Origin of the sequence: Streptosporangium sp. NPDC050855 (genome assembly GCF_044456585.1) — a bacterium.
Lineage (GTDB): Bacteria > Actinomycetota > Actinomycetes > Streptosporangiales > Streptosporangiaceae > Streptosporangium > Streptosporangium longisporum.
Genome location: NZ_JBITFY010000036.1, coordinates 1 through 48,119, shown reverse-complemented (window position 1 = coordinate 48,119; position 48,119 = coordinate 1). Strand labels below are relative to the sequence as shown.

Sequence of the window (48,119 nt, the reverse complement as noted above, 5' to 3'; positions counted from 1 at the left end):
CCTCAGACAGCGAGATCACCACGGCAGAAGGTCCAGGATGCGACACCCGAAAATGGTAGCAACTTACCCTCTGAATTTGCGGCGCATCACACTAGGACTGCAACTATGAAGCCCTTGAAGATCGAAAAAGGCCCTCTCCCAAGACTCGGGAGAGGGCCTCTGACCTGCGGAGGCTCGGGGATTTGAACCCCGGATGGGCGGTAAACCCAAACCGCATTAGCAGAACCTTGCTAGTGGTGGGGGCGCCCTTGGCCGGGGTCGGTCTCGTAGTGTTCTCGCAGCTCAGCAGGCATGGGCGGTACGGGCTGACAGGGTGCCGGTTGGGCCCCTCCGGTGCCGCTTGTGCCATCTCGGTGCCATCAAGTGCCAGCCGTAGAGGGCGATCCCGGTCTCCCTCACGTGTTGGCCGGCCCGCTCTTCGCGCGCTGTTGCCGACGACGCTTCGCGATGTACTCCCCCAGGGCCTTCTTCACGACGTCGGTGTTCGTGCAGCCGTCCTGCTCGGCGACCCACTCGACCTGATCCCAGATCTCGTCGCCGATGCGGATGTGGCGGATCGGCGTCTCGCCTGTCTTCGGTCGCGCCACTGCTGCTCTCCCAGGTTCTTGTGTACACGAGATCATACGCACCTCTCCTCATCGCCTTCCGTTTCTGTACACACATTAACATTGAGAAACCCCTTGTGGAATGACTCCAGGCGTGCCAATCTGTGTACACAGAAACACGGCACCAAGGGAGCTCAGATGACCACCGCCACGCAGGTCACGACCCGCGAGATCGCAGCGGCGCACGGCATTTCGCTTCGCACCGCACAGCGGTGGGCCAAGGCCGGCAAGCTCCCCGCGGTGAAGACCAGCGGCCGGTGGGTCATCACCCTCGCCGCCGCGGACCTGGACGACTTCAAGCCCTTCCAGCAGGCCAAGGCCGCCGAGGCGATCGAGCAGGGCGCGATCCTCCCGACCAGCCGCCCCCACCTCTACCGCGCGGTCAGCAGCGACGGCACCACGGTCTACCTGGCCTCGCCGGACGGGTGCTCATGCCCGGCCGGGGTCAAGAGCCGCCGCTGCTACCACGTCGCCGCGGTCCGGATCCTGCTCGCCGCCCGCACCGCCCGCCGCGCCGCCTGACCAGGAAGGAACACCTGATGCTCTCCGCCGCCCCCACCGTCCCCGTGCTGTGGCAGCCGATCACCGACCCGGTCGAGCGGTTGGAGTGGCAGGACGAGCAGGACGTCTACCGGTTCGACGACTAGCCCCCGCTCCACCCGCACAACGCAATGCGGACCCGCCCGGTGCTACGAACACCGGAACGGGCCCTGGATCAGAACCAACCCCAGGAAGGTCCCTCACCTGATGGACAACCGTACGATCACCACCCCCGCCACCGCCAGCAGCGCCGCGAACCTGCGGACCCGCTCCACCGGCACCATCCACGCCAGCACCACCCCCGGCAACCCGCTGTGCCCGGCCCGCTCCGACGTCTCCGCCATCGTCGGCCGATACGACGAGACCAGCGACCCGATCACCTGCCGGTCCTGCCTCAAGCAGCAGGCGAAGCTCCAGCCCACCCAGGCCGTTGAGCCGCCCGCCGTCGCCGAGCAGCCATCGGCCACCCGCCCTATCCCCGCCTGCCCGGCCTGGTGTAGCGAAGACCACCGCAACGACGACCCCCACGACCTGTGGCACTGGAGCAGCCGCCCGCACATTCCCCTGCGGTTCGGCACCTACCTCAGCCGCTCGGCCGGCGGCGAGCTGATCGTCGACCTGATGCTCATCGAGGACGGGCAGACGCCCAACGTCCCGGTCGTGGTGTTGGCCGACGAGACCCGCACCTGGCAGCGGAACCTCACCTCGGAGGAGGCTGACCAGCTTGCCCACCGGCTGCGCGAGCTGGCCGAGCACACCCGCACCGGTCAGCCCTCGGAGCCCGTCCCGGTGAAGGGGCGCCCGTTCTGGCAGACCGCGCCGTGCCCGGCCTGGTGCGAGGCCCTCCACCGGGACAAGGATCACCCCGGCGACCGCGGCCACTACGGCGAGCTGCACATCACCCCGCTCACCCAGCACCGCCCCGTTCAGGCCGCGCCCGGCGTGTGGGAGCCCGACGAGCTGCACCTGTTCCTGATTCAGGACGAGCGGGAGGCGGCGCCGCTGGTGCGGGTGGGCCGCGGCGGTCTCACCGAGCAGCTCGTGACGATGACGCTCGCTGAGGCCGCCCAGCATCAGGCCCGCCTGGGGGCGGTGCTGGGGGCCGCCCAGCAGAGTCAGCCCGGCACGCCGATGGCCGGCTGCCGCCCGTGGTGTGTCGAGCACGACGACTGCACCGGCGGCAGCCGTCACCCCGCCGACCCGTCCGGCGGCATGTGCCGGGCTGGCCACGCCCTGTTGCCCGGCGGGCGGGGCGGTGTGGGCGGGGTGGTGGAGCTGACCTACGACGGCGTGGACGGCGCCCTGATCCAGGTGAGCAACGACAGCGACGCCGTGCTCACCCTCGCCGAGGCCGAGCACTTCGCCCACACCATCCTCGAGCGGGTCGCCCTGGCCCGCACCACGACCCCGGCCAGCCCAGCGCCGATGGTGCTGGCCGACATCGAGGGCGCATGCCCGAGCCCGGGCTGCCGCATCTGCAAGCCCGCCTGACCACCGAAACGGCGCCGGGCCGGTGCTCGCAACACTGGCCCGGCGCCTCGACCACCCGCCCCTGCTCGCACAGGAGACGTGATCGTGGAACCGACCGTACCCAACCCCACCCCGCCCCGACGATGCCCCGTCGTCTGGTGCCGCAACGGCCACCCTGCCGGCGCCCGGCGCGCGCACGCCGCCGATGTCGACACCATCGACCTGGGCGCCGCCTTCATCGCCGTCAACCTGCTGCAGATCGAAGACGCCGACGTGTTCGGCCCGGCCGTGCTGCGCATCCACTACGGGCCCTCCGACGGCCCCGGCCCCGGCCCCGGCCCCGGCCCCGACGAGATCCTCGACATCCCCCGCGTGCAGGCCGCCCAGCTCGCCGACGTGCTCGCGATGCTCACCACCCACACCACGCCCGACTTCATCGCCGCCCTCACCCGCGGCGCCGCAACCCTCGGCGGTGAGTCGTGACCGCCTCCTGCCCCGCCTGGTGCCAGCAGACCCACGACGCCCCGGCGGTGGGTCACCGCCTCGACCTCAAGCCGTTCGACGGGCCCGCCCTCGACGAGGCCGCCACCCCGGCCACGATCCGCGTCTCCCTCCTGCAGTCCGAGGACGGCGGGATCCTCGGCGAGCCGCTGGTGCGGATCCGCTTCACCGCGGCCGGCCGGGTGCGGGTGTGGGAGATGCCGCCCTCGGACGCCGCCGACATCGGCGATCTAATCACCGCGCTGATCGGGGAGCGCCGCGCCGACTTCACCGCCACCCTGATCGGCCTGTTCTGGCTGGCCGGTGGTGCGGCGTGAACGACCGCGACGTCGCCGATCTCCTCGACGATCTCACCCTGACCGAGGCGTACATCATGCTCGCCCACCTGGCGTGGTCGGTGCCGCAGCGGTTCGCCGCCGCAGCCGACAAGGTCACCGAGTTCCGCCGCAGCGAAGCCGCCCTCACCGAGCGGGCCACCACCGCCGAGCAGCTCCAGACCAGCAAGCCTCAGGGAGGCAACTGATGCCCCACTACACCTTCGACACGTACAAGGGCGAGCGCACCGTGCGGGCCCCCAGCGAGGCCGACGCCCGGGCAATGGTCGAGTCGCTCATCTACCACCCCGACCCCACCAAGCGCGACGACCAGCCCTACACCCGCGAGCGGCTCGAGCAGATCGCCGCGACCGCGCCGCCGCCTTCACCCTCCTGCCGGAGCGGTAATGCCGACCGAGGCGCGACCGACGCCGCAGAGCCGTACCTGACCCTCATGAACCGGCCCCGGGCCAGGCGACCCTACCGCCGGCCCGGGGCCTCAACCCCACCCCTGCACATACAGGAGAAGGATCTGATGAAGCACCCTTCCACACCGCCCGCCGAGACGACGCGGGAGGCGGTACAGCAGCCGCCGCGGCGCGGCTTCCGGGAGCGCCTCGCTGCCCGCCTGACCCGTCGCCGCACCCGGTCCGTGCCGGTCGCCAAGACCCCGGCGAGCACCGGCACACCGGCGGGCGGGGAGCGGATCATCCTCGGCGTCGCGGTGGCCGTGCTGCTGCTCGTCGCCGCCGCCGCGGCCTACGTGTCGTACCAGCATTTCTACGGCCTGGCCATCGACCTCGGAGAGAAGCCCGCCGAGGCGATGCTGTACCCGGCCATGTCCGACGGCGTGATCGTCATGGCCTCCCTGGTCATCCTCTACTGCTCACGCCGCGGGCTGCCTGTGCCGGTCCTGGCCAAGGTCGCGCTCGCGTTGGGCGGGCTGGTAACCCTCGCCTCCAACGTGGCACACGGCTGGGACGGCGGCACCGGATCACGCCTGCTCAGCGCACTCGCACCGGTCGCTTTCGTCGGCGCGTACGAGCTGCTGATGTGGCTGGTGCGCAACGCCCGCCGCGACGCGGAACCCGCCGTGCCGGAGGTGGTGGAGCGGGTGGTGTACCGGGACGTGCCGGTCGAAGCGCCCGTCGAGGTCGAGGTGCCGGTGCTGGCCGCCGACCGGTTCGAAGCGGCACGACTGGTGGTTGAGGACGCCCACCGGGCGGGCCGCCGGGTGCCGGGCCGTCGGGCTCTGGCGGACCGGTGGGGCATCGAGATTCGGGAGGCGGTGGAGATCCTCGACGCGGTGGCACAGGAGTTCGCTCCGCCCGCCCCGCCGGAGGCGCCCGCCCCCGTCCCGGAGGCGCCCGCCGTGCCGCCCGCGGCCGAGATTCCCTCGCGGAAGATCACCGAGGAGGAGAAGGCGCGGAACGCGCTGTCGCTCGCTGGCGAGTTCCCGAAGGACAACCCGCCGACCGAGGCCGACATGAACGCGGCCGGGCTCACTGAGACGGGCAAGTTCCTCGTCCGCAGGGTGTGGAACATGCCCGACCCGCAGCAGGCGGCCGAGAACGTCGAGCAGGCCGACCATGACCTCAAGAGGTCGATCCTGTTCGCCGCTCTCGACGGCCAGCACGCCATCTCGGCGCCGGCCGCCGAGCCGTCCGACGAGGAGCTGTTCGCAGGCATGACGCCTGCGGAAGCGCTGTCCGGGCCCGGCGCCACGGAGCTACGCCGCCAGTGGCGGGAGCGCGCCGCCGCTGCGAACGGCTCGACGAACGGGCGCGGCCCGGCGGGCGGTGCGGCATGACCCGCTGGGAGTACCTCGTCCGCGCCAGCCTCAGCGAGTCGGAGCTGACCGCGCTCGGCGCCGACGGCTGGGAGCTCGTCGCCGTCGTCTACAACACCGACCGCATGATCACCATTCACTACCTCAAGCGTCCGGCGCGGGAGGCGGGATGAGCGCCGACGCCCCCGAGGCGCCGCCCCGTCCAGAGCAGGCAGAGCAGGACTTCGACGAGACGCCGGCGCCGGAGCCCACCGCGGCGGGCCAGAGCAGCGGCAGCAGCGAACAGGCCGAGCGCGGCACCCCGGCCGGGCAACTGCTGCTCGGCACGGCATCGCTGCTCACCGTGGGCGGTCTCGGCCTGTATCAAGGGCTCGGCGCCTTCGGCCTGGCGGCCGGGGGCGTCGGCACCGTCGCGTGCGCGGGCGGGTACGGCCTCTACCGGTGGCGCCGTTTTCACCCTCGGCGAGACCGCGCCCGCCGGGACCGGTCGAGCAGTCCGCGAGCCGCCCACCGGTCCGGCGGCCTGTCGGGGGGCCGGAGCATGTTCGGCGGTTCGACCTCACGGTCGGGCCGCCGCGCGGTGTTCTCCACCGGAGGCGGGGGCGGCGGTAAGAGCGGCCGTCCGACGGGGCGGATGCCGTCGTTCGGCACCCCGAGCCGTCCCGGTGGCCGCCCGGACAGGAAGCGGATGACGTTCCCCACCGGGCGGCCGCACACCCGGCCGCCAGCGCCCGGAACACCGCCAGGACCTGGCGGCCGTCGAGCAGCTGGCGGAACGCCCCCTCGCCCCGACACCGTTCGGGCCGCCGTGCAGCGGCTGGCCAACACCGGCCGCACCATCCGGAAGCGCACCGCGTCCCCCCGCCTGGACGCGAACGCCGCCGACCTGGCCCACCAGCTCGGCGATTCTGCGCGAGCAGCTCGACGCCGCATCGCCCAAGCAGGGAAGGTGCTTCGCCGCCGCTCCGCCTCCCCCGACCTCGACCAGCGCGCCGCCGAGCTGGTGCGGCGGGCGGGCGGATGGGTGGACCGGCGTACCGGCCGCCGACTCAGCACCTGGTGGGCCCGACTGACCACCCGCTGGCCCTGGCTATCCCCCCGCTCGACAACCGGCGGGCCCGACGCCGCCCCAGCCACCGCCGGGGACTCCTCGGCCGAGCCGTCCACCCCGGCCGCGCCAGTCACCCGCACGATGCCCATCCCCACCCCGACCACGCTCGCCCTCACCCCCAGGAGGTACATCCCCATGTCCCACGGATCCCCGCTCGCCGCCATCTCCGGGCAGATGGTCGCCTCCGTCTCCCGCTACCTGCCCATGGACATGTGGGAGGTCGCCCGCGACCTCGACCAGCTTCCCCAGCTCCCGGAGAACGTGGCCATGGCGCTGCGCACCGTGACCCGCAACCTCGAGGCCGGATACCCCATCGACCCGCGGATCGTGCAGATGCTCGGCGAGTTCTACACCGCGCTGGCCAAGACTTCCGCGATGGCCGAGCAGATCGGTGTGGCGTTCCGGCGGATCCACGCCGACGACATCAAGCGCCGCGAAGCGCCGCGCACCGGCGAACACCTGTGGAACGTCTGACCAGCTCAACCAGCACAACGAAGAACGAAGGGGGATTCGTGGCCACCACGACGAAGGCGCGGCCCGCAGCCGACTGGTCGCTGACACCGCGCGGCCCGGCCTCGGGTGCGGTGACCGGCTTCCTCGGGGTGGCCGCGCTCGCCGCCACCGCCCACGCCCTCGAGGTCGAACCGTTCTGGACGCTGGCCGGCACCGTCGTGTCCGCCGTCGGCAGCGTCCTGCACTCGGCTGAGCGGGGCGCGCACACGCCGACGCTGCTGTACCGGCTGTGCTGCGTGCTGGGCGGCGGCGGGTGGCTCACCTACGCCGCGGCGATCACACCCTGGTCGCAGCCGACCCTGCTGACCCTCGGCCTGGGCGCGCTCACCGCCGGAGTGCTCGCCCCCTGGTTCCGCATCAAGGACCCGGCCGCCAGCGCGACCAGCGGCCGAGGGGGTGCGGTCGTGCTGCGCAGGGACAGCCGACTCGCCCAGGAGTGGCAGGCGCGCATTGAGCGGGTGACCCGCATCCGGGTGGAGATCACCGACGTGCGGCACTGGGACAGCGGCGCCGGATACACGCTGACCGGGCTACTGCCCCTGGACGGCTCCACCCGCCAGCAGCTCGTCTCCGCCGCCGCCCCGCTGGCGTCCGCGGCCCGGCTGCCCGACGGGTGCGGCATCGACATCGACAAGGGCCCGCACCGCGGATCGTTCGTCATGCACGTGATGACGACCAACCGCCTCGCCGAAGACGTCGCCTGGCACGGCGAGTTGAGCTCGCGCGACATCCACGCCCCGGCCCGGCTGGGTGAGCACCGCGACTCCAGCCTCATGGGGGTGCCGCTGCGCGAGGAGAGCGTGGTGGTGATCGGCCAGAAGGGGTCGGGCAAGACGACGCTGCTGCACGGCTTCGTGTGGGAGATCGGACGCTGCGACAACGCCCTGGCGGGCGTGCTCGACTGCAACGGCGGATCCCTCGCCCAACCGTGGCTGCACCCCTGGCTGGAAGGGGAGACCAAGCGGCCGGCGATCGACTGGGCCGCGGCCGACCTGGACGAGGCGTTGCTGATGTCGCGGGTCCTTGTGCAGATGGCCATCGACCGCAAAACGTCGTACCGGCATCTGAAGGTCGAGCGCAACGTGTCGCTGCTGCCCCTGTCGGCCGGGCTGCCGTCGTATCAGCTGATCGTGGACGAGGGCGGCGAGATTATGTCGGCCACCAGCCGGGACCCGATCAAGAACGAGATCCGCGACAACGTCGAGGAGATCATCCGCATCGGCCGGGACGCCGGGTTCAACGTCATCGTCTCCAGCCTGCGCGCGGTGCAGGACATGATCTCCCCCGACGTGATCAAGCAGTCGAAGGTGAAGATCGGCATGTACTGCGACGACGACGCAGAGCTCGCCTACCTGTTCGGGTGGAACAAGGGCGCCGACCCGGACGAGCTGACCGGGCCCGGCAGCGGCTTCTACCGGGTGCCCGGGTCGGCGGTGCGCCCGTTCAAGGCCGGCAACCTGCTGCACGGCGATATCGCGCGGGCCGCGGTGACGATCGCGAACAACCGGCCCGACCTGGACGCGGCCGGGATCGCCGTCGGCGGCAGCATCTACCGGGACCGGCTGCAGCGGATGCGGGAGGCGTTCGGCGGCGGCTCGGCCGGGGTGGCGCTGCCCGCCGAGCGGTTACGCACCGCCCCGGCCGTCCCCGCCGAGCGGGTGCCGGCCAAGCAGGCGCCCGCCGCCGGTGGGCATCTGACCGTGCTGCAGGGCGGAGCGTCGTCCTGGCCGGACCCGTCCGAGATCGCCACCGCGGCCGGCCCGGTGTTCGCCGGAACCTACGACCTGACCCCGGAGCGGGCCGAAACCATCCACGCCGAGCAGATCCACCAGGTGACCGCGGATGACGGTGACGAGCTGCCTGAGGTTCTGCTGCGCGCCATCCGCGCCTTCCACCGGGCCGACGCCCCTCGCCTGCACAGCCGGGAGCTGGCCGCCGCGGTCAGCTGCGCTGATGAGGCGGCGTTGGCCGCGCTGCTGCGCCCGCTGGGGGTGCGCCCGCTAGGCCGGGCCTTCCTACGTAATGGCGTTGAGGGCCGCGGCTATGACCGCTCCGACCTACTCAGCGCGGCGGAGATGATCGCCAGCGGCGACCTCAAGGTGCCCGAGGAGGTGGCCGCCTGGCCGGCGTGACCCCCGGACACCCACACCCGGACACCCCGGACGTCCGGGGGGTGTACGGGCCGGACACCCCGGACACCCCCCGAACGCCGCCGTGAGGTGCGGAAACCGGGCGGGTGTCCGGGTGTCCGGGGGCTTCCCGGAGGGGGCCTACGAGGGTCTGCGGGCCCGTGTGAGGGGGCTTCCGGCCCCGGACACCCTCAAAACCACGTGAGAGAGCTCAGGGTGTTTCCCTGACTCTCTGCCACTGGCCCGACGATGTGGAGCGTCAACACCACTTGGATCGGCAGAATCCGCCACCCCCACCTCGACGGTTCCTGTTGGGGCCATTGAAGTCCAGGTCCGTGCCGCCATCTCCAACAGAGGTGGGCGAATCGGGGTTGTAAGCAATCACCAAATCGATCTTCTGGCCGACTCTAAGCGGTCGGCCCGGCTTCGGAGACTGCTTGATCACCCGCTGCGCTCCCGGTGGCACCTGAGCGCTTTCCTTCTGTTCCTTCCATACTCCATCTCTGATCTTCTTGAAGAAGCTTTCCACTTTGCCATCTGACCAGCCGATCACGTTCGGCATCTTCCGGTGTTTCTTGTAAAAGTCCCACTCTTCGCTGGTGACGAACTTGACGTCCACCTCCGCACCCGCCTTAACGACCGTGCCGGCCTTCGGTTCCATTCGGTAGATGAGACAGTCGGCTTCCTCGTCACACGAACTGCCTGTTATGCCAGCAGTGGACAGAATCAGACCGAGAGCCTTGGTCGCGTGCTTCGCATGAAGAACCTTCTTCTTCACCAGGTTCGGCACGGTCACTGGCCCAGCCGCCGCCTGCGCAGCCTGGGCTGGCTCAGGATCGTCAGTACCGAACACTTTTTTGACGAGCTGCGTGCAGCCGCCCACGATCAAGAGGACGACGATTACGGGCGCCAAGAGGTTCGAGGACGATTTGCGTGCCATGCGCTCACGGTAAAGAGCCTGTGTGCTCTGAGTGACGGTCGTTATGGGAACTACACCAGGGAATGCCCGAATCACAATTATTGACAACCGCTTTATCGGGTTCGGGATGCACCGAATCTCGAACCGTCACCGATCCACTGGGCAACGACCTGCAAATTGATCGACCCAATAGGACTTGCGCGTACAAGGCGTTCTTGCACATCCGGCACGTCCAGGCGGAAACAGGAACTACTCGGCGGCCAACTTGCCGCTCAACGAAGGGGCCAAGCCTGCGACTCCTCGCATGATGAAGGCCCTGCACCGTAGCCTGAGGGTGTCGACGCCTCAGAAACCGTGCAGAGCCTGATCAGGACGGTACACGATGGACCTTCGCCCGGATATGACCATCGGCGAGAACGTCCGCGCCGCCCGCCGAGCCAGAGGCATCAGCCTGGAAGCGCTCGCCGGACTCGTCGGCCGATCCAAAGGATGGCTCAGCAAAATCGAGAACGGCCGGGTCCGGCTGGAGCGCCGCTCGGACATCGCAGCGCTCGCCGAGGCGCTGCAGGTGTCCGCGGACTTCCTGCTCGGCGGGCCCGCCCCCGAGGTTCGGCCAGAACGGCGTCACTACAACCTCGTGCCGCTGCAGCGGATCCTCATGGACGCCGCCCCCGACGACCCGCCAGACATCCCGACCCGGCCCGTCGAACTCCTGCGCGCCGACCTGAACCAGGCGGACATGGCCCTCCGCCATGGCGACTACGCAACCATGGCCCGGCTGCTGCCCGCGCTGATCGGTGAGCTGTACGTTCACGCAGCCGCCGACGCCGAGCCCGACAGGAGCGAAGCTCTGAAACTGCTCGTGCTGGCCTGCGGATCCGACGGGGCGTGCATGCTCCGCCACCTGGGTGAGACGAACCTGGCCTACATCAGCGGCGAACGCGGCCAGCAGGCGGCCGACCTCCTCGGCGATCCGATCTGGCGAGGAGCCGCCGCCTACGGGCGGGCGCACGCCCGCAGCTCGGCGAACAAGCCGAAACCCCTCATGATCGCTCCCCGGATCGCCGATGAGGTGGAGCCGCACATCGGCGACGACCCGTTCGCCCACCAGGTGCACGGGATGTTGAGGCTGAGTGCCGCCCTCTCCTGCGAGATCCAAGGCGACCACCGCGGCGCCGACGACCAGGCGCGGGAAGCCGCCCGGCTCGCCGAGCCGCTGGGCGACGCCTCCGACGCCTTCGAGCTGTTCGGCATCGCCAACGTGGGCGTGTGGCGCACCTCCCTGGCCGTGGAAGCCGGGAAGCCGGGCAACGCCCTGGAGTACGCGAAGAACGTCAACCCGCGGGCGCTGGCGTCGGACAACAGGCGGGCCGCCCTGCATGTGGAGAAGGCGCGCGCCCACGCGATGCTCGACCGCGGCGCCGACGCCGTGCAGGAGTTGAAGAAGGCTGAGCGGCTCTCTCCGACGCAGGTTCACAACCATCCGCTGATCCGCGAGCTGGTCGCGGCCATGCTCGACCGGGCGGGAGGTCGCGATCTGCGTGGCCTGGCCTGGCGCATGCACCTGATCTGACAAGGGTTTCCGAACGGAAACAACACGCCTGTCACCCAGACCTACCGTGTCCGTCACGCCACCGAACGTGACGCGACTGCGGGAGGTCAAAGACCATGTTGGATGCTCCATCGCACGACAGGCCGGCCTCGCCGCTGCTGCTGGCCGACGGCCAGGCCGACGCTCTGATGCTGCACATCGGCCAAGCGTTCCCGCCATGGCGGATCTGGCGGGCGGGCGTGTTCTGGTACGCGACCGGCCCGTGCCGGATCCCGGGGTGCCCGTGCTCGCGCACCTTGCACGCGCCAGACCCGGCCGGGTTGTGCCAGCAGCTCGAGGCGGTGGAGCAGGCCGGCCGCGAGCAGCGCGGAGACCGCGAGCTGACGATCGAGGACGCATACCTGCTGCTGGCCGGCATCTCCTGGGCGGACGAGACCGCCGAGCAGGAGACGGCACGGTGACGGCCGCAGCGCCGCCGCAGCTGCGCGTCCCCTACGTCATCGCCCACGCCGACGAGGCCGCACCCCAACCCCTGTGGTTCAGCCGGCGTCCGCTCAACGGGCCGCGGCTCGCCTACGACGATCCGCGCCGCGGCGATGTGGTGCGCGGCGTGCTGCGCGCCCGGGTGCTGAACAACCGGCGCGGGGCCCCGCAGTGGCGCAAGCTCAACACGCTGCGCCAGTGGCGGTGCATGGAGAAGCTGCTGTGCCAGGTGTGCGGCGGGGTGGTCACCGATCCGGCCACCGGCCGCATCCCGTGGATCATGACCGCCACCGCGTTCCGCACCTTCCCCGACGATCCCGCCGGCGGCCTCACCAGCGCGCCGCCCACCTGCCGGGCGTGCATTCCCGAGGCGCTGGTCACGTGCCCGCAGCTGCACATCTCCTCGACGGTGTGCACCGTGGCCCGCGCCGAGCCCGCTGCGGTGCTGGCCGACATGTTCACCCCCGGCCCGGGCGGGCGGGCCGTCCCGACGGGCGAGTACAGCGTCGAGGTCAGCTTGGGCGAGAAGGCGCTGATCCCCTACGCGCTGGCCACGCAGCTGGTCGTCCGGGTGTATGACCTCCAGGCGGCGGGCCGGGACTGAGAACGAGGAAGCTCCCCGCGGGTGGTGGTGTGGTGGCACTGGGGGCCGCCCGCGGGGTTAAGCCCCACCGGGCCGCCCCAAAATCCGGGGCGCGGGCACCGATCGCGAGAATGATGCCCTCTGCCAGCGCCTTCCTCCAAGGCACTGCCCACCAAAAAGCGACTACCGCGTGTAGTAACCCCCTTACTGAGGAGTCAACGTGAGTGCCCTGACCGAGATCCTCCACAACCGCTTCGCCGAAACCCCACTGCGGATCGGCACCCGCACCTCCACCATGGCCAGAACCCAAGCCGACCACGTCGCCGCCCTGATCGCCCAACTCGCGCCCGGCGTCCCCATCGAGATCACGCCCATCCAGGTCACCGCCGACCTGTGGCCCGGCGACCTCGCCGAGATCGGCGGCAAAGGCGCCTTCAGCAAGGAGATCGACCGCGCCCTGACCGGCGGCCGGATCGACATCGCCGTGCACTGCATGAAAGACGTCCCCGGCGACGTCCCATTGGCCGAAGGCACATCGTTCGGCGCCTACCTGCCCCGCGACGACGTGCACGACGTCGTCGTCACCCGCGACGGCATCCCCCTGGCCAGCCTGCCCGCCGGCTCACTGATCGGCACCAGCTCCGTACGGCGCCGCGCCCAGCTCAGCATCCACCGGCCCGACCTGCGCACCGAACGCATCCGCGGCAACGTCGACACCCGCCTGGCCAAACTCGACGATGAAAACAGCAAGTACGCCGCACTGATCCTCGCCCGCACCAGCCTGATCCGTCTCGGCCTGCTGGAGCGCCACCACGAGACCCTTCCCCTGGAGTTCCACACCGCAGACGACAACGTCGTGTCGATGGTGCCGCCCATCGGCGCCGGCGTCGTCGGCATCCAAGCCCGCAGCAGTGACACTCCCACCATGCGGGTCCTGGACGAGCTCAACCACCCGCCGACGGCTCGCCACATCCTCGCCGAACGGACCATGCTGCATATGCTGTTCGGCCACTGCAACAGCCCCATCGCCGGGCACGCCTCCACCACCCCCGATGGGAAGATGAGCCTGTTCGGCATGGTGTTCAACCGCGACGGCAGCGCCTTCGCCCGCTCCCACGCCTGGGGAGATCACTCTGACCCGGCCACTCTCGGCGCCCGCGTCGCCGCCGACCTGCTCCACCAGGGCGCCCGCAACCTGATCACCGCAACCCGGAAGTGACCGGCCCGGACCCACGGCCGGTCCCCGCAGACGATCCGTACGGTTGTGCTGTCACCGCCCACCTCCTCGTGCTCGACGAGGTGGGTCGGTGGCTCATCCTGCGAACCACCCGTGACCGCGACCGCTGGCAACTCCCCGGAGGGCGCGCCCACCACGGCGAGAGCCCGGCCGCCGCCGCGACCCGCGAAGCCCGCGAGGAAACCGGGCTGAGCCTGCACGTCGAACGCCTCATCACCGTCGCATGGGTACCGACCGGCAACACCGGCCGCCGCGACCGGATCGCCTTCGTGTTCAGCACCCGCACCGTCCGCTGGCAGGACTTGAGAGCGATCACCCTTCAGACCAGCGAAGTCGACGCCTGGCAGCTCACCCCCGCGCACCGTGCGACCGCACAGCTTCACCCGCTGATCGCCGAACGGCTCACCGAGGCCGGATTGCACGGCCCAGGCCACTACATCGACCAGGATCCCGGCTCGATACGCGAACGGACGGTAATGCCTTGACCCTCGCCAATCCCGCCGATCCTGTGCGCGAAGACGACGGTGACCTGACGCTGCTGGCTCCCCCGTGGGGGCGACCGGCCGTTGAGGGACAGGCCAACCGCCCGCGGGGATAGGTGCGGCTGGGGCGGCGTTTCGGCCTGGCGTCGTCGCATCACCGATCGTGGTGGCGGCCCGCATCCGGAGGGGTGTCGGCCACCACCATTTCGTCTAATATTGCGCATTTCGCGGGAATGCAGAGACACTCCGTAAGCTTGGCTGACGAGGCGTTATGCCTCTAACTAGAGGGGTGTCTTCTTCCCCCGACCGATGGCTCACCAAGGACGAACTGGCCGCCCGCTACGGCCTCGACTCGGTGTACGGCGTTCATCACAAGACCACATCCGGCGCGTGGCTGACCTACAAGGTGCTCAAGAGGGAAGTCCGATGACGCCCCCAAAGCTCCACACCGCCCACGAGACCGCACCGCTGATACGTAAGTCCGCTTCGTGGCTGTACCGGCAGGCCCGCGTACGGGCAATCCCGCACACCCGGATCGGCAGCAACGTCTTCTGGACCGACGAGCAGATCGAACGAATCATCCGTGAAGGCGTCGTGGAGCCCAGGGCCGCACAGTCCAAGCGAGCCATCAAGAAGCAGTCCGCCCTTGCCTCGCCACAGCCCACTTTCCTGGCTCGGCCCAAGGTCGCGCCGACGAACCGGACCCCCGTCCCGAAGGCCGACCGCAGCGTTAGCCGCCTCTACCGAGCGACAGGTGCGCCGTGAGTATGACCCCGGCCGAGCGAGCCCTCCGCGGCCGCATGGGAGCCCACCTCTCTTGGGCCAACACTGCCGACCCCCAGGCCCGCACCAAGCCTGGCCGGGACGCGTTCCTCGCCCGCTTCGAGCGCGAGGTCGACCCCGAGGGCGTGCTCCCCATCGAGGAGCGCAAACGCCGCGCCGAATCGCTGCGCAAGGCATACATGCAGAAACTCGCTCTGGCCAGCGCACAGAAGCGCCGCGAGAACCGCACCCAAAAGAAATGCGGCCGGACGGCGTGAACAAACTTGCGCTGACCGAGTCCCCGAGCCTGCGCGCCGCGCAGCGCACCTACTGGGCCGCGGATGCCCGCGTTCAGGAGGTGACCGACGCTCTGCCGTCGCCGCAGGAAGCCCTGGAAGGCGCCCAGACGGAAGAGCAAGGGGGAAGGCTGGCCCGGGTGCCCGAAGAGCGCCTGCTCGCGCTGGAGGCGCTGAACAGGCACCCGTGGTGGCAGCAGGACGAGCAGCGGCGAGACCGGTATGCCGCGTGGAAGGCGCTCCAGGAGGCGGCCCGAGGCGACGTCGGGTAGAGAATCCGCTCGCCGTTCTAACTTTTTGATCTGTATGGAGCCCAGGGTGGCCGACCCGGCTAAAAGTGGCATAAGCGGCAAATGGGATGAATCTCCAGTTATTCCTGTTTGGGTAGCCAACTGCAGTCGATCTTGAAGTCGGACAAGATGTGCAGATGACCTCTGGCAGGCTGTGGGCAGTCAGCGCTCTGTTGACATTCGTTATAATCGTAACATTAATTGCTAGGCGCGGCCTTCTTGAACCCGTGGATCAAATTGCAAGCTTCTCGTCGGCTGTCTTAGCCCTAGTATCGCTCGTGTTGGCAATTAAGGGCGCGCCGTCACGGGATGCTCAAACGGGTAACAATTCCAGCTCGTCAGATGTGATCACCTCTCAATCTCCAGGTCGCCTCCGGAGTCTTCGTACGTTCGGGCCAAAGCTGATCACAGGGCTCCTTATACTGATACTCATAGGCGTTTTTGTCGACCCATTAAAATGCTTAAGCTGTGGGCCTCAATTTCCTGGTGCGATTTGCGTAAATTCGAGCATTGGCCTTAAGTGTCTAGTAGTTGAGGATGCCGAGAATAATCCCACCGGGAAGCCGCGGGTGGCGGTAGTCCCTATCGGGGAGCTCGGCAAAGTAACCAATTATGCAGCGCACTCCCGATGGGAATACGTTGGTAAGCAGATCTGTATAAACTACCTAGGGAAAGCTGGTCGTGCATGTATGGTGGCCGCGGAGGTTCACCATGGAGGAGATAGTGCAGCGGGACGCGGAAAACCGCTAGTTGTTGTGGCGCACGAAAAGAATTTTAAAGATGTGGCCCCACAATATCCTACGGAGAATTCAGAATGGACTTTCGATCGCAACACGGGTGAACTTTGTATCAACTATAACGGGATGGGGGCTGCTTGCCTTGTAGCGGAGTCTTTTAAGTCTGGCCCGCAAAAGTATTCGGCTGCCGTAGTTGCTCACCCCAGCCTCTACAGCCATACGATTCCAGACGAAAAGGAAATCTCGTCGGCCACTAGATGGTCGTCATCGATCTTTAATTAGTGTATTAGTGTCCACGCCTACTGGGTGGAAATTGTGAAGGAGAGGGGCATGTCCGGTTCTCCATTTCTACGGTTTCCGTCACACCGCTTCTAAGTGCCCAAGTGGCTTTTTCCTCGGTCAGCGCGGCACTCCACCCACGCCCGCCCGGCCGCCGCGGTCCGCAACCGCTTCGCCCGAAGGTGAGCCGGGCCGACGTCCGCCATCCGAGTGGAGAACAGAGTCCGGACCGCAGCCAGGCTGGTCACCGCATCCGCGGGCGCCGAACTCCACGCGGGCACCCGGGCGGCAACCTGCTCAGCGTCGGCAGGCGTGTGGCCGGCGTCGATCAGCCGCACCACCAGCAGGGCCACGCCCACCCAGGGGGCGCCGTGGCAGGCCATCGACCAGTCGACGATCCAGCACTGGTCGCCGTCGACGAGCAGGTTGCCGGCGTGGAGGTCCGCGTGCAGCAACGCTGGCCCGTCGAGCTCGTCGAGGTTGAGGGCTTTGACGAGCGGCTCGTAGCAGGCGTACTCGGCCGGGGATTCCGCGATGAGCGCCTCAGCCTGCCGAAGCAGCGCGGCGGCTTTGCCGGTGATCGAGGGTGCGTCGGTCCACGGGCACGGGATGGAGATGGCGGCGACCGCTTCCATCACAGCGGGAACGTCCGGGGAGCTGGGGGACAGGTCCGCTTCTTGGCCAGGGGCGTGGTCGAAGAGCAGCACATGCCAGGCGGCCACGTCCTCAGTCCACAGCAGCCGCGGTGCGGGGACGCTGGCGGGGAGGGCTCGGTTGGCGGCTCGTTCGCGCAGCAGGTGCCCTGCGACCGGCGCAGCGGCGGGGGCCGCCTTCACGAAGAAGACGGCCCCCTCGGTGGTGATGTGTGCGGCGATTCCAGAGGTCAGCCCGGCCTCGGCCGATCGAATGTCGACGGCCAGGCCCGTCTGCTCCTGGATAGCCTCACGAGCAGGTTCGGGCAGGTCAACCCACTGCCTTCTATGGTGATTCATAGCGCCTTCTGAGCGAATTTGCTAGCCAACGTCAAGCGCGTCAGCGGACACCGAACTCAATTCGGATGACACAGAGCGTTGGCCATAACACGACGGCAGAAAGCAGCGAAGCTTCCCTAGCCCCAGCAGAGGCTCCGCGGAACGGCGCTACCCAGTCACCGTCTCATCGAGAGACGTTGCCGCAAGTTGCTCGCCGCCTCGGGAACGTCTCCAACATCCAGAAGATCGGAATACGTCTCTAGCAGTTTGAGCTGGGGCTCGATGAACTCCCGGGCTTCCTCAGGCGCAGAATCCGGCACGTGGTACATAGCGACAAATCGATCAACGTCATACCGGCGAATAACGTTCTCGATTCGATACAACAATTCATTAACCGTCTGGACGTTGACCTGCCTTTTAGACATTGACAGTGGCACTCGCTCCATGATGGTCGTGGCCCCGTTCGTGTACCGGTAATCGAACTGCACTGTCGTTTGGACATGCTTCCGAGTGCCTGATACCTCTACAGGGAAAGCGGGTAGACGCTCAATTCTTTTTTCGATATTGGCAGCCTTGAAAACCTCTTTAACCAAACTCTTCAGGTCTCGCGACGCAGCCTGGCCTGGCAGCCGAGGGTGATCTCCGACGAGGCTCTGGAACAGGTCCTCAAGCACCGAACGAGGATCGTCGAACTCTCGTTCGTAGGTGCCCCCCTCTTCGACGTAGAAGTTGTCGAAGGCCCGCCTCCGGCTCAACGAGTCCAGAACCGTCTGCCACGACCCCTCGGTGGCATGGTGCATGAAGTAGTGAACCCATGCCCGATATGTCCGGATTTCGGGTACCAGTTGGCAGGCCAGTTTGTCGTTCAGATCACCAGACACAGAGTCTTGGCCGAAGAAGCGGGCCCAACCCTCTCCGTGATCAAGGAGGACGACCCCCACGTTGCGGGGCTCACGCCGATAGAGGTCGGGCATGTACTTGACGACGAACCATGGACTCGACATCAGCTCTCACCTGCCTCGTTCGCTCCATCGATCATTGGCCATGCACGGACGCTCTTAAACAGGGCCTGGCTGCTTCCAAGGTATTCCAGCAAACGGCTTTTGCGGAATGCCAAAAAACTGACCATTGCGTCACGCTCCGGAGCCGTGATCAGGCCAAACCGGAAGACCTTCGCTGCAGCGTCGCTGATCAACGAGGTCGGTACGGCTGCCACACGTGCCGCCCAGTCAGAGGCATGCTCGACTGTGGAGATGTCTCTGACGAGACAGTGCCCGTCCAGACATGGTTGATTCCTGGCGTTGCCCAACTCCTGCACAGCGCGCCCTGGAGTACAACCGAGAAGCGCTGTGTCATGATCAAAAACCGCCCCGCCCTCTTCGGGACGGTAGACCAGGTTCCCTTCGTGCCGGTCAATGCCGTTCCGAACCCACATGTCGAACATGATCACGCCCATGCAGAACTTTGGATCTTGCTCCACCAGTTGGGAGGCGATCACGGGCGGAAGGCTGACTCCTTCGGGCTTGAACATCATGCAGACGTAGCCGATTCGCCCGTCAGCAAGCTCCACAAGCTCACCTGGAGGGACGGGCAACCCTATAGCGTAGGCAAGCCTCGCCGTGACGTATTCGTTAGCCACAGCGTAGGGGCGGTCGTCGTTGTTCAGCTTGACCGCAGTCTCGATGCGCGCCAGCAGTGCGTCGCCAGTTGCGTCGGGGAGCGGTCCCCGAATGGACTCGATGACGAAGTATCCGGGCGACATGCGCTTGGGGCGAGGCAGGTCACGCACCTCCTCTTGTGGCAAACGTCATGGCCTTAGTACAGCGGAGATCGCCGGGCGGGCGTTACACCTTTGCGGAATAGTCGTGCCCGCGTGGCGCAGGAGGCCGATGCACTCCACCCAGCATGATCTCCGCCGCGTCCTCCTCGCTCCCGCCCACCGCCAGCTCCAGCCGGGCCCGGGCCGCGTCAGCATCGAGGCGGGTCAGGGCGGCGGTGATGGCGCTCAGCTCAGGATCCATGCCGCCCATGCTGGCCCCGGCCGCTGATCGTCCGCAGCCGGTTCCGGGTGACCGCCCCCGCTGGAGGCGGCCGCCCGGGCGAGGAGACGCCGGCCCGGTCAGCCGCACGCTGATGGGCCTCACCCTGTAAGACGCCGGCCAGGGTCGGGCGGTTGGCCCGAACCCGAATCTGGCTCGGACGCAACGAAAGCCCCGCCCCAGGAGCAAGGCAAGGCCTTCGCGCCAGCTCCTACCGGCAGTCGACCCACTCCTGCCGGGAGCTGTTGTATGCGCAGGAGTCGACGAGCTTCCCGGTCGAGTTGTGGACGTACCCGGTGTCCGAGGTCTGGTTCCAGATATAGGAGAACGTCCCCTGCCCGCCGCGACCCCAGTAGCGGTTGGCGGCAGTGTTCGATCCCCGGCCGGTCCGCACGGTGACGGTCTTGCCCGTGCTGAGGACGAACGGGCTGAACGTGTACACGTGGTCCGATCGGTTCGTCTTGTCACGGAGCGTCCACCCCCGAAGGTTGATCGCCCTCCGAGTGGTGTTCTTGAGCTGGATCCACTCCCCGTTCAGGCTGAGGTTCGCGCCGTTATCCGGCGACCCCGGCGAGTTGTAGTGGATCCGCACGATCTGGATCGCAGGCACCGCGGCGGCCTGCGCCGGCGCGACGGGGACGAGCGCCAGGGCCAACGCGGCGGACAAGGCCAGAGGGAGGGAGCGCACCATTGGATCCTCAAGCTGGAAGGGATGGGGCAATGGTGAGACGGCCTACCCGGACAGGCGGTTGACCGGTGAACGTCGTTCTGTTGGCACCCCAAGACGCGACAACGCTCACGAGAGGCAAAAGCACCGCACGCGTGATGGTGAAGCCGAACCTTAGGCTGCCGGCAGGGGGCATTACCGTGCTTCGTGGTCAGGGAAATGGCAGGTATTCGAAGGGTCGTGTTTCACGACCCTTGCCGCGCGATCGGCAACCGCGAGTCACCAACCTCGCCCCCTCCCCGAACGCGAGGGGCTCAGATGGGACAGGTGTTCCACCTGGAACATCTGAAGATGATTACTGCGAAATTCGAGAACCTCAAGGACGCCGCCACCCACGCCACCCACACCCTCGTCGCCCAGGCGGCCATGGGCTGGATGTACCGGGGCGACCTCGAGGCCGCCCGGCGCGAGGTCGCGAAGCTGCCGGCCGACCAGCTTCCCGGACTGTCCGCCGCGGCCGCCGCGCTGGCGGCGCTCGCCGACGAGGAGATGACCCGCCGTACCTAGCTCAGCTGCTCCAACAACACGACTTGATTTCAGTAGATGACATTTGGCTGATTCGCTCCTTGTCAAACAGCATCGACGAGTGGAATGGCGGCATGTCGGACAAGTGGGTGAAGCGGGCACTGGTAGGCGTGGCTCTCGGGGCCGCAGCGATGCGAATGATGCGATCTTGCCCTCAAGCACCTGCCCGCCCCGAACCAGAACCCTCAGGCGTTGAGAAATCCTCAACGCCCGAAGAACCTGAGCCGGTCACGTTCCAACCAAGGAGACGGCGGCTCTGGATCTTCGTAGTGATCGCGACCCTGTGCATGTCTGCTGCCTCGGGAGTGTCGGCGCTGAACGTGGCGGTACCGGACTGGGTGCGCTGGGTCTGCTTCGGCATCGCGCTGACGGGGGTCGTCTCGCTGGCGCTCGCGCTCCTGCTTGGCCCAGGAGCGCGCCGCCTGGCCGGAGAGCGGCGTCCACTTACCGACGAAGATCGACGCGAGCTGTCAGCTCACGAACGCGTTGAAGCGATCAACGCCGCCCGCCACACCCTGATCCAAGCCGCGACTGGCCTAGTCGTGATCGGTGGCGTCGTGTTCACTGCTCAGGGCCTGTGGTACACCGCTCAAAGCCTCGAAACCTCCCGCCAAGCCCAAAGCATCGCCGAGCAAGGGCAGATCACCGACCGCTATACCAAAGCCGTCGAACAACTCGGCTCCACCAAAGACGACGTTCGCTTGGGTGGAATTTACGCGTTGGAGCGACTGGCGAACGACTCCCCCCGCGATAAGCAAACGATCTACGACGTGCTCACCGCTTTTGTCCGACAGCATGACCCCAAACCCACAGCCAGGCTCCCGAAGGAACCGGCAACCGATGTTCAAGCGGCACTAACGGTCTTCGGCCGCAGGAAAATAGTTAATCACCCTGATCTCTACGTCGCTGTCGTCCGCTTCGATTTGAGGGAGGTGCGCATCAAAGGCGCCAATCTACGTCGCGCAAGCCTAATCCGCACCGATCTTCGCAAGGCTAACCTGAGAGATGCCGGTCTGAACGGCGCGGACTTGCGCAACGCGGACCTGAATAGTTCAAATCTGAGCTACGCGGACTTGAGCTACGCGGACCTGGACGGCGCATATCTAAGCGGCGCGGACTTGAGCGGCGCGGACTTGAGCGGCGCAAGCTTACGTGGCGTTGACCTGCGCGGTCTGAGGCTGAACGGCACGGACCTGGGTGGCACAGACTTGCGTGGCGCAGATCTGCGTGGCATGGACTTACGCCGTGTGGATCTAAGCGTTGCAGACTTGCGTAACGCGAACTTGAGCGGCGCGAACCTGATCAGCACGGATTTGCACGACACGGATCTTAGTGGCGCGGATCTGCGCGGAAGCCTCGGTCTATCAGAAAGAAGCACACGCGTAATTGCCAAAACAGATGCAAACACCCTTTTTGGCCCAATGCCAGCTGAGTAGCCGCAGGTAGTTCACCACCTGTACCTGACGCTTTGACAGCATTTTGAGTGGCCGACTGTCTGCTTCGCCGTGCAGGAACCGTGACCATGGCGAGTGTCCTGGCGGCAGGGGGGCGACTGCCAGCATCAGCCAGCCTGCCGACTCTTCGTACCGGATGTACGCGACCCGGCCGCGCCGACCGTGAAAGAGCTCGCCTTCGGCATCGTCATCGGCGAGGAGACGTGACCGCCGACCTCGTGCCCGAGGCCCGGCGCGCGCACGAGTTGGCGCGTTCATCGAGGCACGCTACGCCGAAGACGAGCGGGTCGCGCGGGCAGATTCTGGCCACAGCCAGGAATGGCACACCGAGGTCGCCCGCGAAGACCCATACGACGAGAGCCGCGCGTGCGTCTGCAGCGGCCAGGGCGACGTCATCACGCACGGCGTGGCCGTCGAGCGGGCCGACCACATCGCGTACTACGACCCGTCCCGCCGTCGAGCAGCTCGTTGCGCCCCTGGTGGCATGCAGGGGTCCCACCCAGATAACCGCGATTCTCACTTCAAGATCATCTTCTGAGCCGTGCCGCGTCGGCTCCGGAGCTGAGCAGGCCTTACCCCTCTTCGGGCTGTTTCTTGCTGCCCTTGACCGTCACTCCCCAGCGCTTCCGGAGCCACTGGACACCCTGAGCGACAGCGGTGATCTCCACGAGGCCAGTGAAGAACGCCGTTCCCCACCCTTGGGAGTGGTAGATGTTCACCACGGCGAGAGCGATGACGATGCCCAGCGGGCCCCACGTGCGCGCCTCGGTCGTCAGCATCCAGCAGGCGGCCCGCCAGAGCGGGCCGGTCAGGTCGGCCAGGCGCATCCGCAAAGCCGCCCACACCAGCCCCGAGGCGTAACGGACGGGCTTGGGACTCCGCTCCAAGTCGGCGGCCCATTCCAAGAGACGCCAGCCCCGAGACCGGCCACTGATGAACGCTGCCATACTCAACAAGCGTTGAGATGTTATAGCTGAAATTGGATTGGAAATAGCTTCGTCTTCAAAGGATGCAATTAACAGTTGCCCCATATATGTAGTGCCGACTGCCGCAGAAGTTATTAATGTGGCCAACGAGAAACTGCTGTCTTTGAGGCCGGGATCTCCTGCAGCCACTTTGACAAGAAGGGCAACTAATCCCATAGTGCCCGCGCCATAAGCAATAAGGGCGATGCGGTTGCGTGCAGGCATGCATTTTACCTCCTCAAAGAGGAGGCCGAAGAGGTGTTCTCGGTTTCCCTTCATGCTCACGTAGCGCCCCCTGTGGGACGGATCTTGCCGAGTCCCCAACGGGGAGCCCGTCGAGTGGCCTGTGCGGCGGCGTACTGCTGACGGCCGGTGCCGGATACGACGTAGAGGCGGCGGCGCGGCCGGTCAGTGGGCGTTACGGCCTCCCAGTAGCCATCGACGTATCCCGCTTTTTCGAGGCGCTCCAAGATCGGATAAACGGTACCGGGACCGAGACCTGTTTCCTCGCATATGCGGTATCCCCAGGGCGGATCATCTGGGCCCGCCGAGAGAAGCAGCTCCAGGACTGCGCGCGTCGGCATGGTCATCCGGATGGGCGGCTGGGCGGGCGAGTTCGTCATGTGATCACCTCGTCTCTTCATAGACCCTATATCGAGAACGATACGTCACGTCTGTTGGTTCCACGCCCCTTCCGACCAATCCGCTTCTCAAGGAGACACATGTCCGCCAGCATCGTGGAGCAGACGTATCGCCTGGTCGAGGTCGACCGGCTCGTCCCTCATCCAGAGAACCCCATGCTCGCGTCCGATACTGATCGCGCGCAGGCAGACACGCCCTCCGACCTGTTACCCGTCTGGCATAAGAAAGCCCCCGCCAGCACAAGACCGACGGGGGCGTCGCCACCCCGTGTGTTCGGGTAACCAGCCCGAGGGGCAGCGACTTATCCCAACCACGCTAGGAAGGAATGCCTACAGCTTACGCAGTGGCACGAGAGGCGATCCGGCAGATGCGCTGATGCGACAAGCTCAGCGCGTTGCCCCTCAGCTGGCTTAGCTGCGCAGGGACAGGCTGTCCCTCCGCACACCGGAGGAACGATTCATTTTCCCCGTCTCTGCCTGGCGCGCCAACGGTCACACGCCGATTGGGACGAGGCCGTCCTTCGCCCAGCTCGACGAGGGGTAGCGAGACGCGACCCTCTCGGTGACCTGGGGAAACGGGCGCCCGTTTTGAGGGTGTCAGCGGCGATACCCTCAACACCGGCCGACGCCTCGAGCTTCCTCAGCGTGAACGGCTCCGCCGTGGTGCTCACGGAAGCCCTCGACACCTACGGCTGCGGCGAGACGATCACCCTGTACGACGGCGAGTGGTTCCACGTCTTCAACCCGGCCCTGGTCGGCGCCGACGACCACGACGCCGCCCCCTGACCCGCCCCGCGAACGGGGCGCCCACCACATCGGCAGGCGCCCCCCTTTCCCGGCTGTTCAGTCCGGATCATCCCCTTCCGAGCGGCGCCCATCCTGCGTGGAGTCGCAGCCGCGGGCGACACTCGGGAAGCTGTCAGGCTCCCCAACGTACGTCAGACCGAGGAGGAGGGACATCAGAGCGAACCCGGACAACCCCATTATTGGCATGAAGTCCGTGGAAAGCGAAGAGTAGGAGAGGGTCATGACCCTGCCTGTCGCACCAAGCGCCAAGCCGACCGAGCAGGCCAACATCTCCACCCTCCTAACGACTATGTACCAGGGCCGGTCAACGTATGCGATAGCGACCTGAACAATCCCGCCGAGCATGAGAATGACGCCGCCGGTCATGGACCACGTCGTCTGAACCGGCCAAGTGACGGGGTCGATCCCGTAGACCAACCCTCCCAGGGCGATCGTCACTATTCCCCCGCCGATACGCTCGCAGACTTCGAGATCGGGGGCACTCCCACGCCTGCGCAGGCCGCCCACTGCCCCGGCCGCGAGGAACGCCAGCGCCGTGAGTAGCTTGAACAGCTTGCCTGGACGATCGTTGATGTAGGCGGCGAAGACTTCGCTGCGCTCCTCGGCGCGGGGGGAGGCCCCGTACTGGAGGCGGGCGGCCAGAGCCACCAGCCTGACAGCGAGCCACGGGCACAGGTCGAACATTTCGTTCGCGACGAGGCCCAGAACGATGGCGAGGATGATTTGTGCAGCGCTCATCCGATGCTCCCCATGCCGAGCCCCAGCCAGCGAATGAAGGCCGTCCCAGGTGCTGCGAGTCCGGGGTGAGCCCGACCGGTAGCGGGACGTCGCTGGGCCAGGATCGAGCGTGCTTCCACCGCACCTGTAGGGGTGAGCGTGTACAGCTTGCGCCGCGGCTTATTGGGCTGAGGGTTGTCCTCCCACCGGCCGCGGACCCAGCCGGCGTCCTCAAGGCGGTCGATCACGCCGTAGATCGTGGGGCCGGAGCGGCCGGTCATCTTCGCCATGGCCCAGCCATGCAGCTCGGACTTTTCCTGGAGGGCTTGAAGGAGTACCTCCAAGACGTCGAGCAGCGGGCCCGTGACCCGCTCTGGAACACTCATAACCCTTATCTTACCTAAGTCGAATTAGGTCGGCGCGGACGCGAACGAACGCCTTAGCCAGCGCGACCACGACCGCCCTCGGCTCAGACTTCGGCGATCAGGCTGATGCACACGCCGGCCACGACACGCCGCGGCCCGCTCATCAACGCCACCCCGGCCGGGCCGGGCCGCCACGGTTCGCCCGAACCTGCTGCTTCCACCCGTCGACCGGGTCGAACAGCCAGTCATACGCTTCGTCGTCGGACAGCTCATCCACCGTCCGCGGATCCGGAGCGGATGCGGCCGCAACCTGCTGGTGGTACTTCTCCCACTCCGCCGACGACGAGAGCCGACCGGCGGCCACCTGCCACTCGTCGACCCGCAGCCGGTAGTCGTAGTTGCCGGCGTGGCTCATGACGCCGTCGGCCTGCGCGGCAATCTCCCCATCCGGCCCGCTGTAGGCCTCCAGAAGCTCCGCCGCCTTGCCCCGGTCTGTCTCCCCGGCGACCGCGTGCCGGGCGTACCAGGGCACGCTCAACAGCGCGGAGGGGTCGATGCCGCTCGAGGTGAACGGCGGCAGATCACCCGCCGTGAACAAGGTGGGCGGCATCGTCGCGTGCGCGTCCAGGTACGCGCCGCCCCCGTTCGCCTGCGCGGCGGCCACCAGCGGGTTACGGGACGCATCCACCCGGGGAAGCCGACGCTTCGCCGGCGCCTTCGGAGTGTTCGCCGCCTTCAGATCCGCCGGGCGGGCGGCGCGGGCCCGGATGATGTCCTCGTACACGATCTGCCCGTTCGGCCCGGTGCCCTGCACCGTCGCCATATCCACGTTCAGCAGCCGAGCCTGATCCGCCAGCTTCGCCGCGGCCTGGCGGCTGGCCCGCAGCACATCCACATACCGCACCGCGCCCCCCGGGCCAGTGCCGGGAACCGTCGACATGTCGACGTTGAGGCGGGCGGCGACCTTCGCAACCTCCCCCACCGGCATCTGGGGGGCGGAACCTGCGTTACCGGTCTTCGGCTTCTCCGTCATGCGACCTGCCAACCCGTCGGGCGGAGCGGCGCTCCGCGTACTCCTCGAGGTCGGCCCAATCGATCACCCAACAGCCCGCAACCCGCTCGGCCTGCAACGCACCCCGGGAACACAGATCCCGCACCCCGCGGTCTGTGATCCCGAGGTACATCGCCGCAGAGCCGGCACCGACAAGATGCGAAGGAGGAGCATCCTGAGGTGCTGCGATGGGACCAACCAGGGCCGAAGGTGACAGGCCCGGATCAGCCGGAACTTCCGCACTTCCGGCCACGGAAGCCGCCCGGTGGATGAGGGCTTGCAGGTACTCCCGAAGCATCGGCGGCGGCGCGATCCCATCCAAAGCCGCCGCCCGAATCTGAGCCCGAACCGCACGCGCGGTGAACAACGCCAGCTCGTCCGAGATGAACATGCCGCCCCCCGGCAACTCCACCCACGGCCGCCCCGCCTCGCTCACCACGACCTCCCCGCCGGCGGCCCGGAATCCGGCAGCGGACGCAACGCGCCCGGCCGCAACGTCAACCCGATCGGACACGCGTTCTCAAACGCCACCAGCTCCGCCCGCGACCGCCACCGGCCGCAATGCGACTCACACAGCAGCCGCCCGTCCTCGCCCTGCGCAACCTCGACATGCGGCTGCAGCAGACGAGCCCAAGACGGCACCGGGGCGAGCAGCGCCACCGGACGCACCCGGGCCACCACCCGCGTCCCCCCGACCGCCACCACCCGCCCGCGGGCGTCGTGGAAGACGTCCTCGCCGTCCACGTTCCGACCCACCAGCCGCCGCACCTCAACCACCAGACCCTGCCCCCGGCGGCGCGTCGAGCAGGGCCAGGTGCTCGAGGGTGAGGGTCTCCAACCAGGCGGCGACCTCCGCCGGCGCCCGGCCCCGCACCGCCTGCAACGCCAGGCAGGCGGCGACCCGGGCCACGTCGACGGAGTCCAGGTCCTGCAACCCGGCGCGGATCGTGCTCAACGCCAGATCCGGGACATGGGCGTGAGCCGCCAGCTCGAGGGCGAACACCGCCCGGTCGAGAACCTCAGCGCTCGACAGCGAGCCGTCAGCCATGATCCACCCCTGCGACGGCTGCGATCTGGGCGGGGACGATCTGTTCCATCCATTCCGGCCACGCCCGCCGGATCGCATCGGCGTGCACGGAACCGTCCAGAACAGCCAGAACCCGGGCCCGGTACTCGTCGAGGGAACCGCGGATCACGTCCGCGAGCATCACGCCCTGCTGCTCGGCCAGGCGCACCTGCTGTTCCGCAATCCCCATGTCGTGTGCGGCCTTCGCGTACCTCACCACCCGGTCACGCTCCTGCCCCTCGAGCGCGGTCAGCGCCCGCACCGACTCGCCGGTCACGTAGATGCCGATGTCCTTCGCCGCGCTGCGGGTGTGCCCCACCAGTCCGCGGCCGGGGCCAAGCGCGGGATCCTCGCCACCCGGCCCGCCGGGGCCCGCGTCGGCCTGCTCCTGCGCCGCGGTGAACTGCTGGCGCAGCAGGCCCGCGTACAGGTGGGCGCGTAGCCACGAAACCTGCAGCATCCCCATCACGGCTTCGTTGTGGGAGATCACCGGCCGGCCCGTCAACGCCGACCAGGCGGTCACCGCCTCACCCTTCGCCTTCGCCACGTCCAACGGTTCGCCGGCGTGCATCCGGCACCGATCCACCCCGGCGATCGCGATGCCATGGCAGACCGGCGCGACCTTCGTCCGCTTGCTGCACTCCCACCGACCGTGGTGCTCACACCACACCGCCCCGCCACGCATGGGGTCGTCCTCACGCATGGGGTCCCCGCTCCGCCCGGCTCCGCTCGGCGGCCAGGCGGTTGAGCGTCGCCGGCAGCAGCCCGGCGACGCCGTGGGTGGCGAGGTTCTCTTTCAGGGCTCTGTCTGCGTGCCTGGTCCAGGTGGGCGGCATTTGGAAGTCGGCTGCATTGCCGCTGTCTCCGCACTGGCGTTGGACTTCGGCCCGGAACTCTTCGGCGGTGACGCCGAGCAGGAGGGCCATGCCTTCGACGGTGGGGTGGGCGATGCCGTCGATGGTGCTGTACGGCTTTTCGGTGGTGCGTAGGTAGCCGAGGGTTCGGCGGGCGGCGGTGGAGGCGTTGCCGCCGGTGTGGAGGGCAAGGGCGTAGTCGAAGTGAGCGACGCGGAGGTCGAGGTCTCGGAGGGTGGGGTTGGTTTCTTGGTGGGCGGTGACGACGTCGTGGTTGTACTGGTCGATGGCGGCTTGTTCCCAGTCGGCGAGGTGTTCGCCGGCGTCGGCGAGGGCGTCGATGAGATGGGTGGGGATGATGCGGGGGATGGTGTCGATGTCTCGCGGGGCGAGGTTCATAAGTTGGTCTCCTTCGCAGGGGTAGGGGCCGTTTTCCAACCGCATTGGGTATCCGGTGTCGACTCTTCTACCTGGGGTTTTCTGGGGTGATGGCACGGGGATGGCACAGCTTTCAAGATCGCGTAGAGCGTCTGTGCGACCTCAGCGGCGGCGGTCATGCGTCGGCCGGGACGGGCCAGTACCGGCAGGGCTCGCAGACGCCGACCTGGTAGACGAACCCGCCATGGGACGCGGCGGTCGACCAGATGGCGCCACTGCTGGGGACGACCACGCCGCACGCATCACAGGTTCGATCCCGGGCGGATCCCTTGGGGAGCTGCAGCAGGTGGGCGCATGCCGCACACACCACCAGGCCGGGCTTCCACGCGGCGGCCAACACGGGTTGGGGCCTCATCACGTTCGGGCTGTGCATGCAGGTGGACGCCTGCCCGGCGGCCCATCGGGCGAGGGTGTCGAGGAGTCCGAGCCGCACCCAGTCGGGGTGGTCGACGAGGTTGAGGTGGAGAGCGTTGCTGCCGGCGGCGGCCGCGGCGGCGGTGAGAACGCTGTTGGTGTCGCGGGTGGCGGCGTCGGCTTGGTCGAGGATCCATCCGTGGCCGGCGGCGTGGATGCGGGTCTGGACGTCCTTGACGATGTCGGCGATGTCGGGGCGGTGGAGCAGCTCGTCGAACGCGAGAGCAAGGTTCATGAGTTGTGATCTCCGGTGCGATAGTCAGGGGGTGGCGGGGAGCGGCTTGCAGCCGTCGTGCCGGGTCGATCCGCGCTTGCGCACCATCGTGCGAAGGCAGACATCGCAGAGCGCGGTGGGCCCGTCTTTCGTCTCACCAGCCCCACCTCCCCCCTCTCTAAGAGAGGGAGAGGGGGGAGGAAGGTCTAGCGATGGCTCCCCCCACCTCCCCCCAGCGTTTCCGGGGGAGGTCTGACCAGTGGAAATGTGATTACCTCCCCCGGATTTGGGGGGATGTGATGCTTCAAGATCGCGGGGGAGGTTCGGGGGGAGGTCCCCCGAGCGGCTCTTACGGATCTTCACGGCCTGCTCGATCTTGTCCTTACGGGCCCGGATTCCGAGCGTCGCGCATGCTTCGATCGTCTTCGGGCCGCCGAAGATCGGGACGCCCGCCCGGTCGAGTTGTGCCGCGATCCATTCCGGGCTGCCGTGCTCGAGCTCGTTCGGATCCGCGGCTTGCGGGATCAGCACGACGGACGTGGCCGGGCTGCCGTCTTCCTTGGCCTCGCCGTCCAGCTTGATCTGCTTGAGCGCGAAGACAAGGTCAGCGGCTTCTTCGTCGTCCTTCTGCTTGCCTGTCCGCAGCGTGACCTTCGAGTCGAGCCCGCGGCCCGTCCGGGTAACGCCCAGCTCGGTCTGCATCGCGCCCTTGACCGCGGACGCTCCCCGGCCGCGCTCAGACTGCTCATGACCGCTGTGATGAACAACGAGAACGCAGGCGCCGGTGGCCGCGCGGAGCTGCTCCATGCGGTCAACGACGACGCCCATGTCCTTGTTGCTGTTCTCCTCGACACCCACCGTCACCCGGGCCTGTGTGTCGATGACGATCAGCGCGGGGTTGAGTCGTCGACACGCTTCGATGAGGATGAGCCACTCGTCATCGAGAGTCTGGACGGGGCGGGGCAGGAACTTGACGCCGGTCATCTTGCGGCCGTGGTGCTGCTCCCACGCTCGCTTGCGCTTGCCCATACCGCGGGCGCCCTCGGCGACGAGGTAGATGACCAGGCCCTGCCGGACGTGCTTACCGTGCCAGTCCAGGCCCGTGCCAACGGATCCGGCGAGGCTGAGGACGATGAACGACTTGAAGACCCCGGAGGGTCCGTAGAGGCGCGTGAGCGTGTCGAGGAACAGGACATCGTTAACGAGCGGGGCCAGGGGCGGGAGGTCGTCCAGGTCGCTGGAGTCGAGCAGTTCGGCGATGAGGGCGTTGACTCGATCTTCGATGCCACCGGGGATGTCCTCTGGCCATTCGGCTTGCTCGTTGTCTTCCGGCTCCGAGGGCGTCGCGGGTGGTTCCTCGGCAGGTTCGTCGGTGGCGTCCACCCGGATGAGGTCGGTGATCGGGAGCCGCGCGGCCAGGTGGTCGGAGACGTCCTTGCCGACGGCGGGCAGGTAGATCCGATGCGAGATACCGGCCCGGGTCAGGGAGGCTGAGACCTTCCGCGCGTGCTTGAGCCCGGTGCCGTCGAGGTCGTTGTCGGCGATGATGCGCACCTCGGACACGCCGTGAAGCATCTGCGTGTAGCGCTCTTGCCAGCCCATTCCGGTGCCGCCGGGCATGGTGGTGACGACGTACCCGGTGGCGGCGGCGACGCTGTCGACGTCGGTTTCGCCTTCGCACAGGACGACCATGCCGCCGGCCTCGGCCTGGGCGCGCACCTCCGGCAGGTTGAGCAGGACGCGCTCTTCCTTCGGCGGATGATTGTGCCGCCCGTCGGGGAGTCGCGGCCGGAACGCCTTCGGCACGAACTTGTCGACGTACTGGACGACGTGCCCGTCGGCTCCGCGGTACGTCCAGGACTTGACCGGCTCGCCGCGGCCCGACCCCTTGGCCTTCGGCTCGTCGTACAGCTCAGCCTCGGAGATGCCGAGGGCGGCATAGAAGTCGGTGTTGCCCTGGCATTTGTGGCACCAGGCCACCACGTTCTTGTTGTTGCCGATCTTGATGGAGACGGTGTCGGGGCTGTCGCCGCCGTGGCAGATGCCGCGGGTGCGCACCTCGCCGCCGCGGGAGAGGGCGTGCTCTCCCGCACTGTGCAGGGCCTCCATCAGCCTTTCGAACGCGCTCACCGGCTGTACGCCTCCGCGAGGTTGCCGAGCTGGCGAATCTGGTCGAGGTGTTCGACGCCCTGGCCGTGGCCGGGCGCCCGGCGGGCCGCCTCGAGGGCACTGGCAGTCATCAGCTGGTCTCGTCTCGGGGCGGAGGGATCATGAGCAGGAAGGGGCCGTAGCGGTCGGCTTCGGCGTCGAGCAGGTAGTCGACCTCCCGGTGCAGGGTGAGGCGGAGCAGCTCGAGGTTCTCGATCGCGCCGACCGGGGTGGCGGCGAGCTCGGCGGCGCGGGCCCGGCCGGTGATGCCGGTCCGGCACGCGGTGTACGCCGCGGCGTACGGGGCGAGGTGCCCCCGTTGGCCGCTCACGACGCCACCTCGACCCGGGCCGGGGCCTCGAGGTAGTAGTCACCGCGCCCGCATCCGGCGGTGCGCAGGTCGGCGGCGGGCTGCTCGGTGTCGCCGCGGTGAACGTGGCTGCCCCGGCAGTAGGGGCAGACCTCGACGACCGACAGCCAGCAGGTTCGGCGGCCGGCGGGCGCGTAGGCGACGGCGGTGACAGCGATGCCTCGGTGGCTTACGATCGAGGTGGTGATGGTGCTGATGGGCACTGATCTTGTGGGCCGACCTCCGTTGTGGCGACGGGGGTCGGCTTCTTTCATGTCAGGGGGCATCGTTGCCTCCGCCGCTGGTCGAGCTGTAGAGCAGCACGACGAGATCGTGTGTGGGGATCTTGATTTTTCGACCGAGGCGAAGGGCCCTAGTCGGCCACTCCTTCCGGCGGATGAGCTCGTAAGCGAGCCACGGGGAGACGTCCAGCACGGAGGCGGCGGTCTCGACGTTCGTGGTGGGACCGAGCGCTTCGATCGCCTCTCGGGTCCAAGTGGCCTTCATCGACTGACTGCTTCGGCGAGGGCGTCAAGGAGTCGCCGGTAGGCGATGGCGTGTTCCAAGCGGGGTTCGGCTTTCCCCTGCTCCCAGCGCAGCACGGTCATCGGGCTCACGTTGAGAACAGAAGCGAGGTCGCGGAGGGTCGCCCGCGAACTGCGTCGAACCCGTCGCCGGACCGAGGGCGGAGGGAGCTGTGCGGCTCGCACCCGGTCCACAAGCAGGGCATCCCGTTTCACTGCCGCCTCTCCGGGATCGACAGCCACCACTTTCGATGTCATGGCAGGGACACTACCCATGATCGGGAGTGATAGCAACGACTCCCGGATGTGTGGCGTTCGTTGACGGGATGGGACACGGCCGTTAGCGTCGCCTAGGTGACGAACGCCATGGACCTCGAGCCGCAGCCATACATGATCCCTTTGAGTCTGGACGGGCATGAGGTCTTGAGTTTTGAACCAAGAGAGCTCTCCGGCTGGGGCTCTTATTTCTCTGATGAGATAGAGCAGGCCGGTATTCGGATGTACATCAGAATTGGCCCGCGCAACGAGGGGCAGGAATTCCCCGAAGTCGTATTTGTTGACGGCAAGCCGGGTGTACGAATGGGGCCACCGGCCATCACCTCGGAAGTTCCGTTAGAGATCCGCGAAGTGCGCATGGTGGCGGAGAGCGGAGCCGACGCGAGCAGCAGCGTATGGCGCGTCTTCCCATGGGGCCGCATTGAGGCGGCGATCAACCAGCCTATCCACCGTCAGGTGCTTGACCGCTGGGTTCAGCCAGCGTTCTCCGTAGCCGAAGCCCTTCCGGGAGAGCTGGTCTCGTTTCATATCCGCCCGGCTCCCGTGAAGCTGGAGAAGCCGAACCTGCAGCTGGATATTCCAGACGACTATCGTAAACCAGACGAGTTCTATCAGCGAGTAGCGGACCTCTTTCTTTGGCTTGCCGCGATCACTTCACGTCCCGCTCAAGAAATCGCCGAAGCCAACCAGGTAAAGCCGTCAACTGTTCATAGGTGGATCAGCGAAGCAAAAGCCCGAGGGTTGCTTGTACTGCCCAGCGAAAGGTCTGGACTGAAAGGGCGCTTCGCTCAAAAGAAGGAACTGGAAGCCGCGCAGGCCGCTGTTGACGATAGCCGTGAGCGGCTCATACAGGAGATCGTTGATGCTGGCGGCGAGTACAGCGAAGGCCCGCCCCCGCCCAAGGAGTAACCGTGAAGCCGTACAAGGCGTGTTCCTGCCGCGACCCTCAGGCCGGCCGACTGCTCGGCAACGCCTGCCCCGACCTCAAGCTGTACGAGACCGACAAGGACGGCGCCCCCAAGCTCGACAGGAACGGCCAGCCACGGTGGCGATGGAACCCCAAGCACGGCGCCTGGTACGCCCGCTACGAAGCACCCCGCGGAGCCGATGGCCGCCGCCGCCAGCCCCGCGTCGGCCCGTTCTCCACAGAGAAGGAGTGCATGGCCGCCCTCGCCGAGGCGCGCGGCCAGGTGTCCAGCGGGCAGCACGTCGACGACCGGGCGTTGAAGGTGAGCGACTACCTGACGCAGTACATCGCCGGCCGCGAAGCCGTTGAGGATGACCTGGCCCGGTCGACGCTCGAAAGCTACCGTGAGGCCATCGACCTGTACTTTCGCCCCGGTCTCGGCCACCACCGGCTGATCGACCTGCGCGACCAGCACATCCGCGAGTTGTACGCGGCCATGCGGAAAATCAACCGGCCTGAGGCCGCCGACGACCGCTCTGACCTGATGCGCCGGCTCGTCGAGGCGCGGGCGACCCGGCACGGCCGCAGCTACTCCACCCGGCCGCTCACCGCCGCCCGGATCAAGCGCATGCACGCGGTACTGTCCAAAGCGCTCAACGACGCGGTGCGGGCCAAGAAGCTGTCCAACAACCCGGCGAGCGTGATCAGCTTCGGCAAGGCGCGCAAGGCCAAACCGCTGCTGTGGACGGCCGAGCGGGTCGCACGGTGGGGCGAGACCGGCAAGACGCCGGCCCGGGTCATGGTGTGGACGCAGCACCAGTGCGGCGCCTTCCTCGACATCACCGCGGAGGAATGGCTACATCCGCTGTTCCAGCTCGCGGCCTACTGGGGGTTGCGCCGCGGCGAGCTGGTCGGCCTCGAATGGGGAGACGTCGGCCTCGACACCCGGCGCGTGCACATCCGCCAGGCGCAGCCCGACGACGAGCTCGACGACACCAAGACCGAGAACTCCGACCGTGTGATCACGATCGACGAGGAGACCGCGGCCACCCTCAAGGCATGGCGGAAGCGGCAGACGGCCAAGCGTCTGGAGTGGGGTGAAGCGTGGGTCGACTCGGGGCGGGTCTTCACGAAGGAAAACGGCGAGCCGCTGCGACCCGAGTACGTCTCGGAGCGGTTCGGCACCCTCGCGGCCCGCGCCGGTCTCCCGCCGGTGCGCTTCCACGATCTTCGGCACGGGGCGGCAACGATGCTGCTCACCGCTGGCGTCCCGATCAAGGTCATTTCGGAGATTCTCGGCCACGCCACGTCGTCGTTCACGAGCGACGTGTACACCTCGGTGGCCGAGGAGCTGTCGGAGCAGGCCGCCGCGGCGATCGCCGCCTTCGTGCCGCGCCAGAAACGGAACACGGCCGTGCGTGCCATCAATGTGCCATCAGAGGCCAGCAATGACCTCTGAAATGACGAAGGGAGTCCGTGATCTCTCACGAACTCCCTGGTCACAGCGGAGGCTCGGGGATTTGAACCCCGGATGGGCGGTAAACCCAAACCGCATTAGCAGTGCGGCGCCATAGACCTGACTAGGCGAAGCCTCCTGGTTGCCGTTCGGCTCAGCACAGAGTACCGGCCATCCGGCGAGGCGGCAAAGCGGTTGTCGATCGCGTCCCGGGCAAGGGTTGGGGAAGAGTTATCCACAGATGGTGGATAACTCTTCCCTGCCCTGTGGACAAGTCGGGGAGTCCGCAGACGGGGAGGGCGGAAGTGCTGTGGATTCCCAACCGGTGGGACGCTGCATCTCACGCAATGGACGATTTCAGCGGGTTCTCGCCACCCCGGAAGAACTGGGCTCGCCGCCCCGGGAAGACCCGGGCTCGCCGCCTCCAGGAAGATCCGGGCTCGCCGTCCCGGGAAGACCCGGGCGACCCCGGGCCGCCCGTGAGGATCAGGCGGCCGGGTTGGCCTCGCCCTCGATCTCGATCTTGATTTTCTTGCCGACCAGGACGCCACCGGTCTCCAGCGCCTGGTTCCAGGTCAGACCGAACTCCTCGCGGTCGATCTCGCCGGTGATCGAGAAGCCCCAGAGGGTCTGTCCCCACGGGTTGGTGCCGGCGCCGCCGTACTCGACGGTCAGCTCGACCGGCTTGGTGACGTCACGGATGGTGAGGTCGCCGGCGAGGGTGAACTCGTCGCCGGAGTGGCCGAGCACGCGGGTGCTGCGGAAGGTCAGGTCGGGGAACTTGTCGGCGCCCAGGAAGTCGTCGCCGCGCAGGTGGTTGTCGCGGTCGGGGGCACCGGTGTTGATGCTCTCCGCCTTGATCGTGATCTCCGCGGAGGAGTCCAGCGGGTTCTCGGCGATGGTGACGGTGCCCGCGAACTCACCGAAGTGGCCGCGAACCTTGCTCACCATCATGTGCTTGACGAGGAAACCGACCCGGGTGTGGGCGGCGTCGAGAACGTAGGTGCCCGCGGCGGGAATCTGGAGGTTCTCCCAGGTGCGAGTGGTCATGCTGTGCTCCCGAGGGGTCGTTGCTGTGCAGATGGTTGCGACAACAGATTTCTACATGAGGAATATTCCTCACGTCAACTATCGTCGGATAGGGTGTGAACGTGATCCCCTTTGACGACTCCCGCCTCACGGCCATGGGCCTGCTCACCGAGGTCCACAGCGGCATGGCGGCGAAGACGAGCGTGCTCTTCGCGACCGCGGGACTCTCGGTGATCGACTTCGAGACACTGATCCGGCTGGCGCGTTCACCAGGGCAGCGGCTGCGCATGAGTGACCTGGCGGCGCAGACCAGCCTGTCCACGAGCGGGGTCACCCGGGTCGTCGACAGGCTGGAGCGCGAGGGACTGGTCGCCAGGCAGGCGTGCACCACCGACCGGCGTACCTCCTACGCGGTCCTCACCGAGGCCGGGACGGACCGGCTCGGCGGCGTCCTGCCCCAGCATCTCGCCGACATCGAGACCTGGTTCACCGGGCTGCTCTCCCCCGAGCAGCTCGATGCCTTCCTGGACACGCTCCGCATCCTCCGCGACGCTGTACGGCCCTGTGCGACCGCGGGAGCGGAAGGGGCGTCCACCGCCGAGCTCGCCGGGACGGAGTGCCCCGGCCCTCGCGACGCCGAGGGGCGTTGAACGACCGGGAAAGAGCGTCCCGCGACGGTCACCGGACGCCCTGGAAAACCGCACCGTCGAAGAGACCGCACCACCGAAGAGACCGGCCGTGGAAGAGATCCACCGCCGAAGAGACCGGCCACCGAAGAGAGCGCGCCGTCGAAGAGAGCGGACATTCCCAAAAGTGCCCGGCGCGGAACGTCAGGTCTGGGGTTCCAGCCGCCGGTTCTCCGGCGGGGCCAGGTCGCCGCGGAGCTTGGCCATCCCGCGCGAGACCGTGCTCTTGACCGTTCCGACGCTGATGCCCAGCGTCCTGGCGATCTCCAGCTCGGTCATGTCCTCGTAGTAGCGCAGGACGACGGCGGTCCGCATCCGGACGGGCAACCGGTCCAGCGCCTGCTCGACCCGTTCCGGCAGGTGCCTGTCGCCCGGGACCGCGGGCTCGGGGAGGTGCTCGGAGGGGTACTCCTCCAGTTTCCGCCGCCGCCACCAGGAGATGTTGATGTTGACCATCGCACGCCGCACGTAGCCGTCCAGCGCGGCGCGGTCCTGGATGCGGTCCCAGGCGAGGTAGGTCTTGACCAGTGCGGCCTGGAGCAGGTCCTCGGCGTCGCTGGGGTGGCCGGTGAGCCGGTGGGCGGCGCGCAGCAGTGTCGGGCCGCGGGCGACGACGTACTCGCGGAACTCCTCGTCGACTCCGCCGGCCACCGCGATCACCGCCCCGCGCTCCGGGTGCTCATGATGGCCACGATCGCAGCCGGAATCCATACTGCGGCTGAACCGGAACCTATATTTCATCCATAAAGGGCAAAGATCGGTTTCGATGGATGATGGACCGCATCCAAGGCATAGAGAACGGTTTGTCATCGGACGGACACCAATGCGTTCCACCAGGAAGGGGAACTTTAGTACCGGGGCGGACACCTACCCCGATTATTGGTGGAGCGGACAGCGGGATTCCGCGAAGCATGTGACGCTGGCTGCCACACCTCGCAGAACCTGGGGAGCGACGATGCCCTATCACAGCGCCGATCGCCGCCGCGTGCTGGCGGCGGCCGCGCTCGGCCGGACCGTCCAGGAGCCGGGACCTCTCCCCTTCGAAGGCGAGCTCCTGCACTCGATCAGCGGTACGGTCCTGGACGTCAGCCCGCATCTGATCGTCATCGACACCCCCGACGGCCGCGAGGAGCGGCTCGTCATCGCCCCCTGGGCGACCGCCTGGCGGGGGGAGTCCATCAGCCCGGCCGACCTGCCGGTCGGTTCCAACGTGATCATCAAGGCGTTGCGGGCCGGCCGGGTGGTGGACCGGATCTGGGCGGACATCACCAGGATCACCGGGGTGATCCAGTCGATCGGCTCCGAGGGCAAGGACCGCACGGTGGAGCTGTACTGCGGGCCGCACCGCGGTCGGCGCACCATCGTCATCCCCTACCGTTCGTCGGGACGGCTCCGGGTGAGGCATCCCCGGTTCGAGCCGGGGTACCTGTTCGACGCCATCGGGGTACGGGAGGGCGGCGTGTCGCAGGCCCGGCTGCCCGCGACCTCGCAGCCGCCCTACAGGTGGACGGCGGTCCCGGCGCCCTCCCCCGGGTACGGCGGCGTGCAGTCGCGCATCTCGGGCACGGCGACCTGGTCGGACACCTTCGACGACGACGAGCAGGGGGTGGCCTACCCCATGCTGGAGCGGGGCGACACGGCGTGCGAGGACGCCGGGGTGTCGTGCACCGGGTTGCCGTACCTCGCGCTGGGTTCGATGCTCAACGTGCGCAACGTCTGCGCCGGGCGCACCTCCGTCCTGCCGATCGTGGGGTGCGGCTGCCTGGCCGGCCGGTTCTGCGACCGCTGCCTGGAGTGCGGGACGTCCCCGCGCGGCCGGATCCTGGAACTGTCACCGCACTCCTTCGTGGAGCTCGGCGGAGACCTGACCACCGGGTGCTTCAACGCCCGGCTCGGAATGGGGTGACACAGATGCTGACGACGATCGCCATGGGGCAGTTGCCCGTCGTGCTCCTGCTGCTGGCCGCCGGTACGGCCGCGAAGGCCTGGACGGTCGCGCGGGCGGCGGAGCCGGGCACGCTGAGCAGGCTGGGGCCCGCCGTGCTGGTGACCGAACGCTGGCGCCCGATCGCGATGCTCGGGTGCGCGGTCGGCGAGCTGGTCCTGGTGGGCGGCCTGCTGGCGACCGGGCATCCGTTCTTCCGGTGGGGGACGGCCGCGTTCTTCGCCGTCTCCACCTACGTCCTGTGGGAGCTGCGCCGCCGTCGGCCGGACGCGGGCTGCGGCTGCTTCGGCGAGGTCAGCGCCATCCCGGTGGGCCGGCGGTCGCTGGGCCGGACGGTGGTGCTGACGGCCATGTCCACGGGGCTGGTCTGGCTTCCCGCGGTCCCCGGCTGGGAGATGATGGCCGCGATGACGTGGGGTCACGTCCCGGCCACGCTCGGCGGGCTGCTGCTGCTGGCCGCGCTCTCCCCGGAGATCGAGGAGGCCGTGGCCAGGCTCCGCCACCGGGCGCCCTGCGAGCAGCGCCGTCTGGACCCGGTCACCGCGCTCGGCCGGCTGCGGTCGAGCACGGTCTGGCGCTCGCACGCGGAGCTGTTGTCGGGCACGGAGCCGGTCGACAGCTGGCGCGAGCTGTGCTGGCGGTTCTTCGTCTACCCGGGACGCAGTCACACCGGCGACGCCGTCGACGTGGTCTTCGCGGTCTACCTGAGCGGGCGGCACCCGGCGGTGCGGGTGGCCATGGTCGGCTCCGACGGCCGTCCGGTGGCGGGTGAGCCTCTCGGCGAATCTCTACCGATATCGGCGGGACGCTAGAGAGCCCTAGATTTTTCTAGGGCAGCACGATGTGACTCTATACGGCTCTCTAGCTTCCCCACTAGAGAGCCGTATAGAGGGCTATCGGCACCTTCACAGGATATCGAACATGCGTTCGTCATACCGGTTGTGAGCGCAGGAATTTTCCAAAATGTGGCACGGTGAAGGCGATCAGCCCGCGCTCGGCGCTGTAGATCAGACCCTTCTTGATCAAGCTGTCACGCGCCGGGGAGAGGCTGGACGGCTTGCGCCCCAGCCCCTCGGCCACCTCGGACGTCGCCACCGGCTCGTCGCCGATGGCGGCCATGGCGTGCATGTAGTCCCGCTCGGCGGGGGTGGCCCTCTCGTAGCGGCTGCCGAAGAACCCGACCGCGAGTTCCTCCTCGGCCTCGGGCGCGGAGACCCTGATGTCCTCGGCGGTGATCGGGCTGCGCAGCGCCAGGTCCCAGGCGACCTTGCCGTACGCCTGGACGAAGTAGGGATAGCCGTCGGCCGCCACGTAGAGGGCGTCGAGGGCGTCCTGGGTGAACTCCACCCCTTCGCTCTCGGCCGGGGCGATGAGCGCCAGGTCGGCGGCCTCGCGGTCGAGACGGTCGATCCGGGCGTAGCGGAAGAGCCGCTCGGAGTAGCTCTTGCTGGCCGAGAGCACGCTGGGCAGGTGCGGCAGTCCCGCGCCGACCACGATCAGCGGGCCACCGCTCTGGGAGAGCTCGTGACAGGCCGCGCAGAGCGCCGAGACGTCGGGGGCCTGTACGTCCTGCATCTCGTCGATGAAGAGCGCGATGCCGACCCCGAGGTCGGTGGCGACCGCGGCGGCGTCGACGAACAGCTCGGTGAGGTCGATCTCCAGGTCCCCGGAGTCGGCGCGCCCGCGACCGGCGGGCACGTCGATCGCGGGTGACCAGTGCGAGGTGCCCTTGGCGGCGGACGGGTCGCGCATCGCGAACGCCTTGAGCACGCCGAGGAACTCCTCGATGCGCTCGGGCGCCCGATGTCGCGGGGCCAGCTCCCTGACCGCCATGTGCATGGCGGCGGCCACCGGGCGGCGGATCGACTGGTCCGGCCGGGCCTCGATCTTGCCGGTGCCCCAGAGCCGCTGCATGGCCATCGACTTGAAGGTGTTGAGCAGGACGGTCTTGCCCACGCCGCGCAGCCCGGTGACCACCATGCTGCGCTCCGGGCGGCCACGGGCCACCCGCTCCAGCACGATCTCGAACTGCTGGAGCTCGCGGTCACGTCCGGCGAGCTCCGGGGGGCGCTGCCCGGCACCGGGCGCGTAGGGATTGCGAACGGGGTCCACGCTCTCGGACTTTATGACGGGATATAGCGGTCGGCTTAGATTTCCGTAGAAAGACCTACGGCGTGTCGCCGCACGGTCCGCCCGATCGGGGGCGGGAGGGGCGGGCGCGGTGGGCGAGATCGCGAGCATCACCGTGCACCCCCCTTCACCTGGGCGGACGTCAGACCGAACCCGTGTTCGATCCCGTGCCCATGACTGTAGCGCGGGTTCGAACACAGGCGCGATACGTTTCGGTGAAAAGCCTCCCCAAGGAATCCGGGTTCCGTGCCACCCGCCCGCGGACCGAGGCCGCTCGCCCGCGGACCGGGGCCACCCGCCTCGGGCCGAGGCCGCTCGCCCCCGGGCCGAGGCGATTCGCCCGCGGACCGAGACCGCTCGCCTACGAACCGGGCCGGATCCGCGCGACCGTCACGGGACGTCCACGGCGTACCGCCTCACTCCCGGACGGTCAGCCCCATCGAGCGCGCGGTACCGGCGACGATCTTCTCGGCCTGGTCGAGGTCGGTGGTGTTGAGGTCGGGCAGCTTGGTCCTGGCGACCTCCCGCAGCTGCGCGCGGGTGATCGTGCCCACCGCCTGGTGACCGGGGCGGGAGGCGCCCCCCTCCAGGCCGATCACCCGGCGGATCAGCGAGGCCGTGGTGGGCATCTTGATCGTCAGCTCGAACGAGCGGTCCTCGAACACGGTGACGACGACGGGGACGACGAACCCCCGCCGGTCCTGGGTGGCCTCGTTGTACCGGCGGCAGAACTCCATGAGGTTCAGGCCCAGCGGGCCCAGGTCCTTGCCGACGGCGGCGGGACCGGCCTCGCCGGCCGGGAGGTGGAGGGTGGCGATCCGGTTGATCTGCTTTTTCGACATGCCGGGGACGCTAAAGTCTCCCGTAACTGGAGACTCAACGGAATAATCACGCCATGAGCTACACGATCGGACAGCTCGCCAGGCTCTCCGGGCTGCCGGTGAAGACGATCCGGTTCTACTCCGACATCGGGGTGCTCCCCGAGCGCGGCCGTACCCGCGGCGGCTACCGCCTCTACGGCGACGAGGACCGCGGGCGGCTGGAACTCGTCAGGACGCTGCGCGAGATCGGCGTCGACCTGGCGACCATCAGGTCACTCGGCGAGCGCGACCTGGGCGAGGTGCTCTCCCTGCACCTCCGTACGGTGGAGACGCAGATCAGGGCGCTGCAGCGGACCCGGGCGGTGCTCAGGGCCACGCTGGAGCGGGACGAGCCCACCGACGACGACCTGCGCCGGCTCAACGCCCTCGGGCGGCTCGGCGCGGCGGAGACGACGAAGCTGGTGAACGAGTTCGTCGACGACGTCGCCGGCGAGAACGCCGCCAGGCAGGAGTGGCTCGGCGGCCTGCGCGCGGCCATGGTGCCCGAGCTGCCGGACGAGCCGGGCATCGAGCAGCTCGACGCCTGGCTGGAGCTGACCGAGCTGCTCGGCGACGACGACTTCCGCGCCGGTCTGCGCGAGATGGGCGGCGACTTCTGGGAGAACGCCGACCGGCTCGACCCGGCGGCCTTGATCGAGGCCGACACGCTGGTCACGAGAACGGCGCTGGACGCGGTACGGGACGGCGTGGCCCCGGGGTCACAGGCCGCCGCGCCCGTCGTGGCCGGGATCGTCGCGGTCCTGGCGGAGGCGCGGGGGTGCGCCCCGGAGGTGATCGTGCGCAACTACGCCGAGCACGACCCGCGCGCCGGGCGATACTGGGAGCTGGTGGCCGTGGTCAACGGCACACCCTGGCCGCCGGAGTCCGTGGTCGCCCACGAGTGGATCGCCGCCGCGGCGGCCTCCCACCTCGGGTGACCGGTCGTTACAATGGTTTTTTGTCGCTTTTGTCTGTTTTTCGAGGGGGGCGGCACATGCCAGGTTCCAGATTCGCGATCCGTACGCGGGCCGCGCTCGCGACGGCCACGGGCTGCCTGACCGTGGCCGCGTGCGGCGTCGCGACCTCCCCGGCCGCCTCTCCGGCCACCTCCGCTCCGGTGGCGCCCCCCTCGGCGAGCCCGTCCGCGACCGGGGTGGCCGTCCCGGAGCCGACCGGCGCGACGCCCACGGCCGCGACACCGACGGCCGGTCCGTCCACCACGGCGTCGCCGGCCCCGGCGGGCCCGCCGGAGTTCTCCGCGAAGGTCTCCCGGGTCACCCGCGAACGGCTCCGGTACTCCTGGCGGCCCGGATGCCCGGTCCCGGTCGGCGACCTGCGGCTGATCACGATGACCTACTGGGGCTTCGACGATAGGCCGCACACCGGCGAGCTGGTCGTGCACGAGGAGGCCGTCGACGACATCGTCTCCGTCTTCCGCCGCCTGTACGGCTGGCGCTGGCCGATCTACAGGATGCGGCTCGTCGACGTCTACAAGGGCGACGACTTCGCCTCGATCGACGCCGACAACACCTCGGCCTTCAACTGCCGCCCGGCCACGGGGTCGAGCAGCTGGTCCAGGCACGCCTACGGCCGGGCCGTCGACATCAACCCGCGCGAGAACCCGTACGTGTACGCCGACGGCTCGGGATCCCACAGCAACGCCCGCAAGTTCCTCAAGCGCCCCCTGAAGGCTCCCGGGGTGATCAACCCGGGCGACCGCGTGGTCAGGGCCTTCGAACGGGAGGGCTGGGAGTGGGGCGGTGACTGGTCGGGCGTCAAGGACTACCAGCACTTCTCCATGGGCGGCGGCTGAGCTCGCAGGCGGCGCCGCCCCCTGGGACCTGAACCGCGGCTCGCCCCCTGACCCCTGAGGCCCGGCCCGCGGCTCGCCCCCTCACGCGTCCTCGTGCTCCTGCTCGTCCTCGGCATCGGCCCGGCACATCGGCGCCGGGTCACGCCTCGCGCGGTATGCGGTCGGCGGGCATGCCGGGCCCGATCACGGCCCGGATCTCGGCCGGGTCGTCCACGCGGCCGCAGTGGGCGCACACCGTCTGCCGGCCGACCTCGCCGCCGCACACCGAATGGGTGTAGAGGATCGGCGGCTCCCCGTCGGTCGCCCACCGGTCGCCCCACTCCGAGAGCGCGACCAGGGCGGGCGCGAGCGCACGCCCCTTGTCGGTCAGCAGGTACTCATGCTGCCCGGACTGCCCGGAGTGCCTGTGACGCCGCATGATCCCTGCCTCGACGAAGCCGTCGAGCCGGGCCTTGAGGACGTTGGTCGCGATGCCCAGGTTGCGCTGGAAGTCGCTGTAGCGCGTCGCCCCTCCGAACAGGGCGTCGCGGATGATCAGCAGGCTCCAGCGCTCGCCGACCATCTCCAGCGAGCGCGCGATCGAACACACCTGTGAGTCGTAGGTCTTTCCCAGCATGCGTCCGATTCTACTGAAGGTGCTTGCATCATGAAAGCGACTCGGTTACGGTTACTTGCATGATGCAAGTAAATCGGGACTTCACCGTCACCTTCCCGGTCGGCCGGACTGTGCAGGAGGCCTTCGAGCCGGATCACCGGCCTGGCCGCCACCGGGCCGCACGGCGCCTGACATGACCGCGACCGCGGGAAAGACCGTACCGATCACCGGGGCGTGCGCGTCCGACGACGAGGAGACCTGAAATGACCACACCGAGACTCGGCAGCATCCTTCTCGGCACCACCCGGCCGGTGGAACTACGCGACTGGTACCGCAGGGCACTGGCACCGGACCACCGGGGCGAGGGGCCGATCGATCTGGGCGGGTTCCTGCTGGTCATCGAGGAGCGCGACGACGTCGGTGCCGGGAACGGCGAGCCCGGGCGGATGATCCTCAACTTCCACGTCGACGACTTCGACGCCGTCGAGGCGCGACTGCGGGCGGCGGGCGTGGACTGGCTCGTCCCCGTCGCGGACCGCCCCTCCGGCCGCTTCGGGACGTTCGCCGACCCCGACGGGAACACCCTTCAGATCATCCGGTTCACAAGGAGCGCATGAGCGCGACGCGCCGCAGGGGTCACGGCAGCGGTCAGCCGCGCACCGGTGAGACGTTGGGCTGAAGCAGCTCCCACCGGTTGCCGTACAGGTCAGAGAAGAGGGCCACCGTGCCGTAGGGCTCGCGTCGCGGGGTCCCCTCGAAGACGATGCCCGCCGCCGTCATCCGCTCGTGGTCGTGGACGAGGTCGGCGGTGGAGAAGACCAGGCCGGTCTGGCCGCCGACGAGTGCCTCCTGCTCGGGAGTACGGGCGCGGGCGAGCAGGAGCGCCGTCTCCCGCGCGCCTCGCGGCCGTACGGTCACCCAGCGCTCGCCGTCGTCCATGAGCCTGTCCTCCAGGAGGTCGAGCCCGAGGGTCCCGGCGTAGAAGGCGACGGCCTCGTCGTAGTCACGCACGACCAGGGTGAAGAGCGCGAGATGCGTCCAGTGGGCGCCGTTCCCGAACGGGCCGGCCTGTCCGGGGTGCCGCGGCCACGCGGGCGGATCCGCGGCGAGGGCCGACTCCTGGAGATCGGTGATCGTCCGGACCACCCGGACGGCCAGCAGGCCGGCGACGATCGGCAGGACGGTGCCCGCGACGAGAGCGACGGCCTCCAGCCCGTTCAGCCTCCCCTCGACGAACCTCACGGTCACCCCGGCCACGGCCCACGACAGCAGCCAGGCCGACCACCACGCCCGGATCAGGCCGGAGCGGCGGACCCTCAGGAGATCGGTCCCGGGCCACAGGCCACCGGGCCGTGACGTGGCCCAGATGTCGTCGACGATCCCCTTGGGGACGAAGAGGCAGAGGTAGGGGATCCAGCCGAGGATCAGGTACGACGTGGGATAGGTGTGGAAGACCCCCGGGGAGATCGCGTAGGCGTTGGCACGGGCACGGAACAGCCAGCACAGGAAGGCGACCCCCGCCACGAGGTACAGGAGCCCGCCCAGGACGTACCACGTCAGGACCGCCGGCCGTGCCCACTTCTCCCCGCCGAGGAGCTGCAGCACCGACACGACGGTGGACGCGACGCAGACCAGCGCGATCGAGACGACGACGACCGTCGCGAACGGGCGGATCGGACGCAGGGGTCGAACCGGCACGGCGAACGCGCTCGTGGTCATGACATTCCTTCGACCGGGGGTGAGATCCGCGCCAGTATGCCGGATCATGACACGGCCGTACGGACGCGTCCCACGCCGTACCTCCGCTGGACGGCGGGGTCACGAACGGGACCTCGTCCGAAGGGCGCCCGCCTCCCGGGGGCGGGTCACGCGCTTCGGGCGGGTCCGCCGCGGGGCGCCGTTCCGGGGGGCTCCGGGGCCTGGGGCATCATTGGTCGCATGGCGGCCAGGGATGGGGACGGCTGGGCCCGGTGCGATCGCGGCCATCGGCACTGGGGCGTACACGGTGCCGCCGGGCTGCTGGCCGTTCACCACGACGCCGCGGGGACCCCTCACATCCTCATGCAGAAACGCGCGTACTGGAGTCACCACGGCGGCACCTGGGGACTGCCGGGCGGCGCCCGCGACAGTCACGAGAGCGGCGTCGAGGCCGCCCTGCGCGAGGCGTCCGAGGAGGCCGTGATGGACCGCACCGGCCTGCGGGTGCAGGGCGTCTACCTCGACGACCACGGCGGGTGGTCCTTCGAGACCGTCATCGCCGAGGCCTCCGGGCTGCTGCCCGTGGCCCCCGCCAACAGCGAGAGCATCGCCCTGCGCTGGCTGCCGGTCGAGAAGGTCACCACCAGGAACCTGCACCCCGGCTTCGCCGAGACCTGGCCGGAGGTCGGCCTCGCGCTCGCCCCCTCCCTCGTCGTCCTGGACGTCGCCAACGTGGTGGGCGCCCGCGCCGAGCACGGCTGGTGGAACGACCGCGCTGGGGCGGCGGCCGGGCTGCTCGCCGAGGTCGGGGCACGCGCCGCCGACGGCCTGCGGGCCGTGCCCGACCGGGTTCCCGCGCTGGAGTACTGGTTCCCCCGGGTGTCCGCGGTCGTCGAGGGCGCCGCCCGCGGTGCCGCCCCGGTGCCCGGCGTCTCGGTGATCTCCGCCCCGGGGGACGGGGACGACGCCGTCGTCCAGGTCGTACGCGACTCCCGGCCGTGGGAGCGGGTGCTGGTCGTCACCGCCGACCGCGGGCTGCGCGGACGGGTCGCGGAACTGGGCGCCGAGGTCGTCGGCCCCCGGTGGCTGCTGTCGCAGCTGTGAGGTTCCCTCCCGGCACGCAGGGACGTCACGCACGACGACCGGCCGTCACGATCGCGACCGCTCCGAGCGGCAGACGTGGAACGTCGCGCACGACGGCCGTGGCCGTCGTCACAGCCGTGACGTTCCGGCCGGGACACGCGGAACTTCTGGCACGATGAGACGCATGTCCGAGCTCCGAACCGGCCCGCGGGACACCTGGGCCCAGGACGAGATCCCGGTTCCTCCCGATTCCTGGGGCCGTCGAGGCTCCGGCGGTGCCCTGCCGTGGGGGTTCGCGCTCGTCATCGTCGCGCTGGTGGCGGGCCGGCTGCTGCTGACCCCGCACCTGACGGCACCGGCCCTGCAGACCTGGGCCACGATCTTCGTGGCGATCTGCGTGCAGGCGCTGCCGTTCCTGGTCTTCGGCGTGGCCCTGTCGGCGGCGATCACGGCGTTCGTGCCGGCGTCGTTCTGGACCAGGGCACTGCCGAAGAACCCGGCCGTGGCCGTGCCGGTCGCCGGGATGGCCGGGGCGGTGCTGCCGGGGTGTGAGTGCGCCTCCGTGCCGGTCGCCTCGGGGCTGATGGCGCGCGGGGTGGCCCCGGCCGCCGCACTGGCGTTCTTGCTGGCCTCCCCCGCGATCAACCCAATCGTGCTGGTCGCCACCGCCGTGGCCTTCCCCGGCCAGCCGCTGATGGTGGCCGCCCGGTTCGGGGCCTCGCTGGTCGTGGCGGTACTGGTCGGCTGGCTGTGGCTGAGGTTCGGCCGCAGCCAGTGGCT

General features: G+C 68.4%; 59 protein-coding genes and 1 tRNA gene. 31 read left to right on the top strand and 29 right to left on the bottom strand.

Annotation, left to right across the window (positions count from 1 at the left end; all coding sequences use genetic code 11):
* Window positions 1-395: 395 nt before the first annotated feature.
* Window positions 396-587, bottom strand: a complete 192-nt coding sequence (locus ACIBCT_RS38930; RefSeq protein ID WP_399197053.1) for a hypothetical protein — start codon at window positions 585-587, stop codon at window positions 396-398.
* Between the two features lie 156 nt (window positions 588-743).
* Between ACIBCT_RS38930 and ACIBCT_RS38925 the strand changes: the two genes are divergently transcribed.
* From ACIBCT_RS38925 to ACIBCT_RS38885, 9 genes are all read left to right on the top strand, one after another.
* Entirely contained in the window at window positions 744-1,127 is a 384-nt protein-coding gene (locus tag ACIBCT_RS38925) for a helix-turn-helix domain-containing protein (RefSeq protein ID WP_399197052.1), read from the top strand.
* Between the two features lie 225 nt (window positions 1,128-1,352).
* Entirely contained in the window at window positions 1,353-2,636 is a 1,284-nt protein-coding gene (locus ACIBCT_RS38920; RefSeq protein WP_399197051.1) for a DUF6907 domain-containing protein, read from the top strand.
* A gap of 84 nt (window positions 2,637-2,720) precedes the next feature.
* On the top strand, window positions 2,721-3,098 hold the full coding sequence (locus ACIBCT_RS38915) for a hypothetical protein (RefSeq protein WP_399197050.1): 378 nt from the start codon (window positions 2,721-2,723) through the stop codon (window positions 3,096-3,098).
* The gene (locus ACIBCT_RS38910; protein WP_399197049.1) at window positions 3,095-3,433 is read left to right on the top strand and encodes a hypothetical protein; all 339 of its coding nucleotides are present in this window, start codon (window positions 3,095-3,097) and stop codon (window positions 3,431-3,433) included. The genes ACIBCT_RS38915 and ACIBCT_RS38910 overlap by 4 nt, the downstream gene beginning before the upstream one ends.
* Window positions 3,430-3,639 (top strand): hypothetical protein, encoded by a 210-nt coding sequence (locus ACIBCT_RS38905; protein WP_399197048.1) that lies wholly within the window; start codon window positions 3,430-3,432, stop codon window positions 3,637-3,639. Before ACIBCT_RS38910 ends, ACIBCT_RS38905 begins: the two co-directional genes overlap by 4 nt.
* Complete coding sequence (locus ACIBCT_RS38900) at window positions 3,639-5,240, top strand: DUF2637 domain-containing protein (RefSeq protein WP_399197047.1); 1,602 nt, start codon at window positions 3,639-3,641, stop codon at window positions 5,238-5,240. Before ACIBCT_RS38905 ends, ACIBCT_RS38900 begins: the two co-directional genes overlap by 1 nt.
* Window positions 5,237-5,392, top strand: a complete 156-nt coding sequence (locus ACIBCT_RS38895) for a hypothetical protein (RefSeq protein WP_399197046.1) — start codon at window positions 5,237-5,239, stop codon at window positions 5,390-5,392. Before ACIBCT_RS38900 ends, ACIBCT_RS38895 begins: the two co-directional genes overlap by 4 nt.
* On the top strand, window positions 5,389-6,804 hold the full coding sequence (locus ACIBCT_RS38890; RefSeq protein ID WP_399197045.1) for a hypothetical protein: 1,416 nt from the start codon (window positions 5,389-5,391) through the stop codon (window positions 6,802-6,804). Before ACIBCT_RS38895 ends, ACIBCT_RS38890 begins: the two co-directional genes overlap by 4 nt.
* Before the next feature lie 38 nt (window positions 6,805-6,842).
* Window positions 6,843-8,975: a hypothetical protein gene (locus tag ACIBCT_RS38885; protein WP_399197044.1), complete on the top strand. Its 2,133-nt coding sequence runs from the start codon at window positions 6,843-6,845 to the stop codon at window positions 8,973-8,975.
* 256 nt (window positions 8,976-9,231) lie between these two features.
* Here the strand turns inward: ACIBCT_RS38885 and ACIBCT_RS38880 are convergent, their stop codons facing one another.
* Window positions 9,232-9,912, bottom strand: coding sequence for a PASTA domain-containing protein (locus ACIBCT_RS38880; protein ID WP_399197043.1), 681 nt, complete (start codon window positions 9,910-9,912; stop codon window positions 9,232-9,234).
* Between the two features lie 379 nt (window positions 9,913-10,291).
* On the opposite strand from ACIBCT_RS38880, the gene ACIBCT_RS38875 reads away from it, so the two are divergent.
* From ACIBCT_RS38875 to ACIBCT_RS38840, 8 genes are all read left to right on the top strand, one after another.
* Complete coding sequence (locus tag ACIBCT_RS38875) at window positions 10,292-11,464, top strand: helix-turn-helix domain-containing protein (RefSeq protein ID WP_399197042.1); 1,173 nt, start codon at window positions 10,292-10,294, stop codon at window positions 11,462-11,464.
* A 95-nt stretch (window positions 11,465-11,559) separates the two neighbouring features.
* Complete coding sequence (locus tag ACIBCT_RS38870) at window positions 11,560-11,904, top strand: hypothetical protein (RefSeq protein WP_399197040.1); 345 nt, start codon at window positions 11,560-11,562, stop codon at window positions 11,902-11,904.
* Window positions 11,901-12,530 (top strand): hypothetical protein, encoded by a 630-nt coding sequence (locus ACIBCT_RS38865; RefSeq protein ID WP_399197039.1) that lies wholly within the window; start codon window positions 11,901-11,903, stop codon window positions 12,528-12,530. Before ACIBCT_RS38870 ends, ACIBCT_RS38865 begins: the two co-directional genes overlap by 4 nt.
* A gap of 199 nt (window positions 12,531-12,729) precedes the next feature.
* Window positions 12,730-13,728, top strand: coding sequence for a hydroxymethylbilane synthase (gene hemC, locus ACIBCT_RS38860; protein ID WP_399197038.1), 999 nt, complete (start codon window positions 12,730-12,732; stop codon window positions 13,726-13,728).
* A complete protein-coding gene (locus ACIBCT_RS38855; RefSeq protein WP_399197037.1) occupies window positions 13,725-14,231 on the top strand; it encodes an NUDIX domain-containing protein in 507 nt (168 codons plus the stop codon). The genes hemC and ACIBCT_RS38855 overlap by 4 nt, the downstream gene beginning before the upstream one ends.
* Window positions 14,232-14,654: 423 nt before the next feature.
* A complete protein-coding gene (locus ACIBCT_RS38850) occupies window positions 14,655-14,993 on the top strand; it encodes a hypothetical protein (RefSeq protein ID WP_399197036.1) in 339 nt (112 codons plus the stop codon).
* A gap of 2 nt (window positions 14,994-14,995) precedes the next feature.
* Window positions 14,996-15,268 carry a hypothetical protein gene (locus ACIBCT_RS38845; RefSeq protein ID WP_399197035.1) on the top strand — a complete coding sequence of 91 codons (273 nt, stop codon included), beginning with the start codon at window positions 14,996-14,998 and terminating at the stop codon, window positions 15,266-15,268.
* Window positions 15,265-15,558 (top strand): hypothetical protein, encoded by a 294-nt coding sequence (locus ACIBCT_RS38840; RefSeq protein WP_399197034.1) that lies wholly within the window; start codon window positions 15,265-15,267, stop codon window positions 15,556-15,558. Before ACIBCT_RS38845 ends, ACIBCT_RS38840 begins: the two co-directional genes overlap by 4 nt.
* Window positions 15,559-16,684: 1,126 nt before the next feature.
* Here ACIBCT_RS38840 and ACIBCT_RS38835 read toward each other — a convergent pair.
* The 5 genes from ACIBCT_RS38835 to ACIBCT_RS38815 form a co-directional block, all read right to left on the bottom strand.
* On the bottom strand, window positions 16,685-17,584 hold the full coding sequence (locus ACIBCT_RS38835) for a phosphotransferase family protein (RefSeq protein WP_399197033.1): 900 nt from the start codon (window positions 17,582-17,584) through the stop codon (window positions 16,685-16,687).
* 155 nt (window positions 17,585-17,739) lie between these two features.
* Window positions 17,740-18,567 (bottom strand): hypothetical protein, encoded by an 828-nt coding sequence (locus tag ACIBCT_RS38830; protein ID WP_399197032.1) that lies wholly within the window; start codon window positions 18,565-18,567, stop codon window positions 17,740-17,742.
* Complete coding sequence (locus ACIBCT_RS38825) at window positions 18,567-19,352, bottom strand: hypothetical protein (RefSeq protein ID WP_399197031.1); 786 nt, start codon at window positions 19,350-19,352, stop codon at window positions 18,567-18,569. The genes ACIBCT_RS38830 and ACIBCT_RS38825 overlap by 1 nt, the downstream gene beginning before the upstream one ends.
* Window positions 19,353-19,407: 55 nt before the next feature.
* Window positions 19,408-19,584 (bottom strand): hypothetical protein, encoded by a 177-nt coding sequence (locus ACIBCT_RS38820; protein ID WP_399197030.1) that lies wholly within the window; start codon window positions 19,582-19,584, stop codon window positions 19,408-19,410.
* Window positions 19,585-19,813: 229 nt separating this feature from the next.
* The gene (locus ACIBCT_RS38815; RefSeq protein ID WP_399197029.1) at window positions 19,814-20,269 is read right to left on the bottom strand and encodes a lamin tail domain-containing protein; all 456 of its coding nucleotides are present in this window, start codon (window positions 20,267-20,269) and stop codon (window positions 19,814-19,816) included.
* A 318-nt stretch (window positions 20,270-20,587) separates the two neighbouring features.
* Between ACIBCT_RS38815 and ACIBCT_RS38810 the strand changes: the two genes are divergently transcribed.
* The 3 genes from ACIBCT_RS38810 to ACIBCT_RS38800 all read left to right on the top strand — a co-directional run bounded on the left by ACIBCT_RS38810 (window position 20,588) and on the right by ACIBCT_RS38800 (window position 22,846).
* Window positions 20,588-20,836 carry a hypothetical protein gene (locus ACIBCT_RS38810; RefSeq protein WP_399197028.1) on the top strand — a complete coding sequence of 83 codons (249 nt, stop codon included), beginning with the start codon at window positions 20,588-20,590 and terminating at the stop codon, window positions 20,834-20,836.
* Window positions 20,837-20,859: 23 nt separating this feature from the next.
* Window positions 20,860-22,290 (top strand): pentapeptide repeat-containing protein, encoded by a 1,431-nt coding sequence (locus ACIBCT_RS38805; RefSeq protein ID WP_399197027.1) that lies wholly within the window; start codon window positions 20,860-20,862, stop codon window positions 22,288-22,290.
* Window positions 22,291-22,564: 274 nt separating this feature from the next.
* Window positions 22,565-22,846 carry a hypothetical protein gene (locus tag ACIBCT_RS38800; RefSeq protein WP_399197056.1) on the top strand — a complete coding sequence of 94 codons (282 nt, stop codon included), beginning with the start codon at window positions 22,565-22,567 and terminating at the stop codon, window positions 22,844-22,846.
* A 34-nt stretch (window positions 22,847-22,880) separates the two neighbouring features.
* On the opposite strand, the gene ACIBCT_RS38795 is transcribed toward ACIBCT_RS38800, so the two are convergent.
* The gene (locus tag ACIBCT_RS38795) at window positions 22,881-23,498 is read right to left on the bottom strand and encodes a hypothetical protein (protein ID WP_399197026.1); all 618 of its coding nucleotides are present in this window, start codon (window positions 23,496-23,498) and stop codon (window positions 22,881-22,883) included.
* Window positions 23,499-23,554: 56 nt separating this feature from the next.
* A complete protein-coding gene (locus ACIBCT_RS38790; RefSeq protein ID WP_399197055.1) occupies window positions 23,555-23,857 on the bottom strand; it encodes a PadR family transcriptional regulator in 303 nt (100 codons plus the stop codon).
* Between the two features lie 702 nt (window positions 23,858-24,559).
* On the opposite strand from ACIBCT_RS38790, the gene ACIBCT_RS38785 reads away from it, so the two are divergent.
* A complete protein-coding gene (locus ACIBCT_RS38785; RefSeq protein ID WP_399197025.1) occupies window positions 24,560-24,700 on the top strand; it encodes a hypothetical protein in 141 nt (46 codons plus the stop codon).
* A gap of 57 nt (window positions 24,701-24,757) precedes the next feature.
* Here ACIBCT_RS38785 and ACIBCT_RS38780 read toward each other — a convergent pair whose 3' ends face one another.
* The 13 genes from ACIBCT_RS38780 to ACIBCT_RS38720 form a co-directional block, all read right to left on the bottom strand.
* Entirely contained in the window at window positions 24,758-25,459 is a 702-nt protein-coding gene (locus ACIBCT_RS38780) for a hypothetical protein (protein WP_399197024.1), read from the bottom strand.
* On the bottom strand, window positions 25,456-25,824 hold the full coding sequence (locus ACIBCT_RS38775; protein WP_399197023.1) for a PadR family transcriptional regulator: 369 nt from the start codon (window positions 25,822-25,824) through the stop codon (window positions 25,456-25,458). The genes ACIBCT_RS38780 and ACIBCT_RS38775 overlap by 4 nt, the downstream gene beginning before the upstream one ends.
* A 142-nt stretch (window positions 25,825-25,966) precedes the next feature.
* Window positions 25,967-26,836, bottom strand: a complete 870-nt coding sequence (locus ACIBCT_RS38770; protein WP_399197022.1) for an E3 binding domain-containing protein — start codon at window positions 26,834-26,836, stop codon at window positions 25,967-25,969.
* A 450-nt stretch (window positions 26,837-27,286) separates the two neighbouring features.
* Window positions 27,287-27,631, bottom strand: coding sequence for a hypothetical protein (locus ACIBCT_RS38765; protein WP_399197021.1), 345 nt, complete (start codon window positions 27,629-27,631; stop codon window positions 27,287-27,289).
* Entirely contained in the window at window positions 27,624-27,902 is a 279-nt protein-coding gene (locus ACIBCT_RS38760; protein WP_399197020.1) for a hypothetical protein, read from the bottom strand. The genes ACIBCT_RS38765 and ACIBCT_RS38760 overlap by 8 nt, the downstream gene beginning before the upstream one ends.
* A complete protein-coding gene (locus tag ACIBCT_RS38755; protein ID WP_399197019.1) occupies window positions 27,895-28,623 on the bottom strand; it encodes a hypothetical protein in 729 nt (242 codons plus the stop codon). Before ACIBCT_RS38755 ends, ACIBCT_RS38760 begins: the two co-directional genes overlap by 8 nt.
* Window positions 28,616-29,173: a hypothetical protein gene (locus tag ACIBCT_RS38750; protein ID WP_399197018.1), complete on the bottom strand. Its 558-nt coding sequence runs from the start codon at window positions 29,171-29,173 to the stop codon at window positions 28,616-28,618. Before ACIBCT_RS38750 ends, ACIBCT_RS38755 begins: the two co-directional genes overlap by 8 nt.
* Window positions 29,174-29,327: 154 nt before the next feature.
* On the bottom strand, window positions 29,328-29,861 hold the full coding sequence (locus ACIBCT_RS38745; protein ID WP_399197017.1) for a hypothetical protein: 534 nt from the start codon (window positions 29,859-29,861) through the stop codon (window positions 29,328-29,330).
* A 24-nt stretch (window positions 29,862-29,885) separates the two neighbouring features.
* Window positions 29,886-31,970, bottom strand: coding sequence for an AAA family ATPase (locus ACIBCT_RS38740; RefSeq protein WP_399197016.1), 2,085 nt, complete (start codon window positions 31,968-31,970; stop codon window positions 29,886-29,888).
* Between the two features lie 109 nt (window positions 31,971-32,079).
* Entirely contained in the window at window positions 32,080-32,319 is a 240-nt protein-coding gene (locus ACIBCT_RS38735) for a hypothetical protein (protein ID WP_399197015.1), read from the bottom strand.
* Window positions 32,316-32,561: a hypothetical protein gene (locus ACIBCT_RS38730; RefSeq protein WP_399197014.1), complete on the bottom strand. Its 246-nt coding sequence runs from the start codon at window positions 32,559-32,561 to the stop codon at window positions 32,316-32,318. The genes ACIBCT_RS38735 and ACIBCT_RS38730 overlap by 4 nt, the downstream gene beginning before the upstream one ends.
* Before the next feature lie 52 nt (window positions 32,562-32,613).
* Window positions 32,614-32,844 carry a hypothetical protein gene (locus tag ACIBCT_RS38725; RefSeq protein ID WP_399197013.1) on the bottom strand — a complete coding sequence of 77 codons (231 nt, stop codon included), beginning with the start codon at window positions 32,842-32,844 and terminating at the stop codon, window positions 32,614-32,616.
* On the bottom strand, window positions 32,841-33,119 hold the full coding sequence (locus tag ACIBCT_RS38720) for a multiprotein-bridging factor 1 family protein (RefSeq protein WP_399197012.1): 279 nt from the start codon (window positions 33,117-33,119) through the stop codon (window positions 32,841-32,843). The genes ACIBCT_RS38725 and ACIBCT_RS38720 overlap by 4 nt, the downstream gene beginning before the upstream one ends.
* 96 nt (window positions 33,120-33,215) lie before the next feature.
* Here ACIBCT_RS38720 and ACIBCT_RS38715 point away from each other — a divergent pair, with 96 nt between their 5' ends.
* Window positions 33,216-34,046 carry a hypothetical protein gene (locus ACIBCT_RS38715; RefSeq protein WP_399197011.1) on the top strand — a complete coding sequence of 277 codons (831 nt, stop codon included), beginning with the start codon at window positions 33,216-33,218 and terminating at the stop codon, window positions 34,044-34,046.
* Window positions 34,047-34,048: 2 nt separating this feature from the next.
* Complete coding sequence (locus tag ACIBCT_RS38710; protein ID WP_399197010.1) at window positions 34,049-35,503, top strand: tyrosine-type recombinase/integrase; 1,455 nt, start codon at window positions 34,049-34,051, stop codon at window positions 35,501-35,503.
* A 46-nt stretch (window positions 35,504-35,549) separates the two neighbouring features.
* Here ACIBCT_RS38710 and ACIBCT_RS38705 read toward each other — a convergent pair.
* Both ACIBCT_RS38705 and ACIBCT_RS38700 read right to left on the bottom strand, forming a co-directional pair.
* Window positions 35,550-35,639 (bottom strand) — tRNA-Ser (locus ACIBCT_RS38705).
* Between the two features lie 347 nt (window positions 35,640-35,986).
* A complete protein-coding gene (locus tag ACIBCT_RS38700; protein ID WP_399197009.1) occupies window positions 35,987-36,550 on the bottom strand; it encodes a YceI family protein in 564 nt (187 codons plus the stop codon).
* A gap of 101 nt (window positions 36,551-36,651) precedes the next feature.
* On the opposite strand from ACIBCT_RS38700, the gene ACIBCT_RS38695 reads away from it, so the two are divergent.
* Window positions 36,652-37,179 carry a MarR family winged helix-turn-helix transcriptional regulator gene (locus ACIBCT_RS38695; RefSeq protein ID WP_399197008.1) on the top strand — a complete coding sequence of 176 codons (528 nt, stop codon included), beginning with the start codon at window positions 36,652-36,654 and terminating at the stop codon, window positions 37,177-37,179.
* 180 nt (window positions 37,180-37,359) lie between these two features.
* On the opposite strand, the gene ACIBCT_RS38690 is transcribed toward ACIBCT_RS38695, so the two are convergent.
* Entirely contained in the window at window positions 37,360-37,866 is a 507-nt protein-coding gene (locus tag ACIBCT_RS38690) for a SigE family RNA polymerase sigma factor (RefSeq protein ID WP_399197054.1), read from the bottom strand.
* A gap of 304 nt (window positions 37,867-38,170) precedes the next feature.
* On the opposite strand from ACIBCT_RS38690, the gene ACIBCT_RS38685 reads away from it, so the two are divergent.
* Both ACIBCT_RS38685 and ACIBCT_RS38680 read left to right on the top strand, forming a co-directional pair.
* A complete protein-coding gene (locus tag ACIBCT_RS38685; RefSeq protein WP_399197007.1) occupies window positions 38,171-39,121 on the top strand; it encodes a hypothetical protein in 951 nt (316 codons plus the stop codon).
* A gap of 5 nt (window positions 39,122-39,126) precedes the next feature.
* A complete protein-coding gene (locus ACIBCT_RS38680; protein WP_399197006.1) occupies window positions 39,127-39,972 on the top strand; it encodes a MauE/DoxX family redox-associated membrane protein in 846 nt (281 codons plus the stop codon).
* 118 nt (window positions 39,973-40,090) lie between these two features.
* Here ACIBCT_RS38680 and ACIBCT_RS38675 read toward each other — a convergent pair whose 3' ends face one another.
* A complete protein-coding gene (locus tag ACIBCT_RS38675) occupies window positions 40,091-41,272 on the bottom strand; it encodes an ATP-binding protein (protein ID WP_344891928.1) in 1,182 nt (393 codons plus the stop codon).
* A gap of 434 nt (window positions 41,273-41,706) precedes the next feature.
* Window positions 41,707-42,132 (bottom strand): 50S ribosomal protein L11, encoded by a 426-nt coding sequence (gene rplK, locus ACIBCT_RS38670; RefSeq protein WP_399197005.1) that lies wholly within the window; start codon window positions 42,130-42,132, stop codon window positions 41,707-41,709.
* Window positions 42,133-42,185: 53 nt separating this feature from the next.
* On the opposite strand from rplK, the gene ACIBCT_RS38665 reads away from it, so the two are divergent.
* Both ACIBCT_RS38665 and ACIBCT_RS38660 read left to right on the top strand, forming a co-directional pair.
* Window positions 42,186-43,088: a MerR family transcriptional regulator gene (locus ACIBCT_RS38665; RefSeq protein ID WP_399197003.1), complete on the top strand. Its 903-nt coding sequence runs from the start codon at window positions 42,186-42,188 to the stop codon at window positions 43,086-43,088.
* A 56-nt stretch (window positions 43,089-43,144) separates the two neighbouring features.
* The gene (locus ACIBCT_RS38660) at window positions 43,145-43,963 is read left to right on the top strand and encodes a M15 family metallopeptidase (RefSeq protein WP_399197002.1); all 819 of its coding nucleotides are present in this window, start codon (window positions 43,145-43,147) and stop codon (window positions 43,961-43,963) included.
* A gap of 139 nt (window positions 43,964-44,102) precedes the next feature.
* On the opposite strand, the gene ACIBCT_RS38655 is transcribed toward ACIBCT_RS38660, so the two are convergent.
* Entirely contained in the window at window positions 44,103-44,579 is a 477-nt protein-coding gene (locus tag ACIBCT_RS38655; protein WP_399197001.1) for a winged helix-turn-helix transcriptional regulator, read from the bottom strand.
* Window positions 44,580-44,821: 242 nt separating this feature from the next.
* Here ACIBCT_RS38655 and ACIBCT_RS38650 point away from each other — a divergent pair, with 242 nt between their 5' ends.
* Window positions 44,822-45,175: a VOC family protein gene (locus ACIBCT_RS38650; RefSeq protein ID WP_399197000.1), complete on the top strand. Its 354-nt coding sequence runs from the start codon at window positions 44,822-44,824 to the stop codon at window positions 45,173-45,175.
* A gap of 31 nt (window positions 45,176-45,206) precedes the next feature.
* On the opposite strand, the gene ACIBCT_RS38645 is transcribed toward ACIBCT_RS38650, so the two are convergent.
* A complete protein-coding gene (locus tag ACIBCT_RS38645; protein WP_399196999.1) occupies window positions 45,207-46,277 on the bottom strand; it encodes a DUF4328 domain-containing protein in 1,071 nt (356 codons plus the stop codon).
* A 219-nt stretch (window positions 46,278-46,496) separates the two neighbouring features.
* Between ACIBCT_RS38645 and ACIBCT_RS38640 the strand changes: the two genes are divergently transcribed.
* Together ACIBCT_RS38640 and ACIBCT_RS38635 are read left to right on the top strand one after the other, a co-directional pair.
* The gene (locus tag ACIBCT_RS38640; protein ID WP_399196998.1) at window positions 46,497-47,360 is read left to right on the top strand and encodes an NUDIX domain-containing protein; all 864 of its coding nucleotides are present in this window, start codon (window positions 46,497-46,499) and stop codon (window positions 47,358-47,360) included.
* Between the two features lie 163 nt (window positions 47,361-47,523).
* Window positions 47,524-48,119: permease (locus tag ACIBCT_RS38635; protein WP_399196997.1), on the top strand; the 596-nt coding region annotated here is incomplete at its 3' end.

Bases quoted from the DNA above. Each gene is read 5' to 3' on its own strand.
- ACIBCT_RS38925 (WP_399197052.1), top strand. From the start codon at position 744: ATGACCACCGCCACGCAGGTCACGACCCGCGAGATCGCAGCGGCGCAC.
- ACIBCT_RS38920 (WP_399197051.1), top strand. From the start codon at position 1,353: ATGGACAACCGTACGATCACCACCCCCGCCACCGCCAGCAGCGCCGCG.
- ACIBCT_RS38900 (WP_399197047.1), top strand. From the start codon at position 3,639: ATGCCCCACTACACCTTCGACACGTACAAGGGCGAGCGCACCGTGCGG.
- ACIBCT_RS38895 (WP_399197046.1), top strand. From the start codon at position 5,237: ATGACCCGCTGGGAGTACCTCGTCCGCGCCAGCCTCAGCGAGTCGGAG.
- ACIBCT_RS38890 (WP_399197045.1), top strand. From the start codon at position 5,389: ATGAGCGCCGACGCCCCCGAGGCGCCGCCCCGTCCAGAGCAGGCAGAG.
- ACIBCT_RS38880 (WP_399197043.1), bottom strand. From the start codon at position 9,912: ATGGCACGCAAATCGTCCTCGAACCTCTTGGCGCCCGTAATCGTCGTC.
- ACIBCT_RS38875 (WP_399197042.1), top strand. From the start codon at position 10,292: ATGACCATCGGCGAGAACGTCCGCGCCGCCCGCCGAGCCAGAGGCATC.
- ACIBCT_RS38870 (WP_399197040.1), top strand. From the start codon at position 11,560: ATGTTGGATGCTCCATCGCACGACAGGCCGGCCTCGCCGCTGCTGCTG.
- ACIBCT_RS38850 (WP_399197036.1), top strand. From the start codon at position 14,655: ATGACGCCCCCAAAGCTCCACACCGCCCACGAGACCGCACCGCTGATA.
- ACIBCT_RS38845 (WP_399197035.1), top strand. From the start codon at position 14,996: ATGACCCCGGCCGAGCGAGCCCTCCGCGGCCGCATGGGAGCCCACCTC.
- ACIBCT_RS38835 (WP_399197033.1), bottom strand. From the start codon at position 17,584: ATGAATCACCATAGAAGGCAGTGGGTTGACCTGCCCGAACCTGCTCGT.
- ACIBCT_RS38830 (WP_399197032.1), bottom strand. From the start codon at position 18,567: ATGTCGAGTCCATGGTTCGTCGTCAAGTACATGCCCGACCTCTATCGG.
- ACIBCT_RS38820 (WP_399197030.1), bottom strand. From the start codon at position 19,584: ATGGATCCTGAGCTGAGCGCCATCACCGCCGCCCTGACCCGCCTCGAT.
- ACIBCT_RS38810 (WP_399197028.1), top strand. From the start codon at position 20,588: ATGGGACAGGTGTTCCACCTGGAACATCTGAAGATGATTACTGCGAAA.
- ACIBCT_RS38795 (WP_399197026.1), bottom strand. From the start codon at position 23,498: ATGCCTGCACGCAACCGCATCGCCCTTATTGCTTATGGCGCGGGCACT.
- ACIBCT_RS38790 (WP_399197055.1), bottom strand. From the start codon at position 23,857: ATGCCGACGCGCGCAGTCCTGGAGCTGCTTCTCTCGGCGGGCCCAGAT.
- ACIBCT_RS38780 (WP_399197024.1), bottom strand. From the start codon at position 25,459: ATGAGCGCTGCACAAATCATCCTCGCCATCGTTCTGGGCCTCGTCGCG.
- ACIBCT_RS38775 (WP_399197023.1), bottom strand. From the start codon at position 25,824: ATGAGTGTTCCAGAGCGGGTCACGGGCCCGCTGCTCGACGTCTTGGAG.
- ACIBCT_RS38770 (WP_399197022.1), bottom strand. From the start codon at position 26,836: ATGACGGAGAAGCCGAAGACCGGTAACGCAGGTTCCGCCCCCCAGATG.
- ACIBCT_RS38760 (WP_399197020.1), bottom strand. From the start codon at position 27,902: ATGGCTGACGGCTCGCTGTCGAGCGCTGAGGTTCTCGACCGGGCGGTG.
- ACIBCT_RS38755 (WP_399197019.1), bottom strand. From the start codon at position 28,623: ATGCGTGAGGACGACCCCATGCGTGGCGGGGCGGTGTGGTGTGAGCAC.
- ACIBCT_RS38750 (WP_399197018.1), bottom strand. From the start codon at position 29,173: ATGAACCTCGCCCCGCGAGACATCGACACCATCCCCCGCATCATCCCC.
- ACIBCT_RS38745 (WP_399197017.1), bottom strand. From the start codon at position 29,861: ATGAACCTTGCTCTCGCGTTCGACGAGCTGCTCCACCGCCCCGACATC.
- ACIBCT_RS38725 (WP_399197013.1), bottom strand. From the start codon at position 32,844: ATGAAGGCCACTTGGACCCGAGAGGCGATCGAAGCGCTCGGTCCCACC.
- ACIBCT_RS38720 (WP_399197012.1), bottom strand. From the start codon at position 33,119: ATGACATCGAAAGTGGTGGCTGTCGATCCCGGAGAGGCGGCAGTGAAA.
- ACIBCT_RS38700 (WP_399197009.1), bottom strand. From the start codon at position 36,550: ATGACCACTCGCACCTGGGAGAACCTCCAGATTCCCGCCGCGGGCACC.
- ACIBCT_RS38685 (WP_399197007.1), top strand. From the start codon at position 38,171: ATGCCCTATCACAGCGCCGATCGCCGCCGCGTGCTGGCGGCGGCCGCG.
- ACIBCT_RS38680 (WP_399197006.1), top strand. From the start codon at position 39,127: ATGCTGACGACGATCGCCATGGGGCAGTTGCCCGTCGTGCTCCTGCTG.
- rplK (WP_399197005.1), bottom strand. From the start codon at position 42,132: ATGTCGAAAAAGCAGATCAACCGGATCGCCACCCTCCACCTCCCGGCC.
- ACIBCT_RS38665 (WP_399197003.1), top strand. From the start codon at position 42,186: ATGAGCTACACGATCGGACAGCTCGCCAGGCTCTCCGGGCTGCCGGTG.
- ACIBCT_RS38660 (WP_399197002.1), top strand. From the start codon at position 43,145: ATGCCAGGTTCCAGATTCGCGATCCGTACGCGGGCCGCGCTCGCGACG.
- ACIBCT_RS38655 (WP_399197001.1), bottom strand. From the start codon at position 44,579: ATGCTGGGAAAGACCTACGACTCACAGGTGTGTTCGATCGCGCGCTCG.
- ACIBCT_RS38650 (WP_399197000.1), top strand. From the start codon at position 44,822: ATGACCACACCGAGACTCGGCAGCATCCTTCTCGGCACCACCCGGCCG.
- ACIBCT_RS38645 (WP_399196999.1), bottom strand. From the start codon at position 46,277: ATGACCACGAGCGCGTTCGCCGTGCCGGTTCGACCCCTGCGTCCGATC.
- ACIBCT_RS38640 (WP_399196998.1), top strand. From the start codon at position 46,497: ATGGCGGCCAGGGATGGGGACGGCTGGGCCCGGTGCGATCGCGGCCAT.